This is a genomic window from Staphylococcus sp. NWU MK-U1, from assembly GCF_033283505.1.
In the GTDB taxonomy this organism is placed as follows: domain Bacteria; phylum Bacillota; class Bacilli; order Staphylococcales; family Staphylococcaceae; genus Staphylococcus; species Staphylococcus haemolyticus.
Map to the genome: position 1 here is coordinate 173,014 of NZ_JAVSMG010000002.1, position 57,671 is coordinate 230,684.

A 57,671-nucleotide genomic window follows, 5' to 3' on the forward strand; every position below is an offset into this window, starting at 1 on the left:
TTATACACCTGTGATGAATGGATTACTGGTTATGATGTTTACTTTAAATCAATGATTGGTATACAAACTAATGAAGATAATGTAAAAATATTAAATTTTATTAATAGTCTTGATGGTCAACTTTGAGCAAATTATTTTATATTGTTAAATTAATTCGTTAAAGTTAGATTATTGAATTTTAAAAGTGTTTTAAGCCCTATAAAAGACTGTTTGTGTCCGTATAGGACGTGTGCTATAATAGGGAAGTTGAAAAAATAAAAATGTAATCATGGAGGTATTTATACATGACAGCAACTTGGGAAAAAAAGGAAGGTAACGAAGGATTATTAAAAGTTACAGTTCCAGCAGAAAAAGTAGACAAAGCATTAGATCAAGCATTTAAAAAAGTAGTTAAACAAATTAACGTGCCTGGTTTCCGTAAAGGTAAAGTGCCTCGTCCTATCTTTGAACAACGTTTCGGTGTAGAAGCATTATATCAAGATGCAGTAGATATTCTATTACCTGAAGCTTATGGTGAAGCTATTGATGAAACTGGAATCAATCCAGTAGCTCAACCAGAAATTAATGTTACACAAATTGAAAAAGGTAAAGATTTTGAATTTGAAGCTACTGTAACTGTTGAACCTGAAGTTCAATTAGGTGATTACAAAGGTTTAGAAATAGAAAAACAAGATTCAGAATTAACTGATGAAGATTTACAAGAAGCAATTGACCACAGCCTAGGACACTTAGCTGATATGGTAGTAAAAGAAGATGGTGCTGTTGAAAATGGAGATACAGTAAACATTGACTTTGATGGCTATGTTGATGGCGAGCAATTTGAAGGTGGACAAGCAGATGGTTATGATCTTGAAATTGGCTCAGGCTCATTTATTCCTGGATTTGAAGATCAATTAGTAGGCGTTAAAACAGGTGAAGGAAAAGATGTAGTTGTAACTTTCCCTGAAGAATATCACGCTGAAGAATTAGCTGGCAAAGAAGCTACTTTCAAAACTAAAGTAAATGAAATTAAATATAAAGAAGTACCTGAATTAGATGATGAAATTGCAAATGAATTAGATTCAGATGCTAACAGTGTTGATGAGTACAAAGAAAACTTACGCAAACGTTTATCAGAACAAAAAGCTGAGGAAGCTGAAAATGTTGAAAAAGAAGAAGCAATTAATAAAGCAACTGATAATGCTACAATCGATATTCCTCAAGCAATGATTGACACTGAATTAGATCGTATGGTTCAAGAATTTGGTCAAAGAATCCAACAACAAGGATTAGATTTACAAACTTACTTCCAAATTTCAGGTCAAGATGAATCTCAATTAAGAGAACAAATGAAAGATGATGCAGAACAACGCATTAAAACAAACTTAACACTTTCAGCTATTGCGGATAAAGAAAATATTGAAGCAAATGATGAAGATATCGATAAAGAATTAGAAAAAATGAGTAAACAATTTAATATCTCAGTTGAAGATATTAAAAATACTTTAGGTAATACTGACATTATTAAAAATGATGTACGTATCCAAAAAGTAATTGACTTACTTAGAGACAATGCTAAATACGTTGAATCTACTAAAGAAGATAAATAATAATTCATTGTTAAATTAATAATTAAAATTTAAAGTAGCAGGTGCATCAATATATGTAACCTGCTACTCTATGTTTTAAGCATTTTAGTTGTTAACCATGAATTTGCATTGTAGAATGCTATCTAGTATAGTCGTTTAAGAATAGAGGTGTAAATGAATGTTTAAATTCAATGAAGATGAAGAAAATTTAAAATGTTCTTTCTGTGGTAAGGACCAAGACCAAGTTAAGAAATTAGTCGCAGGAAGTGGCGTATATATCTGTAATGAGTGTATCGAACTATGTTCAGAAATTGTAGAAGAAGAGTTAGCTCAAACGACTTCTGAAGAATTTACTGAACTGCCTACACCGAAAGAAATTATGGATCATTTAAATGAATATGTTATTGGTCAAGAAAAAGCTAAAAAATCTTTAGCAGTTGCCGTATATAATCACTATAAACGTATCCAACAATTAGGACCTAATGAAGATGAAGTTGAGTTACAAAAAAGTAATATTGCGTTAATAGGACCTACTGGTAGCGGTAAAACATTATTAGCACAAACATTAGCTAAAACTTTAAACGTTCCATTTGCTATTGCAGATGCTACAAGTTTAACTGAAGCAGGTTACGTTGGTGACGATGTAGAAAATATTTTATTACGATTAATTCAAGCAGCTGACTTCGACATTGATAAAGCTGAAAAAGGTATTATCTATGTTGATGAAATTGATAAGATTGCTAGAAAATCTGAAAACACATCAATTACGCGTGATGTATCTGGTGAAGGTGTTCAACAAGCCTTACTTAAAATTTTAGAGGGTACGACTGCAAGTGTGCCTCCACAAGGTGGACGTAAACATCCAAACCAAGAATTAATACAAATTGATACAACAAATATCTTATTCATTCTAGGTGGTGCGTTTGATGGCATCGATGAAGTAATTAAACGTCGCCTAGGAGAAAAAGTGATTGGATTTGCAAGTAATGAAGCGGATAAATACGATGAGGAAGCATTGTTAGAACAAATTCGCCCAGAAGACTTACAATCATATGGTTTAATTCCTGAGTTTATTGGTCGTGTGCCAATAGTTGCTAACTTAGAAACATTAGATGTTGAAGCGCTTAAAAACATTTTAACGCAACCTAAGAACGCTTTAGTAAAACAATATACTAAAATGTTAGAACTTGATAATGTTGAGTTAGAATTTACCGAAGAAGCATTAGCTGCAGTAAGTGAGAAAGCTATTGAGCGTAAAACAGGAGCACGTGGATTACGTTCTATCATTGAAGAAGCATTAATCGATATTATGTATGATGTTCCTTCATCAGAAGACGTAACTAAAGTTGTTATTACTGATAAAACAATTAACGATGAAGTTGACCCAGAATTATACGATTCTGAAGGTAACTTATTGAATGATAGTAAAACATCAGCATAATACAAGTTATTTAAGTTTGAATTTGCTCTGTAAAGATTGAGCCGAACAGTTGAAATAATTTTAAGATCCTATAAACAATTAAAGTTGGAGTGGAACATCGAATTCTATTAGAATTCTGTTCTGCTCCTTTTTTAATTAAAAAATTGCTTATTTAGATATAATGAAATATATATTATAATGAAACAGTTAAATTTAATTACAAAAGAGAGGATAATTTATGAATATTAATCCTAATAACATTGATTTGATTATAAGTGCTGTACAAGAGGCTCAATATCCTGATACAGGTTTATCTGAAGTGGCATTAAGTGGGCGTTCAAACGTTGGTAAATCATCTTTCATTAATAGTATGATTGGCAGAAAAAATATGGCTCGCACGTCGCAACAACCAGGTAAAACACAAACATTAAATTTCTTTAATATTGATGATCAATTAATATTTGTCGACGTCCCTGGGTATGGCTATGCAAAAGTGAGTAAATCACAACGTGAGAAATTTGGTAAAATGATTGAAGAATATTTGACTAAGAGAGAGAGTTTAAAGCTAGTCATTCAACTAGTTGACTTACGCCACAATCCTACTGAAGATGATATTTTAATGTATAATTACTTAAAACATTTTGATATACCTACACTTGTTATTTGTACTAAAGAGGACAAGATTGCAAAGGGGAAGATTCAAAAGCATATTAAAAATATTAAAGAGAAATTAGATTTAGATCCAGATGATACGATTATTAGTTACTCATCAATTCAAAATACAAAGCAGCAACAAATATGGGATTTAATTGCTAATTATTTATAATTATTTTAATCTAATCAGAGGTCAAACTTCTGTTTAGATTTTTTTATGGGATAAGTGTCAAAATTTTGACTTTAAATTAGAATCTTTCTAATTTGTTTGAGCAATCAACTTAAAATCATTAAATTATGTGTTATACTAACTGTATTGTTAGTATTTGGAGGGCGTTATAAATGCATTTTATTGCTATAAGTATAAATCATCGCACTGCCGATGTAGCACTTAGAGAGCAAGTAGCTTTTAGAGATGATGCCTTGCGATTAGCCCATGAAGATTTGTTCGAAACTAAATCTATTTTAGAGAACGTCATTTTATCTACATGTAATCGTATTGAAGTATATGCTATTGTTGATCAAATTCACACAGGTCGTTACTATATTCAAAGATTTTTAGCGCGCTCATTTGGATTTGATGTAGATGATATAAAAAATATGTCAGAAGTTAAAGTGGGGGACGAAGCAGTTGAACATTTACTGCGAGTCACTTCTGGCTTGGATTCAATTGTATTAGGTGAAACTCAAATTCTTGGACAAATGAGAGATGCATTCTTTTTAGCTCAAGACATTCAAACAACTGGTACAATTTTTAATCATTTATTTAAACAGGCTATTACTTTCGCTAAAAAAGCTCATAATGAGACTGACATAGCAGATAATGCTGTGAGTGTTTCATATGCAGCAGTTGAATTAGCTAAAAAGGTATTTGGTAAAATAAAAGGTAAACAAGCTATTATTATAGGTGCAGGGGAAATGAGTGAATTATCACTCTTAAATTTATTAGGTTCTGGTATTGATGATATTACTGTCGTTAATAGAACTGAAACTAATGCGAATAAATTAGCAACGAAGCACGGCGTAAATTATAATACACTTGAGTCATTACCAACTCTTTTGACTAATGCTGATATTGTCATCAGTTCAACAAGTTCGCCAGATTTTATTGTTACAAAATCTATGATTGAGTCGGTCAATCTTAAGAGAAAAGCTTCTTCATTATTGTTAATAGACATTGCGGTTCCTAGAGATATCGAACCAAATGTTAATATTAGCGAAAATATTTTCAGCTATGACGTGGATGATCTTAAAGGATTAGTTGATGCTAACTTGCGAGAACGTCAAATGGCTGCTGACTTTATAGCAAGTCAGATTCCTGATGAAGTCCAAGCTCATAATGATTGGGTAAATATGTTAGGTGTTGTACCTGTAATTAGAGCATTGCGTGAAAAAGCAATGACAATCCAGTCAGAAACAATGGACAGTATTGATAGAAAGCTACCTGATCTTAGTGATAGAGAACGTACAATCATTTCGAAACATACTAAAAGTATTATTAATCAAATGTTGAAAGATCCAATAAAACAGGCCAAAGAATTGAGTAATGATAAGAGAAGTAATGAAAAATTAGAGCTATTTCAAAACATATTTGATATTGATGCTGCAGACCCTTACGAGGATATTAAAGCTCGTAAAGCACAAAAAGAAAAAGAAGTTTCTATCCGTCACATCTTTAGTTTTGAATAAGCATATTAATATGGTGATAATATGCAAGAGACCCTGTTTATTAGATTTCATGAAATAATATTAATTATATATTTAATTAGTATTCTCTGTTATTTTATAGATTTCGTTAAAAAGAGTCATAAAATTAGAGAATTAGGAATTTATACATTAGGGATTGTTTGGATATTGCAAACAATCTCTTTGTCTGTTTATATCACTTCGCATAATGAAATTCCGTTGAGTTCATTATTTGATGTATTTTTCTTTTTATCATGGATAATTATATGTATAGCACTGGTTTTAAATGTAGTTAAAGTATTGAGTTTTTCAGTATTCTTTCTCAATGTTATCGGATTTATATTATTGATGATGAATACTTTTCAACCTGAACATTATTCAACAAATGTGCAACGCATTGCAGTTATAAATGAATTGTTATTAGTGCATATAGGCTTAGCGGTATTAAGTTATGCTCTTTTTGCACTAGCTTTTGTAAATTCACTACTTTATATTATTCAATACCGCAATTTAAGGGAGAAGAATTTTGATCAAAAATACTTTAGAATTGGTAGCGTAGCCACACTTGAAACGGTTGTGTTTTATTCATCTTTAAGTGGTTTCATTATTTTAATTTTGAGTGTTATTTTAGGCGCACAGTGGGGTGTCTATGCAATTGGACATAGTATTTTTGCTGACCCTAAAGTAGTACTATCTTCTATTATTACAATTTTTTACGCTATTTATTTACTAAGTCGAATTAATCGATGGTTTAAAACAATTTATTTAATTTACTTTAATATTATGTTATTTTGCTTATGCATGATTAATCTATTTTTTACAACACATTTCACTTAAATTTTCAAATGTCATTAGGAGGCAACATATATGCGCAAATTGGTTGTAGGCTCACGTAGAAGTAAGCTTGCCTTAACTCAGAGTCAACAATTTATAGATAAGTTAAAAGCGGTGGATCCAACACTTGAAATAGAAATTAAGGAGATTGTCACTAAAGGTGACCGCATCGTAAATAAACAATTATCTAAAGTGGGCGGTAAAGGACTATTTGTTAAAGAAATCCAACAAGAACTTTTTGACAAAGAAATTGACATGGCAATACACTCACTTAAAGATGTACCAAGTATCATTCCTGAAGGTTTAACACTAGGTTGCATACCTGATAGAGAAGTTCCATTTGATGCTTATATTTCTAAAAATCATATACCTTTAAATGAATTACCAGATGGTAGTATTATTGGTACGAGTTCATTAAGACGTGGTGCTCAAATTTTATCTAAATATCCAAACTTAGAAATAAAATGGATAAGAGGAAATATTGACACTCGACTAAAAAAATTAGAAACAGAAGATTATGATGCAATTATTTTAGCTGCTGCAGGACTTAGACGTATGGGTTGGTCAGATGATATTGTAACGACTTATCTGGACAAAGACATATTATTACCAGCTATTGGACAAGGTGCATTAGGTATAGAGTGTCGCAGTGATGATGTCGAACTATTGGAATTATTAAGTAAAGTTCATAATCAAGCAGTAGCGAATTGTGTTACAGCTGAAAGAACATTCCTTTCAGCTATGGATGGTAGTTGTCAAGTACCTATTGGAGGGTATGCAACTAATAAGGAGAATGGTGAAATTGAATTTACTGGGTTAATTATGACTCCAGACGGTACAAAGAGATATGAGCACACAGAAGTTGGTACAAATCCTGTTGCTTTAGGTGAAACAGTCGGCCGTGTTTTAAAAGAACAGGGTGCTTATGAAATAATCAAAAAACTAAATGAAGAACAAGCGCATTAAACCAAATTATTGAGGTGTAATGAAATATGAAACCAGTTGTAGTTATGACGCAATCGAGTGAATTTAATAGTGATTTAGTGGAAATAATGCATAAGCCATTTATAGAAATTCAATCACTTGAATTTGATACTCAAGTTTTGCATCATGATTATGACTGGATTATTTTTTCTTCTAAAAATGCGGTTCGCATATTTTATAAGTATTTAAATCAATTAGATGTTAAATATGTAGCTGTCATTGGACAGAAAACTGCCGAACTTTGTGAAGCGCTTAAAATTAATGTTGATTTTATACCCAATGACTACTCTCAAGAAGGATTTTTGAATCAGTTTAAAAAGGATCAACAAAGCATTCTCATACCAAGTAGTGCTGAAGCGCGTCCCAAACTCCAACATACATTAGCACAAAACAATATAGTGACTAAAATCGATTTATATAAACCTATTCCTAATGATAGGAATATTAGAGAAGTCATTCAATTGATAGAACATCACAAAGTTCATGCGGTAACATTTTCAAGTTCTTCTGCAGTAAAAGCGTATTTAAGGCATGACGTTCCTTGTGGTTTTGATAAGTATGTTGCTATTGGGGCTCAAACTGCTAACACATTACGAAAGAACGGTTTCAAGCCATTAATAGCTAATAAACAAACTTCGGAATCACTTATAAATAAAATTATTGAAAGTTGGTATAATAATGAAATTTGATAGACATAGACGATTACGCTCATCAGAGTCAATGCGTAATTTAGTTAGAGAAAACCATGTTAGAAAAGAAGATTTAATTTATCCAATATTTGTAGTTGAAAAAGATAATGTAAAAAGTGAGATTAAATCACTTCCAGGCGTTTACCAAATTAGCTTGAATTTATTAGATGATGAAATAAATGAGGCATATGAACTAGGTATTAGAGCAATCATGTTCTTCGGTGTACCAAATTCTAAAGATGACGTAGGTTCTGGTGCATATGATCATAATGGTATTATCCAAGAAGCAACAAGAAAGGCTAAAGAATTGCATAAAGATTTATTAATTGTAGCAGATACATGTTTATGTGAATATACAGATCATGGTCATTGTGGTGTTATTGATGATCATACTCATGATGTAGATAATGATAAATCATTACCTTTACTTGTTAAAACAGCTATCTCACAAGTTGAAGCGGGAGCAGACATTATCGCACCAAGTAATATGATGGACGGTTTTGTTGCAGAAATTCGTCAAGGTCTAGATGATGCCGGTTATTACAATATTCCAATTATGAGTTATGGTATCAAATATGCATCAAGTTTCTTTGGTCCATTTAGAGATGCAGCTGATTCTGCACCCTCTTTTGGTGACAGAAAGACTTACCAAATGGACCCAGCGAATCGTTTAGAAGCATTTCGTGAACTTGAAAGTGACTTAAAAGAGGGCGCAGATATGATGATAGTAAAACCTGCGCTAAGTTATTTAGATATTGTAAGAGACGTTAAAAACAATACAAATATTCCTGTTATTGCTTATAACGTAAGTGGTGAGTATGCAATGACAAAAGCAGCAGCACAAAATGGTTGGATAGATGAAGAACGTGTCGTTATGGAACAAATGGTTTCAATGAAACGTGCAGGTGCAGATATGATTATTACTTACTTTGCGAAAGATATTTGTCATTACTTAAATAAATAATTAATTTTAGGAGGATTTTGATATGGGTTACGAGAAATCGATTGAAGCGATGAAAATCGCTGAAAATTTAATGCCAGGTGGCGTTAATAGTCCTGTAAGAGCATTTAAATCTGTAGATACACCAGCGATTTTTATGGATCATGCAAAAGGATCAAGAATTTATGATATCGATGGTAACGAGTATATTGACTATGTATTAAGCTGGGGACCTTTAATTCTAGGACATAAAAACGAACAAGTTATAAAAAAATTACATGAGGCTGTTGATAGAGGAACAAGCTTCGGAGCATCTACCTTAGAAGAAAACAAACTTGCAGAATTAGTAATCGAACGCGTACCATCAATTGAAAAAGTGCGTATGGTTTCATCAGGAACTGAGGCAACGTTAGCAGCGTTAAGATTGGCTCGTGGTTATACTGGAAGAAATAAGATTATAAAATTTGAAGGATGCTATCACGGTCATAGTGATTCCTTATTAATTAAAGCGGGTTCTGGTGTTGCAACACTAGGATTACCAGACTCACCTGGTGTCCCAGAAGGTACTGCTAAGAATACGATTACAGTTCCGTATAATGATTTAGAAGCGATTAAAATTGCTTTCGAAAATTATGGAGATGATATCGCTGGAATTATCGTAGAACCAGTTGCTGGTAATATGGGCGTTGTACCTCCTAAGGATGGCTTCCTACAAGGGTTACGTGAGATTACAAATGACTATGGTGCGCTATTAATATTCGATGAAGTCATGACAGGTTTCCGAGTAGGGTACAATTGTGCGCAAGGTTACTTTGGTGTTACACCAGATCTTACATGTTTAGGTAAAGTTATTGGTGGTGGATTACCAGTAGGTGCGTTTGGTGGTAAAAAAGAGATTATGGACAAAGTTGCTCCAGTTGGAAATATTTATCAAGCTGGAACATTATCCGGGAATCCATTAGCAATGATGAGTGGTTACGAAACTCTAAGTCAATTAACACCTGAATCTTATGAGTATTTCCAAGAATTAGGTGATATCTTAGAAGAAGGACTTAAAAAAGTATTTAGCAAACATAATGTCCCAATTACTATAAATCGAGCTGGTTCTATGATTGGATATTTCTTAAATGAAGGCCCAGTAACTAACTTTGACGAAGCAAATAAAAGTAATTTAGAATTGTTCAGTCAAATGTATCGTGAAATGGCTAAAGAAGGCGTATTCCTACCACCTTCTCAATTTGAGGGAACATTCTTATCTACAGCACATAGTAAAGAAGACATTGAAAAAACAATCCAAGCATTTGATACTGCTTTAAGTCGTATTGTATAATGTTATGAAATAGAATGAGGTTAGGACTTTCAACTCGATGACGTCTTAACCTCATTTTTAATGAAAGAAGTGGCTGCATAATGAAAAATGTATGGATCAATAACTTTATTCTATTAGTAACTGCTATTGTTATAAGTCTGTTATTACATGTTGCGCACGTTCTTTTACCATTTATGTTCGGTCCGATTATTGCATCGATAATCGTCATTAAAGTATTTAAATTAAAAGTTAAATGGCCATTTTGGCTTAGTCAAATTGGATTGATTCTATTAGGGGTGCAAATTGGATCAACATTTACGTCTGAAGTGTTGCGTGATATTAAAAATGATTGGTTGATAATTGTTGTTATTACACTATTACTAATAGTTTTATCTCTATTGATCGCCTTCTTTTTCAAAAAAATTGCAAGAGTAAACACTGAGACAGCTATATTAAGTGTCATTCCAGGTGCTTTAAGTCAAATGCTAATTATGGCAGAGGAAAATAAAAAGGCAAATATTCTCGTAGTGAGTTTAACTCAAACGTCTCGCGTTATATTCGTCGTGATATTAGTACCCTTAATTTCTTATTTCTTTAGTAGTAATAGTGGAAATGAAACAACTTCTATTAAATCACCTCCATTAACGGAAGTACTAAACTTATCGCAAGTAATACTATTAATGTGTTGTATTGCAATCATTTATAGTCTTATGGCTAAAGTCAATTTTCCAACTAAGCAATTATTGGCTCCTATTGTCGTATTAGTAATATGGAATTTAACTACACATCACACATTTACATTAGATAATTATATTCTTGCTTCTGCACAAGTGATTTATATGATTAGAATTGGATTGCAGATTGCCAATTTACTTTCCGATTTAAAAGGTCGAATTGCCGTAGCAATCATTTATCAAAATGTCTTTCTAATCATTGGTTCATTTATCATGGTATATATTGTGCACATATTTACAAATAATAATATTAATGAGTTGTTTTTGGGTGGAGCGCCAGGAGGAATGAGTCAAATTGTTTTAGTTGCTATGGCAACTGGGGCAGATGTGGCTATGATTTCTAGTTTCCACATATTTAGAATCTTTTTTATTTTATTTGTAGTAGCGCCTATCATTGGCTTTTTCTTACGTGGCGGTATATCAAAATTTAATCAAAAAAGATAGGTTGTGTCATGTAAAGTTTAAGCGTTAGTAACTCTAATATTAAAGAGGGTTGATAAAACCTTCTACTTACAATTACTTTTCGACTTATTTCTTAAATTGCACTCTATGACACAACGTACATAAATTTTTATGAAGGTTTAGAAGGACATCCTTTCAAATGGGCATCATATAAACCTGCCGCTTCTAAAAATGAAAAAACAGTTACTGATCCTAAAAATTTAAAACCATATTTTTTTAAGTCTTTAGATAATTGCTTAGCACGATCATCAACAGTAATTCTTTCTGAGGCAGTCGTATAGTTCAAATCTATAGGTTGATGATTAACATAGGACCAAAGGAAATTACTAAAACTACCAAAGTCCTTTTCTATTTCAAAATAACCTTGTGCTTGTGATACAATCGCTTCTAACTTTTTACGATTATGAACAATGTTAGGAAATTCCATTAAATCATCAATATCTTTCGAAGACATCTGAGCAATTTTGCTTGGCTCAAAGTTGTGAAATGCTTGTTCATAAGATTGTTTCTTTTTTAAAATGGTTAGCCAAGATAACCCAGCATGTTGAGATTCTAAAGCCATTAATTTAAATAAGGCTTTGCTATCATATATAGGTTGACCCCAAACATTGTCATGATAATCTAAGTAAGTCGGGTCTTTTGTGCTAAATGCACATTCATTCATAAATATACCTCCAAGAGATTGACTTATCACGATTTCCATTATACTATAATTAAGTAATGAAATATATTATTGGGAAGAGTAAGTTTGAATGATAGCACAGAGAGCATATGGTCGGTGTAAATATGTATAACATTCAATCTGAAGGTAGCCCACTTGAACTTTTATTGAACCATTTATTAGTAGATAAAAGCGTGTTTGAGCGTTAATCAAATTAAGTGCAAGTATATTAATTTTTACTTGAATTTAGGTGGTACCACGGAACATCCGTCCTATATTATTTAGGAGGATGTTTTTTTAATTATTAGGAGGTTTTAATCGATGAATATGGAGCCTAAGTATAATCCACGCGAAGTTGAGGCTGGGCGTTATGAAGAATGGGTAAAGAATGATTATTTCAAACCCTCAGAAGACAAATCAAAAGAGACATATACAATTGTAATTCCACCACCCAATGTGACAGGGAAATTACACCTTGGACATGCGTGGGATACAACTTTACAAGATATTATTACGCGTATGAAACGTATGCAAGGGTATGACACACTTTATCTACCTGGTATGGACCATGCAGGTATTGCTACTCAAGCAAAAGTAGATGCTAAATTAAAAGAACAAGGCATTTCTCGTCATGATATCGGACGTGAGAAGTTCCTAGAACACGCTTGGTCATGGAAAGAAGAATATGCGTCATTTATACGCCAACAATGGGCTAAATTAGGTTTGGGTCTAGATTATAGCAGAGAGCGTTTTACTTTAGATGATGGGTTAAGTAAAGCAGTAAGAAAAGTCTTCGTTGACTTATACAATAAAGGCATTATTTATCGTGGTGAACGTATTATTAACTGGGATCCTGAAGCTAGAACGGCTTTATCAGATATTGAAGTAATTCATGAGGATGTGCAAGGTCATTTCTATCATTTTAAGTATCCTTACGCTGATGGTGATGGCTATATTGAAATTGCGACAACAAGACCTGAGACAATGTTAGGAGACACTGCCATAGTTTTTAATCCTAATGATGATCGCTATAAAGATGTAATTGGTAAGAAAGTTATATTACCAATTGTTGGTCGAGAGTTACCGATATTAGCTGATGAGTATGTTGATATTGATTTTGGTAGTGGTGCTATGAAAGTAACGCCTGCACACGATCCAAATGATTTTGAGATTGGTCAACGACATAGTTTAGAGAACATTATTGTCATGGATGAAAATGGTAAAATGAACGATAAAGCTGATAAATATGCTGGATTAGATCGATTCGAATGTCGTAAACAATTGGTTGAAGATTTAAAAGCGCAAGATCTAGTCATTAAGATTGAAGAGCATGTTCATTCAGTTGGTCATTCTGAACGCTCAGGTGCTGTTGTTGAACCTTACTTATCAACGCAATGGTTTGTAAAAATGAAACCATTAGCGCAACGTTCACTTGATAATCAAAAAACTGATGATCGTATCGATTTTTATCCACCACGTTTTGAGAACACTTTCAATCGTTGGATGGAAGAAATTAGAGACTGGACAATTTCAAGACAATTATGGTGGGGTCATCAAATACCTGCTTGGTACCATAAAGAAACTGGTGAAATTTATGTTGGTGAAGAAGCACCTAAAGATATTGATAATTGGGTACAAGATGAAGATGTTCTAGATACTTGGTTTTCTAGTGCATTGTGGCCATTTTCAACTTTAGGTTGGCCGAATATCGATGCAGATGATTATAAACGTTACTATCCAACTAATGCACTTGTAACTGGATATGACATTATTTTCTTCTGGGTTGCAAGAATGATATTCCAAGGTCTTGAATTCACTGACAGAAGACCATTCAATGATGTTTTACTTCATGGTTTAGTTCGAGCTGAAGACGGTCGAAAAATGAGTAAATCTTTAGGTAATGGTGTAGATCCTATGGATGTAATTGAAGAATATGGAGCAGATAGCTTAAGATATTTCTTGGCAACAGGATCATCACCTGGTCATGACTTACGTTATTCTACTGAGAAAGTAGAGTCTGTTTGGAATTTCATTAATAAAATATGGAACGGTGCGCGTTTTAGCTTAATGAATATAGGTGATGAATTTAAATTTGAGGATATCGATCTAACTGGAAACCTTTCATTAGCGGATAAATGGATCTTAACTCGTTTAAATGAGACGATTGAAACAGTTACTAATTTAAGTGAAAAGTATGAGTTTGGAGAAGTTGGCCGTGCGCTATATAATTTCATTTGGGACGAGTTCTGTGATTGGTATATTGAAATGAGTAAAATACCAATGAATGGTGAAGATGAAGCACAAAAACAAACAACACGTTCTGTTTTAAGTTATACACTAGATCAAATTATGAGAATGTTACATCCGTTTATGCCTTTTGTTACTGAGAAGATATGGCAAAGTCTTCCACATGAAGGTGAAACGATTGTGAAAGCATCATGGCCAAAGGTTAGGGAAGAGCTTGTATTTGAAGAAAGTAAGCAAACGATGCAACAATTAGTTGAAATTATCAAATCTGTAAGACAATCTCGTGTTGAAGTAAATACGCCACTTTCTAAAGCTATACCTATTTACATTCAAGCCAAAGATGAAAATATTAAAGCAACACTAATTGAAAATGAAGATTATATTCATAAATTCTGTAATCCTAGTGAATTAACGATTGATACACATATTGATATTCCTGAAAAAGCAATGACTGCAGTAGTCATCGCTGGTAAAGTTATATTACCTTTAGAAGGTCTAATTGATATGGATAAAGAAATTGCACGCTTAGAAAAAGAATTAGATAAATTACAAAAAGAACTTGATCGTGTTGATAAAAAATTATCTAATGAAAATTTTGTTAATAAAGCGCCTGAAAAAGTTATCAACGAAGAAAAAGAAAAACAACTACGTTATCAAGAAAAATATGATGGTGTGAAAAACAGAATTGAACAATTAAAAGCATAGGAGAATCGCCAATGAATTACCTAGAGAGTTTGTATTGGATACATGAGAGAACTAAATTTGGTATCAAACCTGGTGTAAAACGTATGGAGTGGATGCTAGATCGTTTGAATAACCCTCAATTAAATATTAGAGGCATACATGTTGGTGGTACAAATGGTAAAGGCTCAACTGTAGCTTACATTAGAGCCGCTTTAGTGGAAAATGGTTATGAGGTAGGAACGTTTACTTCTCCATTTATTGAAACTTTTAATGAAAGAATTAGCCTAAATGGACTTCCAATTACAAATGACGAGATTGTTGAATTAGTCGAAATAGTTAAACCAATTAGTGAAGCTTTAGAGCAGGAAACAGAACTAGGTGGTGCTACTGAGTTTGAAATTATTACAACAATGATGTTTGTATACTTTGGACAAATTCACCCCGTTGATTTTGTTGTAGTTGAAGCGGGGTTAGGTATAAAAAATGACTCCACTAATGTGTTTAACCCAATTCTCTCAGTACTTACAAGTATTGGATTAGATCATACTGATATTTTAGGTAACACTTATTTAGATATTGCAAAAGACAAAGGTGCCATTATTAAACCTAATATACCTGTGATTTATGCTGTTAAAAATGAGGTAGCATTAAAATATATTAGAGACCTAGCTGAAAGTAGTGAGGCTAAACCAATCGAATTAGACCGTGAGATTGTGGTTGTTTCACAAGACGATGAATTTACTTATCGTTATAAGGACTATGAGCTGGAAACAATTATTTTAAACATGCTTGGTGAACATCAAAAAGAAAATGCAGCGCTTGCAATCACTGCATTGATTGAGCTATATGAACAAGAAATTATTACGTTAGATTTTAATAAGATGATTGATGCTATTGAGAGTGTTAGTTGGACTGGTCGTATTGAACAAGTAAAAGAGAATCCATTAATCATTATAGATGGAGCCCACAATAACGAAAGTATTGAAGCTTTAATTGATACGATTAAGAATTATTATGATAACGAAAAAATGGACGTTCTTTTCTCGGCAATAAAAGGTAAACCAGTGCATGGCATGCTTAATAAACTTGAAGAGATCTCAAATCACCTATATTTCACTGAATTCGATTTCCCTAAAGCATTGACCAAAGATGAGTTGTCAGAACAAGTAAATTTAGAGCATATTGAATTTATTGATGATTATGTTTCTTTTATAAAAAATTATGAAGGCAATGGGTTATTAATTACAGGTAGTTTATATTTTATAAGTGAAGTAAAAAGTAAAACTGAATTTTAAATTTGAAATAGTATATCCCCGAGTCATTTAGGCTAACGTTGTACCTAAATGACTCGGGGATATTTGATTATCACTAAATTTTAGTTATTGATAATGAGAATAACATTTTTCTTAAATACTATTATATATTTATAAAATAAATAACATAACTCATTTACTTTCAAGGTGAAATAGTTATAATTAGTTTAGGTGATGCTAGTGTTATTAATATCTTATGTTTGTAGTGTTTTGTTTAGTTTTTTATACCATCTTACCAATACGAACAGTTTGAATTTGAATTATCTGGTTAGGCGTTCCAAGTGTGATCATTGCGGTCGTAAATTAGGTTGGTTCGAATTAATACCTATATTTAGCTTTTTTATTTTAAAAGGAAAATCTCATTGTTGTAGTCGAAAGTTAAAACGTCATTATATTTTTGGGGAATGCTTAGCCTTCTTAATTATCCCTTTAATAATTAATTTTGATACTAATGTACACTTCTCTCTGTTTATTACTACTTATTTATTTCTTCTTACAATGGCATTATATGACCATCAAACGTTAACAATTAATATAGTCATGATAATTCTATATACTATTGTATGTGCAAAAATCACGATAATTTATTTTTCAACTTTTATATTCTTCACTTTAATATTTCATCTATACTATTTTCTTTTTCCAAGACAAATAGGATATGGTGATATATTACTTTTAAGTATCTTATCTTGTTTTTTCCCTTATCACTTTTATTTGATATTTCTCCTTTATACGCTATTAATCGCTATTATAGTTTCTTCAATTTTATTAATAATGAAACAGCAAACTTATATTCCATTTGTACCATTCATGTTTATTGGTTTTATGATGACAAATTATTTATACCAGAACACGCTATTATACATTTAGAAAGGTTGATCTAGTTTGAGAATTAAAAGTATGGCAAAGTCTGAATTACCTAGAGAGCGTCTTATTCACAATGGAGCAAAAAGTTTATCCAATAGTGAGTTATTAGCAATTCTTATAAATACAGGAAGACACGGATTTTCAAGTTTAGATATTGCTAATGAATTAATGATTAGCTTTAATGGTTTGAAAGAACTAAAACATTTATCGATTAATGATTTAACTACAATTAAAGGAATTGGACTCTATAAAGCAGTCATCCTTAAAGCTGCTTTTGAATTAGGTGAAAGAATGTATGCTAGAGATTTTAATGAAAAAGTTAAGATAACATCACCAAGTGATGTATCTAATATTATGATGTCAAAAATGAAAGATTTGACGCAAGAACATTTTGTAGTACTTCTATTAAACTCTAAAAATATTGTGATAAAAGAAGAAACGATTTATAAAGGGACATTAAATTCTTCAGTAATACATCCACGTGAAGTTTTCAAAGCAGCTATTAGAGCATCTAGTAATGCGATTATAGTTTTACATAATCATCCTTCTGACGATGTCACACCTTCTAAAGAAGATATAGAAACAACAATTAGGTTAAAGGAATGTGGTGAATTACTAGGAATTCAAGTCCTTGATCATATAATTATTGGTGATCAAAAATATGCTAGTTTAGTAGAAGAAGGTTACTTTGACTTGAGTAATTAAGGGTATTATTTGTTTAAAATATTAGTAATCTTGTATAATTATGGTTGAAAAATTTTATAGAGGTGTATTATGACATTATTTTTAATAATAGGAATTTTGATACCAGTAGTTTATGTTCTAAGACTTACTATTAAAGAACATACAATTGGACTCAAAGAAATGTTCACGACAATTATATTATCTATGATGGGGATTGTCATATTTACTGTGATAGGTGTACTGATTAGCAGTCAAAATATTAATATAGCATCATTAATCTTTGCCTCGCTAATTACTGGGGTAATATGGGGACTATTATTATCTGGTGTATATAAATTATTTAACTATCTGACACATACATTTAAAAAATAAAACTAGCCATTGCAATATCAATCCTACAAGAATTGAGACTTGGCTAGTTTAATAATTTATTGAATATAGGCTGAAAGTACTTGGAAATTTTCCATAATCCAAAGTATGCCTTGATATCCTAAATATAATCCTAATACTATTAAGGCTGCAGATATTATAAATCTAAGAATTGCAAACCCAACTCTAAATAACAATATCACAAGTAATGCAATTAAAATGATACTTACAATACTCATTATCAACACTCCTCATGAATATCCATAAACGATAATATAACCTTATTATAAAGCATCCAGGATTAATTTGGAATCATACTTTAGTACAGAGCATTATCATGCTAAAGACTGATGTTGATATAATGTTGTTCTATTATAATGATAAAGATTACTATTGGAGGGTATTTAATGCGGTTTTTTCTTAGTATTATAAAAAATATTATTGCAGTTATAGCTATTATTTGTATTATATATTTTGCATTAAAATACGCACCATTTCTAAGGGACCAAGATTGGAATCCGATAAATCATTCTATAAACAATGAGCAGTTGAATAACTCACCAAACAATTTAGATCGTCCTCATAACATATCAACAAATGGTAAGCGTTATGTGCTTGAGGATAATGATATTTTACAAAATATCCCGGCAAGTCAAACTAGAAATGTATTTAAATACATAGATAAGAAAGAGTTTATGGCGGTATCAGGCTTAGGAAGAATGGGATATAATGACAATTACATTGCTGGACAACGTAATGACGAATTCATTATTTATAAATTTGGTAGTGATCAGATAAAAGTATATCGAACTGAAATAGAAATGGAACAAGATTTGAATGCACTTGGTCAATATATTGAATTAAAGCCTTTTGATGCATATTAATTAAGTTTTCATAATTGAACTAGTTTATTTTCTACGTTATGGTTAAGTTATAAACTATATTTCAAAGGTTGGTGTGATACATGTCTGAACAATCTAAAGAAAAACAAGCAAATGAACAAGCAAAAGCACAAAATCTTTTCGCTAAATGGAGAAAAGATGAAAAACTTTATAGTGACGATGATAAAAAGGATAAAGATAAATAACTAAATTGAGTTCATACTGAGTTTATTAAGATTAGGTACCACTAGCTATTTGACGCATTGCGTAATAGTTGTGCTATCTAATCTCTTTTTTATTCAAAGATGTTGATATAGAATGAACTTAGTGCTTTATTTCAAACAACGAGTAATATAAAATAATAAAGGATGATTTAAATTAGAATTTGTAGAGGTGTTATGAGTGCAAAAGTTTTTTAAAAATAACAAATTAATTGTTGTTTTTTGTGCTGTTATAATTTTTATTGCACTGATTGGTTTGTCCATAAGGTCACATACACAATCACCTCCTGAACAATATGTGGGAGATTCTGTTTCTCTTGGGCAAAGAGTCGTGAGCTATCCTGTCAATTTTGTTACTGGAGCGATAAATAATCTTTTTAGCTCAAATAAAACAACTGACAACAAGAAAATAAAACAACTAGAGGCTAAAAATGAAAAGTTAGAAGCGGAAAATAAAGATTTAAAAAAAGAATTAGATATGACTGATATTTCTAAATATGATCCAATTTCTGGTGCTGTAATCGCTAGAAATGCTGACCAATGGATGAATACAGTAATCATTGATAAAGGAAATAAAGACGGTGTTAAATCAAATATGGCTGTTATGACAGCTGAAGGTTTAGTTGGAAGAGTAACGAAAGTTAACCAATTTTCAGCACAAGTAGACTTATTATCTACTAACACTAGAACAGGTAAATTGTCTGTTAACATTCAACACGATTCTAAAAATGTATTTGGCTTAATCGACCACTATGATAAAAAGAATCAAGAACTAGTCATTGGCAATATCAATAATAAAGATAAGATTTCAAAAGGCGATAAGGTTGTAACTAGTGGGTTAGCCGATCAATTACCAAGTGATTTATACATAGGTGAAGTGACCAAAGTTGAAAATGATGAGTACGGATTAGCAAAAGAAGTTAGAGTTAAAACAGGCGCTAATTTATCCGATATTAGCCATATATATATCGCCAAAAAAGATCCTGACAACGCTACCGATGAAAGCAGGGACAATTGATGAGAGTATTTTTGTACTTAATTGTTGGTGTAGTACTGTTTTACATTGACAGTATCATTGGACTTCTAATCCCAATGCATCTTGGTCATTTCGAGTTTAATTTTATTCCTCACTTAATTTTGTTGTATATATTGTTGATAACGATTTATCGTGGCTTTGGAATCGGATTAATATTCGCAATTCTGTTTGGAATCGTAACTGATGTATATGTCGGCAGTGTCTATGGATTATATATGTTTGGTTACTTAGCACTTGTCGTTATATTTGATAAATTTCTTAAAGTTTTTTATCGAGACTATACAACGATTTGTATTTTGAGTATTATTAGTATTATTGTTTTCGAAATTTACGTAGCAATTATTTATGCTGTGATTGGATTCGCTAATATTGATATAATCAATTTCATTTTATTAAGAATGATTCCAACTATTATATTAAATGTCATTTTACTTATTATACTTTTCCCAGTTTTTATAAAATTTATGAAAAAAACTCATATACAAGATTGACACCGGTATTTAGTAATGGTAAGATGAAATAGTTGAGTAGTTTTATAGCTACATACAACCGCTCAAATATAGGTTTAAGAACATTTTTAATGTCACCTATATATGGCGTGACTTATTAATATAGGAGGTGCAAAGTATGTTTGCTATTATCGAAACAGGCGGTAAACAAATTAAAGTAGAAGAAGGTCAAGAAATCTTCGTTGAAAAATTAGATGTTAATGAAGGTGACTCATTCACATTTGATAAAGTATTATTTGTAGGTGGCGATTCAGTTAAAGTTGGTGCCCCAACTGTTGAAGGTGCTACTGTTACTGCTACAGTTAACAAACAAGGTCGCGGTAAAAAAATCACTGTATTTACGTATAAACGTCGTAAAGACTCTAAACGTAAAAAAGGCCATCGTCAACCATATACTAAATTAACTATTGATAAAATCAACGTTTAATTTATGATTACAGTCGACATCACTATTAATGATAGTGGAAAAGTAACAGACGTTATTATGGATGGTCATGCTAATCATGGTGAATATGGACATGACATTGTTTGTGCAGGTGCGTCAGCGGTTTTATTTGGAAGCGTTAATGCAATTCTAGGTTTAACTTCTGAGAAACCAGACATTGACTATGAGGATGATGGAGGTCATTTTCATATTAGAAGTGTAGATACAAACAATGAACAAGCGCAATTAATTCTTCAAGCAATGTTAGTTTCTTTACAAACGATTGAAGATGAATATAATGAAAATATCAGATTAAATTACAAGTGAGGTGTATCCCGATGTTAAAATTAAACTTACAGTTCTTCGCATCTAAAAAAGGGGTAAGTTCTACTAAAAACGGTCGTGACTCAGAATCAAAACGTTTAGGTGCTAAACGTGCTGATGGTCAATACGTTACAGGCGGATCTATTTTATACCGTCAACGTGGTACTAAAATTTATCCTGGTGAAAATGTAGGTCGTGGTGGCGATGATACATTATTCGCTAAAATCGACGGCGTTGTTCGTTTCGAACGTAAAGGTCGCGACAAAAAACAAGTTTCTGTATACGCAGTAGCTGAATAATTTTGTCTAGTTAACACCAGAAGTGAATGCTTCTGGTGTTTTATTTTGTTTTAATATAAAAGCAGTAATTTTATAGTGTTAATTTTTCATGCTTTAATGGATAATGATATAATGTTGTCATTAAAGAACAAATCGTAAAAGAGGTGAGATATATGTTTGTCGATCAAGTTACAATATCTCTTAAAGCTGGTGATGGTGGTAATGGTATCACTGCCTATAGAAAAGAGAAATATGTTCCATTTGGAGGACCAGCTGGTGGCGACGGTGGTAAAGGCGCATCAGTTGTTTTTGAAGTAGATGAGGGATTAAGAACATTATTAGATTTTAGATACCAACGTCATTTTAAAGCTAAAAAGGGCGAAAATGGGCAAAGTAGTAATATGCATGGTAGAGGTGCAGACGATTTAGTGTTAAAAGTACCTCCTGGTACAATAATCAAAAGTGTGGAAACTGATGAAGTATTAGCTGACCTTGTTGAAGATGGCCAACGTGCTGTCATAGCTCGTGGTGGACGTGGTGGACGAGGTAATTCTCGTTTTGCTACACCTAGAAACCCAGCACCAGACTTTAGTGAAAATGGTGAGCCAGGTGAAGAATTAGATGTAACATTAGAGCTTAAATTATTAGCAGATGTTGGATTAGTTGGATTCCCTAGTGTTGGTAAATCAACATTATTGTCAATAGTTTCAAAAGCAAAGCCTAAGATTGGTGCGTATCATTTTACTACAATTAAGCCAAATTTAGGTGTCGTTTCAACACCTGACAATAGAAGTTTTGTTATGGCCGATTTACCAGGTTTAATTGAAGGCGCTTCAGATGGTGTTGGATTAGGACATCAGTTTTTAAGACATGTTGAACGTACAAAAGTGATTGTTCATATGATAGATATGAGTGGGTCAGAAGGTAGAGATCCATTTGATGATTACCAAATTATAAATAAAGAATTAGTAAATTATAAACAACGATTAGAGGATAGACCTCAAATTGTGGTCGCTAATAAAATGGATATGCCCGATGCACAAGATAATTTAACTTTATTTAAAGAACAAGTTGATGATAGCGTTACGATAATTCCTGTTTCTACAATTACAAGAGATAATATTGAACAGTTATTATACGCTATAGCAGATAAATTAGATGAAGTTAAAGATATTGACTTTAGCGTTGATAACGATGAAGAAATAGGTGTTAACCGTGTACTTTATAAACACACGCCTTCTCAAGATAAATTCACTATCACTAGAGACGACGATGGTGCGTATGTAGTAAGTGGTAATGCAATTGAGAGAATGTTCAAAATGACAGACTTTAATAGTGACCCAGCAGTAAGAAGGTTTGCTAGACAAATGCGTTCAATGGGTATAGATGATGCACTGAGAGAACGTGGCTGTAGTAATGGAGACATCGTTAGAATTTTAGGTGGAGAATTTGAATTTGTAGAATAGGAGTGCTAACAGTGGACAACAAAGATTATAAAAAGTTTTACTTGATACGTGAAGATGTCTTACCTGAATCAGTGGTAAAAACATTAAAAATTAAAGATGCTTTAAAAAATAATCCAGAATTGTCCATTTATGAAGCTGTTAAATTATTTGATCTTTCACGTAGTGCATTTTATAAATATAGAGAAACAATCTTCCCTGTAGATGAAAAAATGTTAGATCATCGTGAATTTACGCTTATTCTTTATGTTAATGATATTGTTGGGATGTTAGCGCAAGTACTTAATACGGTTTCTAAATTGCAATTATCTGTTCTTACTATACATCAAAGTGTACCAATGGAAGAGAAAGCTACGATAACATTATCACTTAGCGCAAAAGATACCACCATTTCAATTGATGAAATTATAAAGGCATTAAGAAATATTGAACATGTTTCTAAAGTTGAATTAATAAGTATGAGTATGTAAGGAAGGTAACGAATGTACGCTTATATTAGAGGTAAATTGACGCAATTATTTCCAACGCATGTAGTTGTTGAATCAATTAATGGAGTTGGATATGAAATTCAGACTCCAAATTCCTATCGATTTCAAAAATATTTGGAGAAAGAATTAGTAATTTATACATCTTTAATTGTTAGAGAAGATGCTCAGTTACTTTATGGATTTATTAATGAAGAAGAAAAAGATATGTTCTTAAGTTTAATCAAAGTTACAGGTATAGGTCCAAAGTCTGCATTAGCAATTTTAGCTACTAGTACACCAAATGAAGTTAAAATGGCAATTGAAAATGAGAATGATGCATATTTGACTAAGTTTCCAGGTATTGGTAAGAAAACTGCACGTCAAATTGTGTTGGATCTAAAGGGCAAAGTTCAAATTACAAATGAAACAACTGAGACACTTTTAAGCATCAATGAAGAAAATTCAAATAACGAAAAACTAGTTAAAGAAGCATTACTCGCCCTAGAGGCTTTAGGTTACTCAAAACGAGAAATTTCTAAAGTTGAAAAAGTACTCAACAAATCAACATTTGATTCTGTTGATGAAGCAGTAAAACTAGGACTAAAAACACTTGTGTCTTAAATTTGAAAAATCATATTATTTACAACTACTAATGTAACTGGGGGGAGAAATTATGGATGACAGAATGGTTGATCAATCTTTGCATAGTGAAGAAACTTCTTTCGAATTATCACTTAGACCAACAATGTTAAAACAATATATTGGGCAATCATCAATAAAGAACAACTTAGAAGTATTCATTAAAGCAGCTAAACTACGTGAAGAGCCATTAGATCATGTACTTCTATTCGGTCCACCAGGGTTAGGTAAAACAACACTATCAAATATTATCGCAAATGAAATGAACGTTAATATAAGAACTGTCTCAGGTCCGTCATTAGATAGACCAGGTGACTTAGCAGCAATACTATCTGGTTTGCAACCTGGGGATGTACTATTCATTGACGAAATTCATCGTTTAAGCAGCACCGTTGAAGAAGTTTTATATTCAGCGATGGAAGATTTCTTCATTGATATTATCATTGGAAAAGGTGATGAAGCTCGTAGTATTAGAATAGATTTGCCTCCATTTACGCTAGTAGGTGCGACTACACGGGCTGGAAGCTTAACTGGTCCACTAAGAGATAGATTTGGCGTTCATCTGAGATTAGAATATTATAATGAGAATGATTTAAAAGAAATTATAATTCGAACAGCAGAAGTGTTAAACACAAAAATTGATGATGAAAGTGCAACTGAGTTAGCTAAACGTTCACGAGGAACGCCTCGAGTCGCAAATCGTTTATTGAAACGCGTTAGAGATTTTCAACAAGTCAATGAAGATGAACAAATTTATATTGAGACTACGAAACAAGCTTTACAATTGCTTCAAGTAGATGCAGAAGGTTTAGACTACATTGATCATAAAATGATGAGATGCATCATTAATCAATATGATGGTGGTCCGGTAGGTCTTGATACTATAGCTGTTTCTATCGGTGAGGAGCGTATAACAATTGAAGATGTCTATGAGCCTTTTTTAATTCAAAAAGGATTTATAGAGCGTACACCAAGAGGTAGAAAAGCTACTGCATTTGCATACGAACATTTCAAAAATTTTAATAAATGAGGGATATAAAAAATGAATGTTGAGGAATTTGATTATGACTTGCCTGAATCATTAATTGCTCAGACCCCATTAAAAGATAGAGACCAAAGTAGATTGTTAGTGTTAGGTAGAAACAGTGGTAACATTGAACATAAACATTTTAAAGATGTCATTGATTACTTGGAAACTGGTGATACACTTGTCTTAAATGATACACGTGTTATGCCTGCACGATTATTTGGTTTAAAAGAAGAGACTGGTGCAAAAGTTGAAATGCTTATGCTTACTCGAATTGAGAATAATGATTGGGAAGTTTTACTTAAACCAGCAAAGCGAATTAAAGTGGGGAATAAGTTGTCTTTCGGAGAGGGTAAGATAATAGCTGAATGTATAGAGGAATTGGATCAAGGTGGACGTATCATGCGTTTGCATTATGAGGGAATTCTTGAGGAAAGATTAAATGAACTCGGTGAAATGCCTTTACCGCCATATATAAAAGAACGATTAGATGACCCTGACCGCTATCAAACTGTTTACGCTAAAGAAAGTGGTTCTGCAGCAGCACCAACAGCAGGGTTGCATTTTACAGATGAACTATTAGATGAAATTAGAGCAAAAGGTATAAATATTGCATTTATAACATTGCATGTTGGATTAGGAACATTTAGACCTGTAAGTGTTGAAGATATTAATGACCATGAAATGCATAGTGAATATTATCAAATGACCCAAGAAACAGCTGACTTATTAAATCAAACAAAAAAAGAAGGTCATAGAATCATTTCTGTAGGTACAACCTCAACAAGGACTTTAGAGACTATTCGTCGTGATTACAATGAATTTGTAGCTGTTAGTGGATGGACTGATATTTTTATATATCCAGGATTTACATATAAAGCTATAGATGGTTTAATTACTAATTTCCATTTACCTAAATCAACTTTAGTCATGCTTGTATCAGCATTTAGTAGTCGAGAAAACATTTTAAACGCATATAAAGAAGCTGTTAAACTAGAATATAGATTTTTCAGTTTTGGAGATGCGATGTTAATTATTTAATGAATGAGAGGTATTAAATATGCCAGCAGTAACTTATGAACATATAAAGACTTGTAAACAATCAGGTGCACGTTTAGGTATCGTTCATACACCGCACGGTTCTTTTGAAACGCCTATGTTTATGCCAGTAGGAACAAAAGCAACTGTTAAAACAATGAGTCCTGAAGAATTAAGACAAATAGAAGCGAAAATAATATTAGGAAATACATATCATTTGTGGTTACAACCTGGAAATGATATTATCAAACAAGCTGGGGGTCTACATAAGTTTATGAATTGGGATGGCCCTATTCTTACTGATTCAGGTGGTTTCCAAGTATTTAGTTTAAGTAATCTTCGTAAGATAACTGAAGAGGGTGTTGAGTTTAGACACCATACAAATGGATCGAAGTTATTTTTAAGTCCAGAGAAATCAATGGAAATACAAAATGACTTAGGTTCAGATATAATGATGGCTTTCGATGAATGTCCACCTATGCCTTCTGAGTATAAGTATGTTAAGGATTCAATTGAACGCACTACGAGATGGGCTGAGCGTTGTTTAAACGCACATAAGCGCCCAGAGGACCAAGCACTCTTTGGTATTATTCAAGGTGGCGAATATAAAGATTTAAGAGAACAAAGTGCTAAGGAATTAGTTGCTTTAGATTTCCCTGGATATGCTATCGGTGGGTTGTCGGTAGGCGAACCTAAACCAGTTATGTATGAAATGGTTGAACATACAATGCAATATATGCCAGATGATAAACCTCGTTATTTAATGGGCGTAGGTTCTCCTGATGCATTAATTGAATGTAGCATACGTGGCATGGATATGTTTGATTGTGTATTACCAACGCGTATTGCTAGAAATGGTACATGTATGACTTCAAACGGAAGATTAGTAATTAAGAATGCTAAGTATGCAAACGATTTTAAACCACTAGATGAAAATTGTGATTGCTACACATGTAAGAATTATTCACGTGCTTATATCAGACATCTGATTAAAGCTGAAGAAACTTTCGGTATCCGTCTTACTACTATTCATAATTTACATTTTCTGCTAAAATTGATGGAAGATATTAGACAAGCTATTCGAGAAGATCGTCTTTTAGATTTTAAAGATGAATTCTTTGAACAATATGGGCTTAATGTAGAAAACCCTAAAAATTTCTAATAAGGAGACAACATAATGAACGTTTCAGCACTTATTTTACCTATAATTTTAATTATAGTATTTTATTTCTTTTTAATTCGACCTCAACAAAAACGTGCTAAAGAACATCGTGAAATGATTAGCCGAATCGAATCAGGTCAACGTATTACTACTATTGGTGGTTTGAAAGGAACTGTTAAAGCTGTCGATGAAACTACAGTTGTTATCACAGTTAATGGTCATGGAACAGAAATGACTTTTGAAAAACCAGCAATTAAACAAGTAGACCCTTCTTAAAGTTAAGGGTAATGAAATTTATTTATTTAAAACTGTCGACAAAGTTCATACTATGTTGACAGTTTTTTATATTTTATGTATGTGCATAATAATCTTAATTTCACTAAAAGATGTAGTATGTTAATATAGATAGGTCATGTAATAACTATGTAATTTTTAATTAACTTGCACATGGTTTATTAAAAGATTATTCTTAGTACATAAGTAAACAATGAGGTGTTCATGTGAAGAAATTTAGTAGGATAATTGCATTCATACTAATTGTAGCCGTTTTGTTCGTTGGAATGGGGCTTACATATAAGAATGTAGTTAAAAACGTAAATCTTGGATTAGATTTACAAGGTGGATTTGAAGTTCTTTATCAGGTTAAACCATTAGATGGTGATAAAAAAATTGATGAGAAAGCCTTACAATCGACTGCTAGAACTTTGGAAAATCGTGTCAATGTTCTCGGTGTTTCTGAACCTCATATTCAAGTTGAGGATCCAGACAGAATTAGAGTTCAATTAGCAGGTGTTAAAGATCCAGATGAAGCTCGTAAAATATTATCTTCGCAAGCTAATTTAACTATTCGTGATGCCAATGATAAAGTTAAATTAACTGGTAAAGATATTGTACAAGGTTCAGCTAAACAAGAATTTAAGCAAGGTACTAATGAACCAGCTGTTACATTTAAATTAAAAGATCGTGCTAAATTTAAAAAAGTAACAGAAGAAATTTCGAAAAAACAAGAAAATATGATGGTAGTATGGCTTGATTATAAAAAAGGTGATAGCTACCATAAAGAGTTAGAAAAACCTGAAGATAAACGTAAATACGTTTCAGCTGCTTCAGTAGATCAACCTATTAATTCAGATAGTGTTGAAATTTCAGGTGGATTCCATGGTCAACAAGGTGTGGAAAGAGCTAAACAAATTGCAGAATTACTAAATGCTGGTTCACTACCTGTTGATTTAAAAGAAATTTATTCTAATTCAGTAGGTGCACAGTTTGGTCAAGATGCACTTGATAAAACAATATTTGCATCAGCGATAGGCGTAGCAATTATATATCTATTTATGGTCGGTTTCTATAGACTACCTGGTTTAGTTGCTATCATCGCTTTAACTGTTTATATTTATCTTACTTTAGTAGCATTTAATTTCATTTCTGGTGTTCTTACATTACCAGGATTAGCAGCTCTCGTACTCGGTGTAGGTATGGCTGTAGATGCGAACATAATTATGTATGAACGGATAAAAGATGAATTGCGAATTGGTAGGACGTTAAAACAAGCCTACTCTAAAGCAAATAAGAGTTCTTTCTTAACGATATTTGACTCGAACTTAACTACAGTTATTGCTGCGGGTGTATTATTCTTCTTCGGTGAAAGTTCAGTAAAAGGTTTTGCGACAATGTTACTCTTAGGTATTCTTATGATATTTGTAACAGCTGTATTTTTATCAAGAGGTTTATTATCATTACTTGTATCATCTAATTACTTTAAGAAGAAATTCTGGCTATTTGGAGTTAGTAAGAAAAATAGACATGATATTAATGAAGGTGTAGATGTTCATGACCTTAAAACTTCATATGAAAAGTGGGATTTTGTTAAATTAGCCAAACCATTAATCGGATTCAGTATTCTGATTTTGATTGTTGGTATTGTGATTTTAAGTATATTCAAATTAAACTTAGGTATTGATTTCTCTGCAGGTACGCGTGTTGATATCGACTCTGATACAAAATTATCTCAACCTAAAGTTGAACGTACGATGAAAGACATGGGATTAACTCCAGATCAAGTTCAAATTAATGGTAGTGACAATAAACAAGCAACTGTGCAATTTAAGAAAGATTTATCTAAAAATGAAGTTGTAGAACTTAACAAAAAAGTGAACGATGAATACGGTCATAAACCAACTGTAAATACAGTATCACCAATGATTGGACAAGAATTAGCTAAAAACACTATGAAGGCTCTTATCTATGCGGCAATAGGTATTATTATCTATGTTTCACTAAGATTCGAATGGAGAATGGGTCTATCATCAGTATTAGCATTACTGCATGACGTCTTTATGATTGTTGCATTATTCAGCTTACTTCGCTTGGAAGTTGATATTACATTTATTGCAGCAGTACTAACTATCGTAGGTTATTCAATTAATGATACGATTGTAACATTTGACCGTGTAAGGGAAAATCTGCATAAAATTAAAGTCATTACCAAACCAGAGCAAATCGATGACATCGTTAATCGCTCTATCCGTCAAACAATGACTCGTTCCGTTAATACTGTTTTAACAGTAATTGTTGTCGTAGTTGCGATTTTAATATTTGGGGCATCAAGCTTATTCAATTTCTCATTAGCATTATTAATTGGATTAGTATCTGGTGTATTCTCTTCAGTATTTATCGCTGTACCTTTATGGGGTATAATGAAGAAACGACAACTTAAAAAAGCAGATAATGGTAAATTAACGGTATACAAAGAGAAAAAATCAAATGATGAAAAGATTTTAGTATAAATTATTAGGGAGTAGGACATTGCATTCAATGTTCTACTCTTTTTCTAATATCATTAATAGTTTTATCAACTTAACGTTGTTTACTTTTTATTTAGTTGAATTTTCGGTATAATGACCTTTGGAAAAAGGGAGGATAATTACATGATTAAATCTAAATATAACTGGCTCTATGAACCTCCAACAGAATACATAAATGAAACTTTAATAAAAAAATATCAATTAACACCTATTATAAAAAAACTACTTGAAAGTAAATCGATAACTGATGATGAGTCAATTAAAGCCTTATTAGATGAAACCATCATTAACCACAATCCATGGCTATTAAGTGATATGGAAAAAGCGGTGACTCGAATCAATGAAGCAATTGATAAAAATGAGCGTATATTGGTATATGGTGATTATGATGCCGATGGTGTCACTTCTACAACTATATTAGTTAATACATTGCAGACATTAGGTGCTGAAGTGGGTTGGTATATTCCTAATCGATTTTCAGAAGGTTATGGTCCTAATGAACTTGCATTTAGAAATGCCTATGATGAAGGCGTGTCTCTCATCATAACTGTCGATAATGGCATACAAGGTCATAAAGAGATTGAAATGGTACAAAAGCTAGGAGTTGATGTCATAGTAACTGATCATCATGAAATTGGACGTACTTTGCCTGAAGCGTATGCCATCGTACATCCAATGCATCCAGAGTATGAATACCCATTTCACTTTTTATGTGGTGCAGGTGTAGCTTACAAATTATCTCAAGTTTTATTAGAAAATCCTCCTAATTATTTTGTAAGTTTAGCTGCGATTGGTACTATAGCAGATTTAGTGTCAATGACAGATGAAAACCGCTCTATAGTAAAACAAGGTTTATCATTTTTAAATCAAAACTGCCCGATTCAAATTAAAGCATTACTTAACCAAGCTGGTTATAATGACACGATTAACGAAGAAACTGTAGGTTTTATTATAGGGCCGCGACTTAATGCCGTTGGTAGATTAGAGGATGCATCATTAGCTGCTGAGTTATTAATGACCGAAGATGAAGAAGAGGCTGAATTTCTTGCCGAACAAGTAGAACATTTTAATGTTGAACGTAAAGAAATAGTAGCTCAGATAACTGATGAGGCACTAGCCATTGCTGAAGAAAAAGTGAATAATGGCAATCAATTTTTACTATTAGCTAAAGAAAATTGGCATGAAGGTGTCTTAGGTATAGTAGCATCTAAAATTGTTGAGACATATGCATTACCTACCTTAATTCTGAATATTAATTTAGAACAAAATCATGCTAAAGGATCAGCTCGTAGTATAGAACAAGTTTCAATGTTTGAAATTTTGAGTGCACATCAAGATTTAATTTCTAAGTTTGGTGGTCATCATATGGCTGCGGGTATGACTATGGAAATAGATTATATTGAAGCATTAGAGCAAGGATTGAATGACTGGATGTTTAAATTATCAGAACATACGTCACTAGAACCGACGAAACATGTATCAGTTAAATTAGAAGAGAATGATATTTCAATAAATAACATTCGTGATATACAAAGACTAAGTCCATTTGGCACAGACTTTGAAAAACCATTATTGGAAATTGATGATAATGAAGTCGTTGATGTTAGAGCAATTGGAAAAGATAAAAACCATTTGAAACTAGTAACCGGTCAGTTACAATTACAAAGCCTATATTGGAAAAATGGTCAGTTAGCAACTCAAATTGAACCTGGTCAACCAATCAATCTACTAGGAAATTTACAAATCAATGAATGGAACGGAAATCAATCACCACAGTTTATTATTCAAGATATAGCAACGAATAATGAACAAATATTAGATTACCGAAGTAAACGTAAACAATTAAATATAGACCCAAACGATACTAGAGTTGCTTTTTTAATACACCCTAAAAAAGAAAAATTGAATCATAATTACTATTATTATGGTGATAAAATCGATCAAGAACACGAAGTAGTAATTTTAAGAGACTTGCCAAATGATTTAGACAGTCTTAAAGATAGTCTCAAAAACTTAAATTATTCACAACTCTATTTAGTATTGCAACATCAGCAGAGTATATATTTTGATGGTATGCCCACGTCAAATCAATTTAAAAGCTGTTTCAAAGCGCTAATGACTAAAAAAGAAACCAATCTTGAACAAGAGGGTATGTTACTGTGTCAACATTTGAATGTTAAACCTAATATTTTAAAATTTATGCTTAAAGTATTTTATGAGTTAGGTTTTGTAACAGAAGAAAATGGTATAATTAAAATTGTAGATAATGCTAACAAACAAAATATTGAAACAAGTCGTGTTTATCAATTAAGACAATCCAGAATGGAAGTTGAGAAACTTTTACTTTATGATGATTTTACGCAATTAAAAACTTGGATCAAATCACAGAAGGGTTAGTAAATAGGAGGAAATAGATATATGGATTTAAAGCAATATGTTTCGGAAGTGCAAGATTGGCCTAAACCGGGAGTTAGTTTTAAAGATATAACAACAATTATGGATAACGGGGAAGCTTATGGTTATGCTACCGATCAAATTGTTAAATATGCTAAGGAGAGAGACGTTGATATAGTTGTAGGTCCTGAGGCAAGAGGATTTATAATTGGGTGCCCTGTAGCTTATTCAATGGGGATTGGTTTTGCGCCCGTGAGAAAAGAGGGTAAATTACCTCGTGAAGTTATCCGATATGAATATGACTTAGAATATGGTACAAATGTTCTTACTATGCACAGTGATGCAATTAAACCAGGTCAACGTGTTCTTATAACTGATGACTTATTAGCTACTGGAGGTACTATAGAGGCGGCAATTAAACTAGTTGAAAAACTAGGAGGAATCGTCGTAGGTATTGCATTTATAATTGAACTTAAATATTTAAACGGTATTGAAAAAATTAAAGACTATGATGTCATGAGTTTAATTTCATATGATGAATAGATGACTAGAATTAAAAGACATAGTCCATGCTTTTAATGTCTAACAATTTTTGGGAATGAGATAATGAATTCGTATAGGGATTCTATCTCATTCCCATTTTTTCGTTAAATTGTTTACTTGATTTGATTTCAGCGTAACACCATTTATTTATTTAAAAACTTGTAGTATCATAGAACTATTATTTATAAAAATGTTAAGGCGTTTGTAGTTCTTTTAACATTTGATAAAATTAAAGTAATACTCGCATTTCTATATCTAAATAGATGATATACTCGGATTAATGAAGGACAATGTATGTTTTCTTAATTTTCAAAAATTCGAATATGAGTTGAGTATTTGAAATACAAATGAGTTGGGGTGTCATATATTGAATAACGAGTATCCATATAGCGCTGATGAGGTGCTAAATAAAGCTAAATCATATTTATCAACTGATGATTATCAATATGTCCTAAAAAGTTACCATATAGCTTATGAAGCCCATCAAGGACAGTTCCGTAAAAATGGTCTTCCGTATATCATGCATCCTATTCAGGTAGCGGGCATATTAACAGAAATGCGTTTAGATGGTCCAACGATAGTGGCAGGTTTTCTGCATGACGTCATCGAAGATACGCCATACACATTTGACGATGTTAAAGATATGTTTAACGAAGAAATAGCGCGAATTGTTGATGGTGTTACTAAACTTAAAAAGGTTAAATACCGCTCTAAAGAAGAACAACAAGCAGAAAATCATCGTAAATTATTTATTGCAATTGCAAAAGATGTTCGAGTGATACTTGTCAAATTAGCCGATAGATTACATAACATGAGAACACTAAAAGCTATGGCTAGAGAAAAACAAGTGCGTATCTCTAAAGAGACACTAGAAATTTATGCACCATTAGCACATAGGTTAGGTATTAATACGATTAAATGGGAATTAGAAGATACTGCACTTAGATATATAGACAGTGTTCAGTATTTCCGTATTGTCAATTTAATGAAGAAAAAGCGTAGTGAACGAGAAGCTTATATCGCTAATGCAATAGATAAAATTCAAACAGAAATGATTAATATGGACATCACTGGAGAAATTAGCGGTAGACCTAAACATATTTATAGCATATACCGTAAAATGATGAAGCAGAAAAAGCAGTTTGATCAAATATTCGATTTATTAGCTATTCGTGTAATTGTAAATTCTATTAATGATTGTTATGCAATTTTAGGGTTAGTCCATACATTATGGAAACCTATGCCTGGAAGATTTAAAGATTATATTGCCATGCCTAAACAGAACATGTATCAATCTCTCCATACAACTGTCGTTGGTCCTAATGGAGACCCTTTAGAAATACAAATTAGAACGTATGAAATGCATGAAATAGCTGAACATGGTGTTGCAGCTCATTGGGCATATAAAGAAGGAAAAACAGTTAATGAAAAGAACCAAGATTTTCAAAATAAATTAAATTGGTTAAAAGAATTAGCTGAAGCTGATCATACATCATCTGACGCACAAGAATTTATGGAATCACTGAAATATGATTTACAAAGTGATAAAGTTTACGCTTTCACACCTGCAAGTGATGTTATTGAATTGCCTTATGGTGCGGTTCCAATAGATTTCGCTTATGCTATTCATAGCGAAGTCGGAAATAAGATGATAGGTGCAAAAGTTAATGGTAAAATTGTTCCTATTGATTATGTTCTTCAAACCGGAGATATTATTGAAATTCGTACAAGTAAGCACTCTTATGGACCTAGTAGAGATTGGCTTAAGATAGTTAAATCATCAAGTGCTAAAAGTAAAATTAAAGGTTTCTTTAAAAAACAAGACCGTTCATCAAACATTGCAAAAGGTAAGTTTATGGTCGAAGCAGAAATTAAAGAACAAGGCTTTAGAGTAGATGATATTTTAACTGATAAAAATTTAGAAGTTGTTAATGAGAAATACTATTTTGCTAATGATGATGATCTATTTGCAGCAGTTGGATTTGGTGGTGTAACGGCATTACAGGTTGTTAATAAATTGACCGAAAGACAGCGTATACAAGATAAACAAAAAGCGCTAAACGAGGCACAGGAAGTTATTAAATCACTTCCGATTAAAGATGATATCATCACTGATAGTGGTGTCTATGTCGAAGGTATAGAGAATGTATTGATAAAGCTTTCAAAATGTTGTAATCCAATCCCTGGAGATGATATTGTAGGATATATCACTAAAGGACATGGTATAAAAGTGCACCGTACAGATTGTCCAAATGTTAAAAATGAAACAGAACGATTAATAGCAGTTGAGTGGGTTAAATCTAAAGATTCTACTCAACGATACCAAGTAGATTTAGAAGTTAGTGCATATGATCGTAATGGTTTATTAAATGAAGTAATACAAGCCGTTAACTCTACAGTTGGAAGTATTATTAAAATCAATGGACGGTCTGATACTGATAAGAATGCAATTATCACTATTAGTGTTATGGTGCGTAATGTTAATGATGTATTCCGTGTAGTTGAAAAACTAAAACAATTAAGTGATGTATATACAGTGTCAAGAGTTTGGAATTAATGAGGTGCTATTAATATGAAAGTAGTTGTACAAAGAGTAAAAAGAGCAGCAGTTACAAATAACAGCATTCACAATGAAATCGACAAGGGTTTCTGTCTTTTAGTCGGAATAGGTAAAGATACAACGGAAGCAGATATAGATGCAGTTGCTAAAAAGATTATTAACGCTCGTTTGTTTGAAGACGAGAATGGCAAACTTAATTTAAATATCCAACAAGTTGAAGGTCAAATTTTATCTATCTCACAATTTACTTTATATGCTGATGTACGTAAAGGTAATAGACCAGGATTTTCAAATTCAAAAAATCCTCAAGAAGCCAATGAGTTATATGAAAAATTTAACACTGCTTTAAAAGCTTATGACGTTGAAGTGAAAACAGGTGAATTTGGTACTGATATGGAAGTTGAAATTATCAACGATGGTCCAGTTACTATTATTTATGAAAGTCAGGATGGCAAAATAATATGAACAAAATAGATGCATGGTTATCTAAACATGACCTTAAAAATCTGATAACATTGATTGTTGTAGGTGCTTTTATATTATTTTTAATATTATTATTTATGCTAATGAATCATAGTGATCAAGGGAGTAATAGAATTACAGTTTCAGAGAATGCTGAGTTACGAACTGGTCCAAATGCTGCTTATCCTGTGATATACCAAGTCGAAAAAGGTGATACGTTTACTAGATTGAGTAAATCAGGTAAATGGATAGAAGTTGAAAGCAGAGATGGTTCTGAAAAAGGTTGGATAGCTGGATGGCATACAAGCTTAAATATTGAAGCGGATGCAAATAAAAAAGTAAACCCTTTGAAAAATAAGGTCATTGTCTTAGATCCTGGCCATGGAGGCAATGACCAGGGTGCATCCAGTAATACTTCAAAAAAGAGTTTGGAGAAGAACTATACTTTAAAAACAGCTAAAGAACTGAGACGCGCTCTTGAAAAAGCAGGGGCAACAGTTAAATTAACACGTTCTGATGATACATATGTTAGCTTAGATGATAGAAAACTTAATGGTGACGCATACATAAGTATACATAATGATTCTCTTGATAGTCCTAATGCTAATGGTTCAACTGTTTATTGGTATAAAAATAATCAAGAAGCTTTAGCTGAAACGTTAAATACGAACATACAAAAGAAAGCCATGTTGTCTAATAGAGGAACTCGACAAGAGAACTTCCAAGTACTCAGACAAACCAATAAGCCAGCCGTGTTATTAGAATTAGGATATATAAGTAATCCAACAGATGAGGTAATGATACGAGATCAAATCCATCGACAAGTTGTAGAAGAAGCTGTAGTGGATGGTTTAAAACAATATTTTGCCTCTTAAAGCTTGCAAACTATGCATAAACTCGTTATTATAATTAGTGAACTTTATATATAATACCGTTATGATTCTTGAAAGTATAAATGAAAGAGGTAGCAATAATTGATATTGTGAAGAGATATAATCCATGGCTGGAAGATTATACTGAGTAATTTATTATACTTTGAACACAAGAACAGGTGCTTTAATAGATTAAGCCGTTTTACGTACGTTACACGTTTTGAGTGGTAATTAAGTTTTACTAATGAATTTAATTACAATTAGGGTGGCAACACGGCAATTCGTCCCTTGTATAGCAGAAATGCTATATAAGGGACTTTTTTTATTAAAGGGAGTTTGTAAAATACAAAGAAGGAGTGATTGTGTGATTAGAATTCCTAGAGGTACACAAGATATCTTACCTGAAGATTCTAGTAAATGGCGTTACATTGAAAATCAACTTGATGAATTAATGAAATTATATAATTATAAAGAAATTCGCACGCCTATATTTGAAAGTACAGATTTATTTGCACGTGGCGTGGGTGACTCTACAGATGTCGTACAAAAAGAAATGTACACTTTTAAAGATAAAGGTGACAGAAGCATAACTCTAAGACCAGAAGGAACAGCAGCTGTTGTACGTTCATACATTGAGAATAAAATGCAAGGTATTCCAAATCAGCCTGTTAAATTATATTATAATGGGCCAATGTTCAGATATGAACGTAAACAAAAAGGGCGATACCGTCAATTCACTCAATTCGGCGTTGAAGCGATTGGTGCTGAAAATCCGAGCATGGATGCTGAAGTTCTAGCTATGGTGATGCATATCTATGAATCATTTGGCCTTAAACATTTAAAATTAGTTATCAATAGTATTGGTGATGCTGATTCACGTAAAGAATATAATGAGGCACTAATACGTCATTTTGAGCCAGTGATAGATACATTTTGTGATGATTGTAAATCAAGATTACACACAAATCCAATGAGAATACTAGATTGCAAAATTGATAGAGATAAAGAAGCTGTTAAAAATGCGCCAAGAATTACTGATTACTTAAATGACGATTCAAAAGCTTACTTTAATGAAGTGAAGACTCACTTAGATGATTTAGGTATTTCATATGTTGAAGATCCTAACCTTGTACGTGGTCTTGATTATTACACACACACTGCTTTTGAATTAATGATGGATAATCCTAATTATGATGGTGCAATAACTACCTTATGTGGTGGTGGTCGATATAATGGACTGCTTGAATTATTAGATGGACCAAATCAAACGGGTATTGGTTTCGCTTTAAGTATTGAAAGATTGTTATTGGCGCTTGAAGAAGAAGGAATTGATTTGGACGTCGAGGATACGTTTGATCTTTTTATCGTTACTATGGGTGAAGAAGCTGAACGATATAGCGTTAAGCTTTTAAATCAACTCAGAAAATCGGGTATAAAAGCCGACAAAGATTATTTACAACGTAAAGTTAAAGGCCAAATGAAACAAGCTGATCGTTTGAATGCTCAATATACTGTTGTTATCGGTGATCAAGAACTTGAAAATGAAGTGATTGACGTCAAAGACATGTCAACAGGTGAAACAGAAACTATTAACTTAAATAACTTAGTAAATTATTTTCAAGAAAAAAATAATTAATAAAAAGGAGAATATAAATGAGTAAAAGAACAACGTATTGTGGTTTAGTTACAGAAGAACTTTTAAACCAAAAAGTTACTTTAAAAGGTTGGGTTCATAATCGTCGTGACTTAGGTGGTTTAATCTTTGTGGATTTACGTGACAGAGAAGGTATCGTGCAAATCGTCTTTAACCCTGATTTTTCTGAAGAAGCTTTAAGTGTAGCTGAAACAGTAAGATCAGAATATGTAGTTGAAGTTGAGGGAACAGTAACAAAGAGAGATCCAGATACTGTGAATCCTAAAATTAAAACTGGTCAAGTAGAAGTTCAAGTTTCTAATATTACAATTATCAATAAATCAGAAACACCACCATTTTCTATTAATGAAGAAAATCAAAATGTTGATGAAAACATCCGTTTAAAATACCGTTATTTAGATTTAAGACGTCCAGAGTTGGCACAAACATTCAAAATGAGACATCAAACAACACGCTCTATTCGTGAATATTTAGATAACAATGGTTTCTTCGATATTGAAACTCCTGTTTTAACTAAATCTACGCCAGAAGGTGCCAGAGATTATTTAGTACCTTCTCGAGTTCATGAAGGAGAATTTTATGCATTACCACAATCACCTCAATTATTTAAACAATTACTAATGATTAGTGGTTTTGACAAATATTATCAAATTGTTAAATGTTTCCGCGATGAAGACTTACGTGCAGATCGTCAACCTGAATTCACTCAAGTCGATATTGAAATGAGTTTCGTTGATCAAGAAGATGTGATTCAAATGGGTGAAGAAATGTTACGAAAAGTTGTTAAAGATGTTAAAGGCATTGACGTATCAGGTCCTTTCCCTAGAATGACTTATGAAGAAGCGATGAGACGCTATGGTTCAGACAAACCTGATACTCGTTTTGATATGGAACTTAAAGATGTATCACAGTTAGGTCGTGAAATGGACTTTAAAGTATTTAAAGATACTGTAGAAAATAATGGCGAAGTAAAAGCCATTGTAGCTAAAGGTGCAGCCGACAATTATACTCGTAAAGATATGGACGCATTAACAGAATTCGTAAATATTTATGGTGCTAAGGGTCTTGCATGGGTAAAAGTTGTTGATGATGGATTAAGTGGTCCAATCGCTCGTTTCTTTGAAGATTCAAATGTTGCGACTTTAAAAGATCTTACACAAGCTGAATCAGGAGACTTAGTAATGTTTGTCGCTGATAAACCAAATGTAGTAGCTCAAAGTTTAGGTGCTTTACGTATTAAAATTGCCAAAGAATTAGGTTTAATCGATGAAAATAAACTTAATTTCTTATGGGTAACAGATTGGCCGTTATTAGAGTATGATGAAGATGCTAAACGTTATGTAGCTGCACACCATCCATTTACTTCACCTAAACAAGAGGATATTAGTAAATTAGATTCAGAACCTCAAAATGCACAAGCGAATGCTTATGACATCGTTTTAAACGGTTATGAATTAGGTGGGGGATCAATCAGAATTGCAGACGGTGAATTACAAGAAAAAATGTTTGAAGTATTAGGATTCACAAAAGAACAAGCTAGAGAACAATTTGGATTCTTGTTAGATGCATTTAAATATGGTGCACCACCACATGGCGGTATTGCACTAGGCTTAGACCGTTTAGTAATGCTATTAACTAATCGTACAAACTTACGTGATACAATTGCATTCCCTAAAACAGCTTCAGCGACTTGCTTGCTTACAGATGCACCAGGTGAAGTCTCAGACAAACAATTAGAAGAGCTTTCTTTACGTATTCGTCATTAGATTTAACATATAAAATGATATAAATACATTAGTCATCAAAATCACAGTGGATTTTGGTGACTTTTATTTAGCGTTTTTTCGTATTTTTGTAGAACTATATTCAGCTAACAAAACTATAATAATATTATGTAAACTCAATATTATTAAAATTTTGCTTCACAAAATATACATTTCTATCTAATTCATAAGGATTTCTTTATTTAAACCTCTGTGGTAATATATAAACATAAGGTAGTCATCTGTATTGTTCGTACGTTTGCTTTTTATTTGGGCCTAACACTTTTTGATCAGGGAGTCCAATAGGTTTTCTTGCAGCGCACACGCCTCAATTGGAGGACTTGCAAAACAAGAAACAGGGCACCCACCTGTATATAGCAGGCCGAATGATCAAGCTTTTTATAACTACGGCAATCACGGACTCTACCGGTACGCAAGGCTTTATGTCTTGCGTATTTTTATTTGTCTTTTTCTGTTAACATATAGTTATCGTATTGTTTTTATAAAGGAGTTTAAAATGAAACATCAATTTTCAAGAAACGAATTAGCATATGGACAAGAGGGATTAGATCTATTAAAAGAAAAAACAGTTGCAGTTCTTGGGGTAGGTGGTGTTGGTTCATTTGCTGCTGAAGCATTAGCTAGAACCAATATTGGTCATATTATTTTAATCGATAAAGATGACGTAGATATTACAAATGTCAATCGTCAAATACATGCACTCACTACAACTATCGGACAAAGTAAGGTCACTTTGATGGAAGAACGTATTAAACTTATTAACCCTGATTGTAAAGTAACACCACTTCACATGTTTTATACTGAGGAGACATATAAGGATTTATTTAATAATTATGATATTGATTACTTTATCGATGCAAGTGATACTATAATATATAAAGTTCATCTGATGAAAGAGTGTTTAGAACGAGGAATTAAGATGATTTCAAGTATGGGGGCAGCTAATAAAACTGATCCTACACGATTTAAAATAGCAGATATTTCTAAAACATATATGGACCCTATGGCTAAAATTATCCGTAATAAGCTAAAGCGTCAAGGTATAAAAAAAGGTGTACCTGTCGTGTTTTCTGATGAAAGCCCTATTGTAATTCGTGAAGATGTAAAAGCAACCGTTGGAGATGAAAACGCCATTAATCGTAAAGGGCAAATGCCTCCATCATCAAATGCATTTGTACCAAGTACAGTAGGATTAATCTGTGCGAGTTACGTAGTAAATGACATTTTAAAAAATATACCTGTACGCCGTATTAAGGATAAAGGAAATATTTAAATAATAGACTATGAATCAAATTTAAAAGTCATTTATAATGGCTAATTGATTCATAGTCTTTTTTAGTTTTTGTTTCTTAAATTATCATAAATAGTTTTAAATTGTTGTTCACTTTTTGATGTTGTTTTAGGCTCATAATAAATTTTATTTTTGAGTTTATCTGGCAAGTATTGTTGAATGACGTGTCCATTTTCATAGTTATGAGGGTACTTATAACCTATGGCACGACCCAAATCTTTAGCTCCAGCATAATGTCCATCTCGTAAATGGTCAGGAATTTGGCCAATATTACCTTTACGTATGTCACTAAGTGCACTGTCAATCGCAGTGATCGCTGAGTTGGATTTAGGTGATAATGAAAGCTCAATTACAGCTTGGCTAAGAGGAATCCTCGCTTCCGGAAACCCCAGTCGCTCTGCCGATTGAATGGCTGCAAGCGTACGTTGTCCCGCATTAGGTGAAGCTAACCCTACATCTTCATAACTAATGACTAATAAGCGTCTTACAATAGTCGGTAAATCGCCAGCTTCAATTAATCTTGCTAAATAGTGTAATGCAGCGTTTACATCACTACCTCTTATTGACTTTTGAAAAGCACTCATAACATCGTAGTGCATATCTCCATCTTTATCGCTTACGAAAGCACCTTTTTGCAAACAATCTTTAGCATCTTGAAGAGTGATATGTCTAATTTCATTTTCAACTGAAGCACTTAAAACAGCCAATTCAAGAGCATTTAAAGCACTTCTAACATCTCCTTGACTTTGCGTAGCAAAGTACTCTAATGCATCTTCATCTACTTTGGGTTGATAATTAGCTAAGCCACGTTCAGAATCATTTAATGCTCTATTAATTGCGAGTCGCACATCATCATGATCCAATGAATACAGTTCGAATATTTGAGCTCTAGAGCGAATAGCTGGATTGATTGCATGATATGGATTTGAAGTTGTTGCACCAATTAGGACGATTTTACCATTTTCTAAATGTGGTAATAAGAAATCTTGTTTAGCTTTATCTAACCGGTGAATTTCATCTAATAAAAGAATGACTTGACCTGACATTTTGGCTTCTTCGACTACCATTTGCATATCTTTTTTTGAATTTGTAACTGCATTTAATTGTCTAAATTTATAATCAGTGCTACCAGAAATTGCTTTCGCAATACTTGTTTTACCAATGCCTGGTGGCCCATAAAATATCATTGATGATAATCTTTTGGTTTCAACCATTCGTCTAATAATGCCTCTAGGTCCTACTAAATGTTGCTGCGAAATGATTTCGTCAATGTTAGTAGGTCTCATTCTTGAAGCTAAAGGTTCTGTAGTCACTATTTTCACACCTTTCTAATACTATCTTAACTGAAAAAATGCTAGAATGGTATTATATATTATTCGAATTATGTGAGGTAATGTTATGAAAATATCAACGAAAGGGAGATACGGCTTAACTTTAATGATTTCCCTTGCTAAAAGAGAAGGGCAAGGATGCGTATCTTTAAAGTCAATTGCTGAAGAAAACAGTTTGAGTGATTTATATCTCGAACAATTAGTTGGCCCTTTAAGAAATGCTGGTTTAATTCGAAGTGTTCGTGGTGCCAAAGGTGGTTATCAACTTAGAGTACCAGCTGACGAAATTAAAGCAGGCGATATTATTCGTTTACTAGAAGGTCCTATAACGATAGTCGAAAGTATTGAATCAGAACCACCTGCTCAAAAACAGTTATGGTTAAGAATGAGAGATGCTGTTAGAGAAGTATTAGATAATACTACTTTAAAATATCTAGCAGACTATGTCGAAACTGATGATAAACTTGATGGTTACATGTTTTATATTTAATTTTAAAAATATGTTTATATAAAATTGTGTGTGGTAAATAATAATTACAACAGTAAAGTACATTCTTTATTTTATATCTCAGAATTAACATGATACTTGATCGAAAAAATATTCTTAAATTTGAAAGGAGAATTTCATTATGGGATTCATGGATAAAGCGAAAGATGCAGCAGATAAATTTAAAAATAGCGATAACGAACAAGTTGATAAAGCTAAAGACAAAATCAATGAATATACTGAGAAAAACAACGATGACAAAAAAGATGATAAATAATTAGTTTTCAAGCGATAACATTTAATGTTATCGCTTTTTTATATCAAAAGAAGTATTTACAATTTAAGTAATTCAAAACATTTTTATTAAACTATATGTTGTTTTAGCACTTATAACTAAATGTTCATAAGCACATAAAAGGAGTGAGCTTAAATAATATCCCACTCCAAATTATGCCTTAATTCTCTCACTATCCATCAATATTAAATTTTAATATTGATTATTGATTCAATTTTTCAATAATATTCTGTAAACGAGTGAATGATTCAAATTGCTTTTCTTGATCATAAATATAGCTAATTCCCATGAGTTCATCAATTTCACCATATTCTTTAATAAATGCTTCTAACTTCTCTTTAACTGTTTCCTCTGAACCTATTAGCGAATCATTAAATCTTTGTTTAGCCATCTCAAATTCTCTAGGTGTTAGAAGAGCTTGTAAGTCATTTGTAGGTGGTTGTACTGGTTGCATTCTACCACGAGCAATACCAATAAATACTTGAGCTAAAGTGCTTGCTAAGTATTCAGCTTCTTCATCACTTTCAGCTACAATCGCATTCAAGCATACAATCATATAAGGCTTATCTAATACGTCAGAAGGTTCAAATAGTTCTTTATATATTTGAATTGCCTCTTTCATTTGCTGAGGTGCAAAATGTCCTGCAAAGACATAAGGTAATCCCTTACGTGCAGCTAAATGAGCTGAATCAGTAGATGATCCAAGAATATATAAAGGTACATTTTTACCTACAGCAGGATAAGCTCTTACATAAGCTTGTTTATTTCCAGGTCCAAAATAAGTTTGTAATTGTTCAACTTCTTCAGGAAACTCATAGACGCCATTATGCTGGTCACGTCTCAATGCGCTAGCTGTCATCATATCAGTCCCTGGGGCTCTACCTAAACCTAGATTAACTCTGTTTGGGAAAAGTGTTTCCATTGTTCCAAATTGCTCCGCAACTATTAGAGGAGCATGGTTTGGTAACATAATCCCTCCAGATCCAACTTTAATACGTTTCGTATGTTCAAGTGTATGTTGAATCAATAGAGAAGTTGCTGAACTTACTAAATTTGGTGCGTTATGGTGTTCTGCAATCCAGTATCTTTCATAATTAAGTGAATCTAACTTTTGAGCTAAACTAATCATATCCTCAATTGCTTCTTTATCACTCTGACCTTCTCTTATTGGAACTAAATTTAACGCAGATACCTTTAGATTACCCACAGTTTTCATCTCCTCATATAAAATTAATATGGTTCAGTTTAACAAGATATGTAGTTTAATTTATATTGAAATGCTCATAATCGATAATGTTAGTGAAAAAATATTGATACTTTAATTAATAGTACATTTAAAAATATTTATAAGTAAATGTGGGGTTAATTTTTAAAGTGGTTGAGTGTTAAAATATTAAATAATGGAAAAATTTATGTTTATAAACAACTATATAGAAAAAATTCTATTCAGGTGCTATTATAGGAACATTGATAATATTGTGAGGAGTGTACTTAAAAATGGAAGTATATGCAGATTATGCTGCAACTACACCTGTCAAGCCAGAAGTAATTGAAGAGATGATGACAATTTATAAATCACATTTTGGTAATCCATCGTCTATTCATTCTATAGGAAGAGATGCACGTCGTTATCTAGATGAATCAAGAAGAACAGTTGCTAAATTATTGAATGCTAAGCCTAGCGAAGTCATTTTTACAAGTGGCGCAACTGAATCAAATAATACAGCTATTAAAGGATTAGTTTACGCAAATGAACATCTTGGAAATCACATTATTACAACTAAAATTGAGCATCATTCTGTCTTACACGTGTTTGAACAATTGGAAAAAGAAGGCTATGATGTCACTTATTTAGATGTAGATGATACAGGTGCAATAGATTTAGATCAACTTAAAGAAGCATTAACAAATGACACTATTTTAGTTTCAATAATGTTTGTTAATAATGAAGTTGGAACTGTTGAACCTATGTATGATATAGAAGATATTGTTAGCGAGTCAAACGCATTATTGCATGTAGATGCAGTTCAAGCAATCGGACACTTAGATGTTAATTTTGAAGATTTTAAAATGGATACTTTAAGTTTGACAGCACATAAATTCGGCGGTCCAAAAGGTGTAGGTGTCTTATTAGTTAGAGATAAAACCCCAATTGAGTACTCTCAACTAGGAGGAGAACAAGAAACTAAACGACGTGCAGGAACAGAAAATTTAGCACAAATTGTTGGTTTGACAAAAGCACTAGAATTAGCACATAAGAATAGGGACAATAATAATTTACATTTAATGCAATTAAAAGAATTATTCTTAGTTAGCCTACAAGAACGTGCGATTCCTTTTGAGGTAAATGGTTCTATAGTTGATACAACAGGACATATTCTAAATTTATATTTCCCATTCATAGACGTGGAAACCTTGCTAACACTTTTAGATCTAGCTAACATTTATGTATCTTCAGGTTCTGCATGTACAGCTGGTTCAACAACACCTTCTCATGTTTTAGCAGCAATGTATGAAGATGAAGAACGTGCTAAACACTCAGTAAGATTTAGCTTTAATGAATTAACAACTGATCAAGAAATAAAATATATCGTAGCTGAAATTCACAAAATATATCATAAATTTAAGGAGGAATAAATGTGTCTAATAAAGATATACGTGTAGTTGTAGGTATGTCTGGCGGTGTTGACAGTTCAGTCACAGCTCATGTGCTAAAAGAGCAAGGGTATGATGTTATTGGAATATTCATGAAAAACTGGGATGACACTGATGAGAATGGTGTTTGTACTGCAACAGAAGACTATAATGACGTTATCGCAGTATGTAATCAAATTGGTATTCCATATTATGCCGTTAATTTCGAACAAGAATATTGGGATAAAGTCTTTACTTATTTCTTAGATGAATATAAAAAAGGTCGTACACCTAATCCAGATGTAATGTGTAACAAAGAAATTAAGTTTAAAGCTTTTCTAGAGCATGCACTTAAATTGGGCGCAGATTACGTAGCAACAGGACATTACGCAAGAATACGTCGTCATGATGATGGCCATGTAGAAATGTTACGAGGTGTAGATAATAATAAAGATCAAACTTATTTCTTAAATCAACTATCTCAACAACAATTGTCTAAAGTTATGTTTCCAATTGGAGATATTGATAAAAAAGAAGTTCGTAAAATAGCAGAAGAGCAAGATTTAGCAACAGCTAAAAAGAAAGACTCTACAGGCATCTGTTTTATTGGAGAGCGTAATTTCAAAACATTCTTATCACAATATTTACCAGCTCAAGCTGGAGAAATGCGTACGTTGAATGGCGAAAAAATGGGAATGCATAGTGGATTAATGTATTACACTATTGGTCAAAGACATGGACTTGGTATCGGTGGAGATGGTGATCCATGGTTCGTTGTAGGTAAAAATTTAGAAGACAATATTTTATACGTTGAACAGGGTTTCCATCATGATGCACTCTATAGTGATTATTTAATAGCTTCCGATTTTTCTTTTGTAAATCCAGTTGATTTAGACAACAGATTTGAATGTACTGCTAAATTTAGATATCGTCAAAAAGATACTAAGGTGTTTGTTCAACGTGAAAGTCAAAATGCTTTACGCGTTACATTTGATGAACCAGTACGTGCTATCACACCGGGACAAGCCGTTGTATTTTATGATGAGGAAGTTTGTCTAGGTGGAGCAACTATCGATGATGTATTTAAAACAACAGGTCAGTTAAGTTATGTTGTTTAATTAAACAAACAAAAGATGGAGTTGTTAAGAGCCTGGGACATAATTCAATGCCTCAGGCTACAAATATATATTGGCAGTAATTGACTGGAAATATATTTTCGAAAATATTGTTTATGTCTTGCTCCCAAATACTACTACATCTTTATTTTATAAAATACTGCGTTTCTCGTAAGTTAATTTTAGGATTGGGTGGAATCATGATAACGAAACAAGATACGATTTATGAGTGGATTCAAAAGGGTCAACTTGAAGATGCTTTAAAAGCTTTATTTCAAAACATAGAAGAAGAACCGAATACTATTGAAAATTATATCAATGCAGGAATAGTATTAGCTGATATTAATGAAATTGAAAAGGCTGAGCGTTTCTTTCAACGAGCAATTACGATAGATGATAAAAATGGTGCAGTGTATTACAATTTAGCCAATCTGTATTACGATCAAGGTAAATACCGTGATGCTATTAAACTATATCAATTGGCATCTAAATACAATATGGATAAAATAGATACTAATTATATGATTGGTATGTCATTTAACCAATTAGATGCTCCAAAAGAATCTTTACCTTACTTTATGACTGCAGCAGAATTAGATAATAATCAAGATGCGGAAGTTCAATTTCAATATGGTCTGGCACTATGTCATCTAGAAATGTTTAACCAGGCTATAAATCAATTAAAAATTGTTTTAGCTATAGATTCAAAGCATGTCGATGCTTTATATAATCTTGGTTTAGCCACTTACATGGATACTGAAGATCTTGATTTAGCTATGTCTTATTTTGACAAAGCTATATCTATAGATCCAAATCACTTATTAAGTCAACATGCTAAGAAAACGTTTGAAGCTATAAAGAACGAGGAGGAGTAATATGTCTGACCCTACACTATTTGATTATTCAATGATTAAAGGTACTGTAGATGCTATTTTATTTCAAAATACTGATAATTTCTATACAGTCATTAAAGTGGATACAATTGAAACTAATGAATCATTTGGTAATTTACCAACAGTTGTAGGGTTCTTTCCAAATATTATGGAAGGAGATGTATACACTTTTAAAGGACAAGTGGTAGAGCACCCACGTTATGGCAAGCAATTGAAAGCTGACACTTTTGAAAAAGAGGTCCCTCAAACTAAGGATGCTATAATTACATATTTATTAAGTGACTTATTCAAAGGTATAGGTAAAAAAACTGCTCAAAATATTGTAAATACACTTGGTGAAAATGCGATAAATGATATTATGGCAGACGCATCAGTTTTAGAGAAGGTTTCAAATTTACCGAAAAAGAAACAAAAGCAGATTGCTGATCAAATTAACGCCAATCAAGAGTCCGAAAAAATTATGATTCGATTACATGATTTAGGCTTCGGACCTAAATTATCAATGGCGATTTATCAATTTTACCAATCCGAGACTTTAAACGTGCTCGAAAATAACCCTTATCAACTTGTTTATGATATTAAAGGAATTGGTTTTAATAAAGCTGATACATTAGCTAGAAATAATGGCATTAGTTTTAATGATCCAGAACGATTGAAAGCAGGATTATTATATACGTTAGAAGAAGAATGTATAAAACAAGGTCACACCTATTTATCACTAGATTATGCCATTGAAGTGACATTAGACATGCTAATGGATGCTCATTCCAGTGATAGCATCGATTCAAAACAGCTTGAAAATACTCTCGAATTATTAAATGAGGAACAAAAAATTATTGTAAATAATGAGCGAGTCGCCATCCCTAGTCTCTATTATTCCGAACTCAAAAGTGTTCAAAATTTATATCGAATTAAAACATACAAACATAAGCTAAAAGAAATAGAACAATCTGATTTGCAGATACATATAGGGGATATAGAGACTAGTAATAATGTGCATTATGCACCATCTCAAAAAGAGGCCTTACAAACTGCAATTAATTCTAAAATTATGCTTTTAACCGGTGGCCCTGGTACAGGTAAAACAACAGTAATCAAAGGAATCGTTGAACTTTATGCAGAGGTACATGGTCTTTCTCTTAATTACTCAGACTATCAAGAAGATGACTATCCTATTGTCCTGGCAGCACCGACAGGTAGAGCATCTAAAAGATTGCAAGAATCTACAGGGTTAGAAGCAATGACAATTCATCGTCTAATTGGATGGAATCAAGAAACACAACCAGAAGACATTCTAGATAATGAAATTAAAGCAAAGCTCATAATTATTGACGAAATGTCTATGGTAGATACATGGTTGTTTCACCAATTTTTAAGTGCAGTTCCCCTTGATGCACAAATTATTTTAGTCGGAGATGAAGATCAATTACCTTCAGTTGGACCAGGTCAAATCTTTAAAGATCTTATTGATTCGAAGGCAATACCACGAGTTAATCTAACTGAAGTTTATCGTCAACAAGATGGTTCAAGTATCATCGATTTAGCGCATCGTATGAAACACGGTGAGCCAATAGATATTACAAAGCGTTATCATGATAGGAGTTTTATAAGTTGTAATGTCGATCAAATTCCTACAGTAGTTGAAAAAGTAGTTTCAAGTGCAGTTAATAAGGGTTATGATATGAGTGATATTCAAGTCTTGGCGCCTATGTATAAAGGTAACGCAGGTATTAAAAGATTAAATCAAGTATTACAAGATATTTTAAACCCCAAGGCACAAGATACACGAGAAATTGAATTTGGTGATATAAAGTTTCGTAAAGGTGACAAGGTTCTTCAGTTAGTTAATCGTCCTAATGATAATATCTTCAATGGTGACATAGGAATAATCGTTGGTATATTTTGGGCTAAAGAAAATGCTTTAAATAAAGATGTTATGGTTGTTGATTTCGAAGGTAACGAGATTACTTTCACTCGTCAAGATTTATTAGAATTAACGCATGCTTATTGTACATCTATTCATAAATCACAAGGGTCTGAATTTCCAATTGTACTTATGCCTATCGTTAAGCAGTATTTTAGAATGTTACAGCGACCAATACTTTATACAGGACTTACACGTGCTAAACAATCATTAGTATTACTTGGAGATTCAACCGCATTTGAGATTGGATTAAATACGCAAGGACAATTACGACATACACAATTGCAAGAGCTAATCTTGTCATATTTTGATATAGATCATAAAGAAAGTGATGTAACAATTTCAAATACTTCTGTGAATAAAGATGAAGAATCGATGGATACAATTTACGACGTTGATACTAAAGATGATCAAATCATTTTAAGTGAATCTACGATATATCAAATCAATCCAATGATTAATATGGGTGATGTTTCTCCTTATGATTTTGCTGAGCGTTGACATTTAGTTTGAAAATACTTAAAATAAGCTTAAGTTCGCGTGAAGATGAGTAGGCAATTATAACTTATATAGAGATGTACTGGTTGGTGAAAAGTGCAATGTATATTGTTGAACGCTACTTCATGTCATTTTTATATTTTAATTGAGTGATAAATGTTTTCTATCAAGCGATAATTTTTGCAGCTTAAAGATAGATTGTTTATAACTAGGGTGGTACCGCGAAAACGTTCGTCCCTTTTTTAAGGATGAACGTTTTTTGTGTTTTTAGATAAAATATGTTGATATAGGAGTGTCGGAAATGAAAAATTTAAAGGCTAGTGAAATTCGTCAAAAATATATTGATTTCTTCGTCGAAAAAGGTCATATGGTTGAACCTTCAGCCCCTTTAGTGCCAATTGATGACGATTCATTATTATGGATAAATTCAGGTGTAGCAACTTTAAAGAAATATTTCGATGGTAGAGAAACACCAAGAAAGCCTAGAATAGTCAATTCTCAAAAAGCAATTAGAACAAATGATATTGAAAATGTCGGATTTACTGCACGACATCATACATTTTTCGAAATGCTTGGTAACTTTTCAATTGGTGATTATTTCAAAAAAGAAGCAATCCACTTTGCGTGGGAATTTTTAACTAGTGAAAAATGGATGGGCATGGAACCTGAAAAATTATATGTAACTATTCATCCTGAAGATATTGAAGCTTATTGTATTTGGAATGATGAAATTGGATTAGAAGAAAGTCGAATTATTAGAATAGAAGGTAATTTCTGGGATATCGGTGAGGGTCCATCTGGTCCTAACACTGAAATTTTCTATGATCGTGGTGATGAATATGGCCATGATGATCCATCAGAAGAAATGTATCCAGGTGGGGAAAATGAAAGATATTTAGAAGTTTGGAACTTAGTATTTAGTGAATTTAACCATAATAAAGACAACACTTATACACCATTACCAAATAAAAATATTGATACAGGTATGGGGCTTGAACGAATGGCCTCTGTTTCTCAAAACGTAAGAACAAATTATGAAACAGACTTATTTATGCCAATCATTAATGAAGTAGAAAATGTAGCTGACAAAAAATATTTAGTAAACAACGAACATGATATTGCCTTTAAAGTAATAGCAGACCATATTCGTACAATTGCATTTGCAATTGCTGATGGCGCTTTACCTGCGAATGAGGGAAGAGGTTACGTTTTACGTCGACTTCTACGTAGAGCAGTCAGATTTAGTCAAACTCTCGACATTAATGAACCATTTATGTATAAGTTAGTTGACATCGTTGCTGAGATAATGGAGCCATATTATCCAAACGTTAAAGAGAAAGCTGATTTTATTAAGCGTGTTATTAAATCAGAAGAAGAACGTTTCCATGAGACACTTCAAGAAGGTTTAGCAATTTTGAATAATTTATTAGCTAAAGCTAAATCATCTAATAATGAAATTAACGGTTCAGATGCGTTCAAATTATACGACACTTATGGATTCCCAATTGAATTGACAGAAGAATTAGCTAGTCAAGAAAACATCTCTGTGGATATGGCAACGTTTGAAAAAGAAATGGATCAACAACGTACTCGAGCTAGAGAAGCTCGACAAAGTTCACAATCAATGCAAATCCAGAGTGAAGTTCTTAAAAATATTACCACTGAAAGCAAATTTGTCGGATATGAAACTACAGATTATCAGACTACGTTAACTGATTTAATTTATAACGGAGAGAAAGTTGAATCTGCTGAACCAGGAGAAACTGTATATTTCATTTTAAAAGAAACTCCATTTTATGCAGTTAGTGGTGGGCAAGTAGCTGATAAAGGAACAATAGGTAATGAGAACTTTGAGATTGAAGTAACTGAAGTAACTAAAGCACCTAATGGTCAAAACTTACATCAAGGCGTCATCCAATTTGGTCAAGTTACAGTTAATAGTGATGTAGATGCAAGTGTTAATAGGGATGAAAGAAAAGACATCCAAAAAAATCATAGTGCCACTCATTTACTTCACGCTGCATTAAAAGAAGTATTAGGTGAACATGTAAATCAAGCAGGTTCGTTAGTTGAAAGTGAGCGTTTGCGTTTCGACTTCTCACATTTCGGTCCGATGACTCAAGACGAAATTGATCAAGTTGAAAGACGTGTAAATGAGGAAATTTGGAGAGGTATTTCAGTTAATATACAAGAGATGCCTATTAATGAAGCAAAACAAATGGGTGCTATGGCGTTATTTGGAGAAAAATACGGAGATATTGTGCGCGTTGTTAATATGGCACCGTTCTCTATTGAGCTATGTGGTGGTATACATGTTGATAATACTGCAGAGATTGGGCTTTTTAAGATTATAAGTGAATCAGGTACAGGTGCAGGCGTTAGACGTATTGAAGCATTTACTGGTAAGTCAGCATTCTTACATCTAGAAGATATTCAAAATAAATTTAATTCTATTAAAGATCAAGTTAAAGTTAAATCTGATAATCAAGTATTTGATAAAATTGTCCAGCTACAAGAAGAAGAAAAGAACCTTCATAAACAATTAGAACAACGAAATAAGGAAATCACTTCACTTAAAATGGGCAATATTGAGGATCAAATAGAAGAAATTAATGGCTTTAAAGTACTAGCTACAGAAGTTGAAGTTTCTAATGCTAAAGAAATAAGACAAACTATGGATGATTTCAAATCTAAACAACAAGATGCTATTATAATCTTAGCAAGTGATTTAGGTGAAAAGGTATCACTAATAGCAACTGTACCAAAAGAACAAACAGATAAAATTAAAGCTGGAGATATCATTAAGAATATGGCGCCATTAGTTGGTGGTAAAGGTGGCGGTCGTCCAGATATGGCTCAAGGTGGCGGTACGCAACCAGAGAATATCTCAGAAGCATTACGCTTTATTAAAGATTACATTAAAAAACTATAACTTTGTAATCAACTAGTGTAAAATTGGTGTATGTAAGATAATTCGTTTTAGAGGAGTGTCGCATCTATGGATAATATTGATAAAACAATGAAGTTTGACTATGAAGAAATTCCGAAAGATAATGTTGAAACAGTGTTAAACAACGTACACCGAACTTTAGAAGAGCGTGGTTACAATGCTGTAAATCAAATTGTAGGATATTTACTCTCAGGTGATCCTGCATATATACCTCGTCAAAATGATGCTCGAAATCAAATTCGCCACATTGATCGTGACGTTATCATGGAAGAACTCGTTTCAAATTATTTAAAAGAGAACAAGAAATAGTATATGTTAACGCACAAAATTTTGGGTTTGGATGTAGGTAGTAAAACAGTTGGCGTAGCTATAAGCGATTTAATGGGTTGGACTGCCCAAGGATTGGACACTCTAAGAATTAACGAGGAACTAGAAGATTTTGGTATAGATCAATTAGTGGCCATTATTAAAGAACATAACGTTGGTTCTGTAGTAATTGGTTTACCTAAGAATATGAATAATTCTATTGGCTTTCGTGGAGAAGCTTCGTTAAGATACAAGGAGTTACTCATAGAAAGCTTACCTGATATAGAGATAATTATGTGGGATGAACGATTAAGTACTATGGCAGCAGAGCGTTCATTACTTGAAGCAGATGTATCTAGACAAAAAAGAAAAAAAGTAATTGATAAAATGGCAGCAGTATTTATATTACAAGGCTATTTAGATTCAATCCAATAAAGGAGTAATAAACAATGACTGAACATAATCATAACCACGATGTAGAATTAGATATTAGTAATGAAGAAGAGTTATTAACTTTATTCGATGAAAATGGTAATGAAGTATTATATCGTAAAATGTTGGAATTTTACCATCCAGAATTTAAAAAAGAATATGTTATTTTAGCTGAGGAAGGTGCTCAATCTGACGATGATGACATGATTGAATTGATTCCAATGATTAATGAACCTGATGAATCAGGCGATGGTGGTAAATTAGTACCTATCGAAACTGATGAAGAATGGGACATGATTGAAGAAGTAGTTAACACAAACATGGAAGAATAGTTTTCTAGATATAATTCTTAATACTAAAACAAACTTAAATTAGCTGACTGAACTGTCAATATGTGATTTAATTTATAATTCAGAACAGTAATTTTATATAAGGAGTGGGATAATGAATTCAATTCGAGTTCTATTCTGCTCCTTTTTTGATTGATCAAATCATGTTTTTTTACATATTACATCTTAAATTACAATCAAATATATGATAAAATATTTAAAGTTAAATTCTTATAGGTAGACAATGAGTTTTAATAAATATTTAAATCAGTCATACATTTATAAGTATAAGTTATCCTAGCACGGTTAAGTTTAGCGGATAACTCCATATCGACTGGTTTATTTTTTAATGTCATTTTGTCTTTAAAAAGGAAGTAAATAAATGGAAGCTAACCAGCAGTATTTATTGGATATACATCGTAAAACAGATAATAAAATTGAAACGTTAAGAGAATATGCGGAGCAAAATTCTGTACCAATTGTCGATAGATTATCCCTAGAGATGATTAAACAATTAATTCGGATACATCGTGCGAAAAACATTCTAGAAATTGGCACTGCAATAGGATATAGTTCAATGCAATTTGCATCCGTATCAAATGATATACATATTACGACTATAGAGCGTGATGAGAAAATGATTACACAAGCTAAATCAAATTTTGAAACTTATGGCTACTCATCACAAATAAGACTTATAGAGGGAAATGCTTTAGAGCAATATAATGAAGTCAGTGATAAACAGTATGATATTATTTTTATTGATGCAGCAAAAGCTCAATCAAAGAAATTCTTTGAATATTACACACCACTATTAAGAAATGGTGGACTAGTCATTACAGATAATGTTCTATATCACGGCTTTGTGTCGAATATAGATATCGTACGTTCAAGAAATGTTAAGCAAATGGTTAAAAAAGTTCAAAAATTTAATGATTGGCTAATTAGTCTAGAAAATTACAGTACTAACTTTATAAATATGGATGATGGGTTAGCTATATCAATTAAAGGAGAATAATTATGACGGAATTACTCGTTACTCCTAAATCATTAAGTCATTTAGAAACACTAATAGATATTGGTGCAGATGCATTTGTCATTGGTGAACAAAAATTTGGGTTAAGATTACCAGGAGAGTTTAATCGTGAGGATATTAAACAAGCAGTCAAATTAGCGCATGAGCATGATAGAAAAGTATATGTTGCTGTAAATGGGATTTTCCACAATTATCATTTAAATGCATTGGAAGACTATATTAATTTCTTACATGAAGTTAGAGTAGACCGAATTATATTTGGTGACCCTGCTGTCGTCATGTATGTCAAAAACCAACATAATCCGATACCACTAAATTGGGATGCTGAAACTATAGTAACTAACTATTTCCAATGTAACTATTGGGGAAAAAGAGGTGCCAAACGAGCACTTCTAGCGCGAGAATTAAACTTAGATGAAATAATAAATATAAAAGAGAATGCAAATGTTGAAATTGAAGTTCAAGTACATGGGATGACTTGTATGTTCCAATCTAAACGCATGTTGCTTGGGAACTATTATACTTTCCAAGATAGACAAATGAAGATTAAACGTGAAAATGATGATAAAGAATTGCTCTTATATGACGAAGAACGTGATAATAAATATCCTGTATTTGAAGATTTTAATGGTACACATATAATGTCTCCAAATGATATCTGCTTAATTGAAGAACTCGAGCCACTATTTGAAGCTGGAATTGATTCATTTAAAATAGATGGAATTCTGCAAAGTGAAGAATATATAAACACTGTTACAGCTCAATACAGAGAAGCTATAGATTTATATAATGAAGATCCTGAAGCATATGAAGATGAAAAATTCATGTTAGTAGATCCAATTGAAGCAATTCAACCAGAACATCGTCCATTTGATGAAGGATTTTTATATAAACAAACAGTATATTAAAAAGGAGGCGCTAAAAAATGAAAACATTGACTGAAATTCAAACACAAGAGAAAAGTAAAATTAAAAAGCCCGAATTATTAGCGCCTGCTGGTAATTTAGAAAAATTAAAGATTGCAGTACATTATGGTGCAGATGCAGTATTTTTAGGTGGTCAAGAATATGGTTTGCGTTCTAATGCTGATAATTTTACTATGGCTGAAATTAAAGAAGGCGTTGAATTCGCAAATCAATATAATGCAAAAATTTACGTAACTACTAATATTATCGCTCATGATGAGAATATTAAAGGTCTGGAAAACTATTTAATTGAATTAGAAAAAACGGGTGCTACCGGAATCATTGTTGCAGATCCTTTAATTATTGAAACTTGTAAGCAAGTTGCTCCTAAATTAGAAATACACTTATCGACACAACAGTCATTGTCTAATACTAAAGCGGTTCAATACTGGAAAGAAGAAGGTTTAGATCGAGTGGTATTAGCACGTGAAACTGGTGCGATGGAAATGAAAGAAATGAAAGAAAATGTAGACATTGAAATTGAAGCATTTATACATGGTGCCATGTGTATTGCATATTCAGGTCGCTGTACACTTAG

The 57,671-nt window shown here is 32.4% G+C and carries 56 protein-coding genes, 1 other RNA gene and 2 other annotated features (2 of these 59 only partly in view); of the genes, 53 read left to right on the top strand and 4 right to left on the bottom strand.

Features of this window, described 5'->3' with window-relative positions; all coding sequences use genetic code 11:
* The 11 genes from SBL16_RS03895 to SBL16_RS03945 all read left to right on the top strand — a co-directional run.
* Window positions 1-126 carry the 3' end of a hypothetical protein gene (locus tag SBL16_RS03895; protein ID WP_107611722.1) on the top strand. Its footprint begins 798 nt before the window's first position, so only the last 126 of its 924 coding nucleotides appear in the window; its start codon lies beyond the left edge, outside the window; the stop codon is at window positions 124-126.
* Between the two features lie 158 nt (window positions 127-284).
* Entirely contained in the window at window positions 285-1,589 is a 1,305-nt protein-coding gene (gene tig / locus SBL16_RS03900; RefSeq protein ID WP_107613783.1) for a trigger factor, read from the top strand.
* A 157-nt stretch (window positions 1,590-1,746) separates the two neighbouring features.
* Window positions 1,747-3,009 (top strand): ATP-dependent Clp protease ATP-binding subunit ClpX, encoded by a 1,263-nt coding sequence (clpX, locus tag SBL16_RS03905; protein WP_033080133.1) that lies wholly within the window; start codon window positions 1,747-1,749, stop codon window positions 3,007-3,009.
* A gap of 217 nt (window positions 3,010-3,226) precedes the next feature.
* Window positions 3,227-3,814: a ribosome biogenesis GTP-binding protein YihA/YsxC gene (gene yihA, locus SBL16_RS03910; RefSeq protein ID WP_037536782.1), complete on the top strand. Its 588-nt coding sequence runs from the start codon at window positions 3,227-3,229 to the stop codon at window positions 3,812-3,814.
* 170 nt (window positions 3,815-3,984) lie between these two features.
* Window positions 3,985-5,331, top strand: coding sequence for a glutamyl-tRNA reductase (gene hemA, locus SBL16_RS03915; protein ID WP_317952817.1), 1,347 nt, complete (start codon window positions 3,985-3,987; stop codon window positions 5,329-5,331).
* Between the two features lie 21 nt (window positions 5,332-5,352).
* On the top strand, window positions 5,353-6,165 hold the full coding sequence (locus SBL16_RS03920; RefSeq protein ID WP_016930842.1) for an inner membrane protein YpjD: 813 nt from the start codon (window positions 5,353-5,355) through the stop codon (window positions 6,163-6,165).
* Window positions 6,166-6,195: 30 nt separating this feature from the next.
* Entirely contained in the window at window positions 6,196-7,128 is a 933-nt protein-coding gene (gene hemC, locus SBL16_RS03925) for a hydroxymethylbilane synthase (protein ID WP_107611725.1), read from the top strand.
* 26 nt (window positions 7,129-7,154) lie between these two features.
* Window positions 7,155-7,835: a uroporphyrinogen-III synthase gene (locus tag SBL16_RS03930; protein ID WP_107613833.1), complete on the top strand. Its 681-nt coding sequence runs from the start codon at window positions 7,155-7,157 to the stop codon at window positions 7,833-7,835.
* A complete protein-coding gene (gene hemB / locus SBL16_RS03935) occupies window positions 7,825-8,799 on the top strand; it encodes a porphobilinogen synthase (protein WP_107611727.1) in 975 nt (324 codons plus the stop codon). The genes SBL16_RS03930 and hemB overlap by 11 nt, the downstream gene beginning before the upstream one ends.
* Before the next feature lie 22 nt (window positions 8,800-8,821).
* Window positions 8,822-10,105, top strand: coding sequence for a glutamate-1-semialdehyde 2,1-aminomutase (gene hemL, locus SBL16_RS03940; RefSeq protein WP_107611728.1), 1,284 nt, complete (start codon window positions 8,822-8,824; stop codon window positions 10,103-10,105).
* Between the two features lie 80 nt (window positions 10,106-10,185).
* Complete coding sequence (locus SBL16_RS03945; protein ID WP_317952822.1) at window positions 10,186-11,262, top strand: AbrB family transcriptional regulator; 1,077 nt, start codon at window positions 10,186-10,188, stop codon at window positions 11,260-11,262.
* 127 nt (window positions 11,263-11,389) lie between these two features.
* On the opposite strand, the gene SBL16_RS03950 is transcribed toward SBL16_RS03945, so the two are convergent.
* Window positions 11,390-11,944, bottom strand: coding sequence for a DNA-3-methyladenine glycosylase I (locus tag SBL16_RS03950; RefSeq protein WP_107611730.1), 555 nt, complete (start codon window positions 11,942-11,944; stop codon window positions 11,390-11,392).
* Between the two features lie 56 nt (window positions 11,945-12,000).
* Window positions 12,001-12,219: a binding site (T-box leader), on the top strand.
* Window positions 12,220-12,262: 43 nt separating this feature from the next.
* Between SBL16_RS03950 and SBL16_RS03955 the strand changes: the two genes are divergently transcribed.
* The 5 genes from SBL16_RS03955 to SBL16_RS03970 all read left to right on the top strand — a co-directional run bounded on the left by SBL16_RS03955 (window position 12,263) and on the right by SBL16_RS03970 (window position 18,108).
* Window positions 12,263-14,893, top strand: coding sequence for a valine--tRNA ligase (locus SBL16_RS03955; protein WP_317952824.1), 2,631 nt, complete (start codon window positions 12,263-12,265; stop codon window positions 14,891-14,893).
* A gap of 11 nt (window positions 14,894-14,904) precedes the next feature.
* Window positions 14,905-16,167 (top strand): bifunctional folylpolyglutamate synthase/dihydrofolate synthase, encoded by a 1,263-nt coding sequence (locus SBL16_RS03960; protein WP_107611732.1) that lies wholly within the window; start codon window positions 14,905-14,907, stop codon window positions 16,165-16,167.
* A gap of 192 nt (window positions 16,168-16,359) precedes the next feature.
* Window positions 16,360-17,055: a prepilin peptidase gene (locus tag SBL16_RS12180; protein WP_411861519.1), complete on the top strand. Its 696-nt coding sequence runs from the start codon at window positions 16,360-16,362 to the stop codon at window positions 17,053-17,055.
* Between the two features lie 15 nt (window positions 17,056-17,070).
* The gene (radC, locus tag SBL16_RS03965; RefSeq protein WP_317952826.1) at window positions 17,071-17,757 is read left to right on the top strand and encodes a RadC family protein; all 687 of its coding nucleotides are present in this window, start codon (window positions 17,071-17,073) and stop codon (window positions 17,755-17,757) included.
* Between the two features lie 96 nt (window positions 17,758-17,853).
* Window positions 17,854-18,108: a hypothetical protein gene (locus tag SBL16_RS03970; RefSeq protein WP_233667952.1), complete on the top strand. Its 255-nt coding sequence runs from the start codon at window positions 17,854-17,856 to the stop codon at window positions 18,106-18,108.
* 56 nt (window positions 18,109-18,164) lie between these two features.
* On the opposite strand, the gene SBL16_RS03975 is transcribed toward SBL16_RS03970, so the two are convergent.
* Window positions 18,165-18,344, bottom strand: a complete 180-nt coding sequence (locus tag SBL16_RS03975) for a hypothetical protein (RefSeq protein WP_053016712.1) — start codon at window positions 18,342-18,344, stop codon at window positions 18,165-18,167.
* A gap of 168 nt (window positions 18,345-18,512) precedes the next feature.
* Here SBL16_RS03975 and SBL16_RS03980 point away from each other — a divergent pair, with 168 nt between their 5' ends.
* The 24 genes from SBL16_RS03980 (at window position 18,513) to SBL16_RS04095 (ending at window position 41,920) form a co-directional block, all read left to right on the top strand.
* Window positions 18,513-18,989: a DUF4930 family protein gene (locus SBL16_RS03980; RefSeq protein WP_053018225.1), complete on the top strand. Its 477-nt coding sequence runs from the start codon at window positions 18,513-18,515 to the stop codon at window positions 18,987-18,989.
* 80 nt (window positions 18,990-19,069) lie between these two features.
* Window positions 19,070-19,192, top strand: a complete 123-nt coding sequence (locus tag SBL16_RS03985; protein ID WP_011275568.1) for a hypothetical protein — start codon at window positions 19,070-19,072, stop codon at window positions 19,190-19,192.
* A gap of 196 nt (window positions 19,193-19,388) precedes the next feature.
* Window positions 19,389-20,225 carry a rod shape-determining protein MreC gene (gene mreC / locus SBL16_RS03990; RefSeq protein WP_053016710.1) on the top strand — a complete coding sequence of 279 codons (837 nt, stop codon included), beginning with the start codon at window positions 19,389-19,391 and terminating at the stop codon, window positions 20,223-20,225.
* On the top strand, window positions 20,225-20,734 hold the full coding sequence (mreD, locus tag SBL16_RS03995; RefSeq protein ID WP_317952834.1) for a rod shape-determining protein MreD: 510 nt from the start codon (window positions 20,225-20,227) through the stop codon (window positions 20,732-20,734). Before mreC ends, mreD begins: the two co-directional genes overlap by 1 nt.
* A gap of 46 nt (window positions 20,735-20,780) precedes the next feature.
* Window positions 20,781-20,857 (top strand) — a sequence feature (ribosomal protein L21 leader region).
* A gap of 13 nt (window positions 20,858-20,870) precedes the next feature.
* Window positions 20,871-21,179 (top strand): 50S ribosomal protein L21, encoded by a 309-nt coding sequence (gene rplU / locus SBL16_RS04000; RefSeq protein WP_107611738.1) that lies wholly within the window; start codon window positions 20,871-20,873, stop codon window positions 21,177-21,179.
* 3 nt (window positions 21,180-21,182) lie between these two features.
* Window positions 21,183-21,503: a ribosomal-processing cysteine protease Prp gene (locus tag SBL16_RS04005; RefSeq protein ID WP_037536746.1), complete on the top strand. Its 321-nt coding sequence runs from the start codon at window positions 21,183-21,185 to the stop codon at window positions 21,501-21,503.
* Window positions 21,504-21,514: 11 nt separating this feature from the next.
* Window positions 21,515-21,799 (top strand): 50S ribosomal protein L27, encoded by a 285-nt coding sequence (gene rpmA, locus SBL16_RS04010; protein ID WP_011275573.1) that lies wholly within the window; start codon window positions 21,515-21,517, stop codon window positions 21,797-21,799.
* Window positions 21,800-21,951: 152 nt separating this feature from the next.
* Window positions 21,952-23,244, top strand: a complete 1,293-nt coding sequence (obgE, locus tag SBL16_RS04015; protein ID WP_317952837.1) for a GTPase ObgE — start codon at window positions 21,952-21,954, stop codon at window positions 23,242-23,244.
* An 11-nt stretch (window positions 23,245-23,255) separates the two neighbouring features.
* Window positions 23,256-23,711, top strand: coding sequence for an ACT domain-containing protein (locus tag SBL16_RS04020; RefSeq protein WP_037536739.1), 456 nt, complete (start codon window positions 23,256-23,258; stop codon window positions 23,709-23,711).
* A gap of 12 nt (window positions 23,712-23,723) precedes the next feature.
* Entirely contained in the window at window positions 23,724-24,329 is a 606-nt protein-coding gene (ruvA, locus tag SBL16_RS04025) for a Holliday junction branch migration protein RuvA (RefSeq protein ID WP_107611741.1), read from the top strand.
* A gap of 52 nt (window positions 24,330-24,381) precedes the next feature.
* Window positions 24,382-25,377: a Holliday junction branch migration DNA helicase RuvB gene (ruvB, locus tag SBL16_RS04030; RefSeq protein ID WP_037536735.1), complete on the top strand. Its 996-nt coding sequence runs from the start codon at window positions 24,382-24,384 to the stop codon at window positions 25,375-25,377.
* Between the two features lie 12 nt (window positions 25,378-25,389).
* Complete coding sequence (gene queA / locus SBL16_RS04035; RefSeq protein ID WP_053016707.1) at window positions 25,390-26,415, top strand: tRNA preQ1(34) S-adenosylmethionine ribosyltransferase-isomerase QueA; 1,026 nt, start codon at window positions 25,390-25,392, stop codon at window positions 26,413-26,415.
* A 19-nt stretch (window positions 26,416-26,434) separates the two neighbouring features.
* Window positions 26,435-27,574: a tRNA guanosine(34) transglycosylase Tgt gene (tgt, locus tag SBL16_RS04040; protein WP_107611742.1), complete on the top strand. Its 1,140-nt coding sequence runs from the start codon at window positions 26,435-26,437 to the stop codon at window positions 27,572-27,574.
* Between the two features lie 15 nt (window positions 27,575-27,589).
* A complete protein-coding gene (yajC, locus tag SBL16_RS04045; RefSeq protein ID WP_011275581.1) occupies window positions 27,590-27,850 on the top strand; it encodes a preprotein translocase subunit YajC in 261 nt (86 codons plus the stop codon).
* A 224-nt stretch (window positions 27,851-28,074) separates the two neighbouring features.
* The gene (gene secDF / locus SBL16_RS04050) at window positions 28,075-30,360 is read left to right on the top strand and encodes a protein translocase subunit SecDF (RefSeq protein ID WP_107611743.1); all 2,286 of its coding nucleotides are present in this window, start codon (window positions 28,075-28,077) and stop codon (window positions 30,358-30,360) included.
* A 141-nt stretch (window positions 30,361-30,501) separates the two neighbouring features.
* Complete coding sequence (gene recJ, locus SBL16_RS04055; protein ID WP_107611744.1) at window positions 30,502-32,775, top strand: single-stranded-DNA-specific exonuclease RecJ; 2,274 nt, start codon at window positions 30,502-30,504, stop codon at window positions 32,773-32,775.
* A gap of 21 nt (window positions 32,776-32,796) precedes the next feature.
* On the top strand, window positions 32,797-33,315 hold the full coding sequence (locus tag SBL16_RS04060) for an adenine phosphoribosyltransferase (protein WP_107611745.1): 519 nt from the start codon (window positions 32,797-32,799) through the stop codon (window positions 33,313-33,315).
* Window positions 33,316-33,682: 367 nt separating this feature from the next.
* Window positions 33,683-35,872, top strand: coding sequence for a RelA/SpoT family protein (locus SBL16_RS04065; protein ID WP_119472352.1), 2,190 nt, complete (start codon window positions 33,683-33,685; stop codon window positions 35,870-35,872).
* A 15-nt stretch (window positions 35,873-35,887) separates the two neighbouring features.
* Complete coding sequence (gene dtd / locus SBL16_RS04070; protein WP_037536721.1) at window positions 35,888-36,340, top strand: D-aminoacyl-tRNA deacylase; 453 nt, start codon at window positions 35,888-35,890, stop codon at window positions 36,338-36,340.
* Complete coding sequence (locus tag SBL16_RS04075) at window positions 36,337-37,212, top strand: N-acetylmuramoyl-L-alanine amidase (RefSeq protein ID WP_107612308.1); 876 nt, start codon at window positions 36,337-36,339, stop codon at window positions 37,210-37,212. The genes dtd and SBL16_RS04075 overlap by 4 nt, the downstream gene beginning before the upstream one ends.
* A gap of 361 nt (window positions 37,213-37,573) precedes the next feature.
* Window positions 37,574-38,845, top strand: coding sequence for a histidine--tRNA ligase (hisS, locus tag SBL16_RS04080; RefSeq protein WP_037536717.1), 1,272 nt, complete (start codon window positions 37,574-37,576; stop codon window positions 38,843-38,845).
* A 17-nt stretch (window positions 38,846-38,862) separates the two neighbouring features.
* The gene (gene aspS / locus SBL16_RS04085; protein WP_107635830.1) at window positions 38,863-40,629 is read left to right on the top strand and encodes an aspartate--tRNA ligase; all 1,767 of its coding nucleotides are present in this window, start codon (window positions 38,863-38,865) and stop codon (window positions 40,627-40,629) included.
* Between the two features lie 233 nt (window positions 40,630-40,862).
* Window positions 40,863-41,053: non-coding RNA, 6S RNA (ssrS, locus tag SBL16_RS04090), on the top strand.
* Window positions 41,054-41,143: 90 nt separating this feature from the next.
* Entirely contained in the window at window positions 41,144-41,920 is a 777-nt protein-coding gene (locus SBL16_RS04095) for a ThiF family adenylyltransferase (protein ID WP_037536712.1), read from the top strand.
* A 62-nt stretch (window positions 41,921-41,982) separates the two neighbouring features.
* On the opposite strand, the gene SBL16_RS04100 is transcribed toward SBL16_RS04095, so the two are convergent.
* The gene (locus SBL16_RS04100; protein WP_160380497.1) at window positions 41,983-43,251 is read right to left on the bottom strand and encodes a replication-associated recombination protein A; all 1,269 of its coding nucleotides are present in this window, start codon (window positions 43,249-43,251) and stop codon (window positions 41,983-41,985) included.
* Window positions 43,252-43,336: 85 nt separating this feature from the next.
* Between SBL16_RS04100 and cymR the strand changes: the two genes are divergently transcribed.
* Both cymR and SBL16_RS04110 read left to right on the top strand, forming a co-directional pair.
* Entirely contained in the window at window positions 43,337-43,759 is a 423-nt protein-coding gene (gene cymR, locus SBL16_RS04105; RefSeq protein WP_033080142.1) for a cysteine metabolism transcriptional regulator CymR, read from the top strand.
* 139 nt (window positions 43,760-43,898) lie between these two features.
* Entirely contained in the window at window positions 43,899-44,033 is a 135-nt protein-coding gene (locus tag SBL16_RS04110) for an SAS049 family protein (protein ID WP_011275593.1), read from the top strand.
* Window positions 44,034-44,253: 220 nt separating this feature from the next.
* Here the strand turns inward: SBL16_RS04110 and SBL16_RS04115 are convergent, their stop codons facing one another.
* Complete coding sequence (locus SBL16_RS04115; RefSeq protein ID WP_160380496.1) at window positions 44,254-45,267, bottom strand: LLM class flavin-dependent oxidoreductase; 1,014 nt, start codon at window positions 45,265-45,267, stop codon at window positions 44,254-44,256.
* A 281-nt stretch (window positions 45,268-45,548) separates the two neighbouring features.
* Between SBL16_RS04115 and SBL16_RS04120 the strand changes: the two genes are divergently transcribed.
* The 11 genes from SBL16_RS04120 to SBL16_RS04170 all read left to right on the top strand — a co-directional run.
* On the top strand, window positions 45,549-46,688 hold the full coding sequence (locus SBL16_RS04120; RefSeq protein WP_107614234.1) for a cysteine desulfurase family protein: 1,140 nt from the start codon (window positions 45,549-45,551) through the stop codon (window positions 46,686-46,688).
* 2 nt (window positions 46,689-46,690) lie between these two features.
* A complete protein-coding gene (mnmA, locus tag SBL16_RS04125) occupies window positions 46,691-47,803 on the top strand; it encodes a tRNA 2-thiouridine(34) synthase MnmA (protein WP_107612313.1) in 1,113 nt (370 codons plus the stop codon).
* A gap of 200 nt (window positions 47,804-48,003) precedes the next feature.
* A complete protein-coding gene (locus SBL16_RS04130; protein WP_182477426.1) occupies window positions 48,004-48,675 on the top strand; it encodes a tetratricopeptide repeat protein in 672 nt (223 codons plus the stop codon).
* A 1-nt stretch (window position 48,676) separates the two neighbouring features.
* Window positions 48,677-51,118, top strand: a complete 2,442-nt coding sequence (locus SBL16_RS04135; RefSeq protein WP_107614236.1) for an ATP-dependent RecD-like DNA helicase — start codon at window positions 48,677-48,679, stop codon at window positions 51,116-51,118.
* A 298-nt stretch (window positions 51,119-51,416) separates the two neighbouring features.
* Window positions 51,417-54,047 carry an alanine--tRNA ligase gene (gene alaS, locus SBL16_RS04140; RefSeq protein WP_317952860.1) on the top strand — a complete coding sequence of 877 codons (2,631 nt, stop codon included), beginning with the start codon at window positions 51,417-51,419 and terminating at the stop codon, window positions 54,045-54,047.
* 66 nt (window positions 54,048-54,113) lie between these two features.
* Window positions 54,114-54,374 (top strand): IreB family regulatory phosphoprotein, encoded by a 261-nt coding sequence (locus SBL16_RS04145; protein WP_011275600.1) that lies wholly within the window; start codon window positions 54,114-54,116, stop codon window positions 54,372-54,374.
* Between the two features lie 3 nt (window positions 54,375-54,377).
* The gene (ruvX, locus tag SBL16_RS04150; RefSeq protein ID WP_107612316.1) at window positions 54,378-54,806 is read left to right on the top strand and encodes a Holliday junction resolvase RuvX; all 429 of its coding nucleotides are present in this window, start codon (window positions 54,378-54,380) and stop codon (window positions 54,804-54,806) included.
* A 14-nt stretch (window positions 54,807-54,820) separates the two neighbouring features.
* Window positions 54,821-55,135 (top strand): DUF1292 domain-containing protein, encoded by a 315-nt coding sequence (locus SBL16_RS04155; protein ID WP_011275602.1) that lies wholly within the window; start codon window positions 54,821-54,823, stop codon window positions 55,133-55,135.
* Between the two features lie 379 nt (window positions 55,136-55,514).
* A complete protein-coding gene (locus SBL16_RS04160) occupies window positions 55,515-56,150 on the top strand; it encodes an O-methyltransferase (protein ID WP_107612317.1) in 636 nt (211 codons plus the stop codon).
* Between the two features lie 2 nt (window positions 56,151-56,152).
* The gene (locus SBL16_RS04165) at window positions 56,153-57,076 is read left to right on the top strand and encodes a peptidase U32 family protein (RefSeq protein WP_053016692.1); all 924 of its coding nucleotides are present in this window, start codon (window positions 56,153-56,155) and stop codon (window positions 57,074-57,076) included.
* A 17-nt stretch (window positions 57,077-57,093) separates the two neighbouring features.
* Window positions 57,094-57,671, top strand: partial view of a U32 family peptidase gene (locus SBL16_RS04170; RefSeq protein WP_317952863.1) — the beginning only. It continues 691 nt past the right edge of the window; only the first 578 of its 1,269 coding nucleotides appear in the window; it begins with the start codon at window positions 57,094-57,096; the stop codon falls past the right edge of the window.

Coding starts and splice junctions, on each gene's coding strand:
- yihA (WP_037536782.1), top strand. CDS start 3,227: ATGAATATTAATCCTAATAACATTGATTTGATTATAAGTGCTGTACAA.
- SBL16_RS04005 (WP_037536746.1), top strand. CDS start 21,183: ATGATTACAGTCGACATCACTATTAATGATAGTGGAAAAGTAACAGAC.
- SBL16_RS03945 (WP_317952822.1), top strand. CDS start 10,186: ATGAAAAATGTATGGATCAATAACTTTATTCTATTAGTAACTGCTATT.
- SBL16_RS04135 (WP_107614236.1), top strand. CDS start 48,677: ATGTCTGACCCTACACTATTTGATTATTCAATGATTAAAGGTACTGTA.
- hemB (WP_107611727.1), top strand. CDS start 7,825: ATGAAATTTGATAGACATAGACGATTACGCTCATCAGAGTCAATGCGT.
- rpmA (WP_011275573.1), top strand. CDS start 21,515: ATGTTAAAATTAAACTTACAGTTCTTCGCATCTAAAAAAGGGGTAAGT.
- alaS (WP_317952860.1), top strand. CDS start 51,417: ATGAAAAATTTAAAGGCTAGTGAAATTCGTCAAAAATATATTGATTTC.
- ruvA (WP_107611741.1), top strand. CDS start 23,724: ATGTACGCTTATATTAGAGGTAAATTGACGCAATTATTTCCAACGCAT.
- SBL16_RS03930 (WP_107613833.1), top strand. CDS start 7,155: ATGAAACCAGTTGTAGTTATGACGCAATCGAGTGAATTTAATAGTGAT.
- tig (WP_107613783.1), top strand. CDS start 285: ATGACAGCAACTTGGGAAAAAAAGGAAGGTAACGAAGGATTATTAAAA.
- cymR (WP_033080142.1), top strand. CDS start 43,337: ATGAAAATATCAACGAAAGGGAGATACGGCTTAACTTTAATGATTTCC.
- SBL16_RS04075 (WP_107612308.1), top strand. CDS start 36,337: ATGAACAAAATAGATGCATGGTTATCTAAACATGACCTTAAAAATCTG.
- SBL16_RS12180 (WP_411861519.1), top strand. CDS start 16,360: ATGCTAGTGTTATTAATATCTTATGTTTGTAGTGTTTTGTTTAGTTTT.
- SBL16_RS03980 (WP_053018225.1), top strand. CDS start 18,513: ATGCGGTTTTTTCTTAGTATTATAAAAAATATTATTGCAGTTATAGCT.
- SBL16_RS03920 (WP_016930842.1), top strand. CDS start 5,353: ATGCAAGAGACCCTGTTTATTAGATTTCATGAAATAATATTAATTATA.
- SBL16_RS04110 (WP_011275593.1), top strand. CDS start 43,899: ATGGGATTCATGGATAAAGCGAAAGATGCAGCAGATAAATTTAAAAAT.
- aspS (WP_107635830.1), top strand. CDS start 38,863: ATGAGTAAAAGAACAACGTATTGTGGTTTAGTTACAGAAGAACTTTTA.
- SBL16_RS04155 (WP_011275602.1), top strand. CDS start 54,821: ATGACTGAACATAATCATAACCACGATGTAGAATTAGATATTAGTAAT.
- SBL16_RS03960 (WP_107611732.1), top strand. CDS start 14,905: ATGAATTACCTAGAGAGTTTGTATTGGATACATGAGAGAACTAAATTT.
- SBL16_RS04060 (WP_107611745.1), top strand. CDS start 32,797: ATGGATTTAAAGCAATATGTTTCGGAAGTGCAAGATTGGCCTAAACCG.
- ruvB (WP_037536735.1), top strand. CDS start 24,382: ATGGATGACAGAATGGTTGATCAATCTTTGCATAGTGAAGAAACTTCT.
- ruvX (WP_107612316.1), top strand. CDS start 54,378: ATGTTAACGCACAAAATTTTGGGTTTGGATGTAGGTAGTAAAACAGTT.
- yajC (WP_011275581.1), top strand. CDS start 27,590: ATGAACGTTTCAGCACTTATTTTACCTATAATTTTAATTATAGTATTT.
- hemC (WP_107611725.1), top strand. CDS start 6,196: ATGCGCAAATTGGTTGTAGGCTCACGTAGAAGTAAGCTTGCCTTAACT.
- SBL16_RS04120 (WP_107614234.1), top strand. CDS start 45,549: ATGGAAGTATATGCAGATTATGCTGCAACTACACCTGTCAAGCCAGAA.
- SBL16_RS04145 (WP_011275600.1), top strand. CDS start 54,114: ATGGATAATATTGATAAAACAATGAAGTTTGACTATGAAGAAATTCCG.
- hemA (WP_317952817.1), top strand. CDS start 3,985: ATGCATTTTATTGCTATAAGTATAAATCATCGCACTGCCGATGTAGCA.
- SBL16_RS04165 (WP_053016692.1), top strand. CDS start 56,153: ATGACGGAATTACTCGTTACTCCTAAATCATTAAGTCATTTAGAAACA.
- dtd (WP_037536721.1), top strand. CDS start 35,888: ATGAAAGTAGTTGTACAAAGAGTAAAAAGAGCAGCAGTTACAAATAAC.
- queA (WP_053016707.1), top strand. CDS start 25,390: ATGAATGTTGAGGAATTTGATTATGACTTGCCTGAATCATTAATTGCT.
- recJ (WP_107611744.1), top strand. CDS start 30,502: ATGATTAAATCTAAATATAACTGGCTCTATGAACCTCCAACAGAATAC.
- SBL16_RS04160 (WP_107612317.1), top strand. CDS start 55,515: ATGGAAGCTAACCAGCAGTATTTATTGGATATACATCGTAAAACAGAT.
- SBL16_RS03950 (WP_107611730.1), bottom strand. CDS start 11,944: ATGAATGAATGTGCATTTAGCACAAAAGACCCGACTTACTTAGATTAT.
- SBL16_RS04115 (WP_160380496.1), bottom strand. CDS start 45,267: ATGAAAACTGTGGGTAATCTAAAGGTATCTGCGTTAAATTTAGTTCCA.
- clpX (WP_033080133.1), top strand. CDS start 1,747: ATGTTTAAATTCAATGAAGATGAAGAAAATTTAAAATGTTCTTTCTGT.
- tgt (WP_107611742.1), top strand. CDS start 26,435: ATGCCAGCAGTAACTTATGAACATATAAAGACTTGTAAACAATCAGGT.
- hemL (WP_107611728.1), top strand. CDS start 8,822: ATGGGTTACGAGAAATCGATTGAAGCGATGAAAATCGCTGAAAATTTA.
- rplU (WP_107611738.1), top strand. CDS start 20,871: ATGTTTGCTATTATCGAAACAGGCGGTAAACAAATTAAAGTAGAAGAA.
- obgE (WP_317952837.1), top strand. CDS start 21,952: ATGTTTGTCGATCAAGTTACAATATCTCTTAAAGCTGGTGATGGTGGT.
- SBL16_RS03985 (WP_011275568.1), top strand. CDS start 19,070: ATGTCTGAACAATCTAAAGAAAAACAAGCAAATGAACAAGCAAAAGCA.
- SBL16_RS03975 (WP_053016712.1), bottom strand. CDS start 18,344: ATGAGTATTGTAAGTATCATTTTAATTGCATTACTTGTGATATTGTTA.
- SBL16_RS04095 (WP_037536712.1), top strand. CDS start 41,144: ATGAAACATCAATTTTCAAGAAACGAATTAGCATATGGACAAGAGGGA.
- SBL16_RS03955 (WP_317952824.1), top strand. CDS start 12,263: ATGAATATGGAGCCTAAGTATAATCCACGCGAAGTTGAGGCTGGGCGT.
- mreD (WP_317952834.1), top strand. CDS start 20,225: ATGAGAGTATTTTTGTACTTAATTGTTGGTGTAGTACTGTTTTACATT.